The following is a 57,671-nucleotide window of genomic DNA, read 5'->3' as shown; positions in this document are numbered from 1 at the left end:
TGTTTTTCAAAACCATGGCGGTTGTCGATACCAGTCAGTTTATCTTTACGCTCAGCCTCCGCTAAGCGCTTGGCCACCTCAGCGCTGTTATTGGTGTTTTGCTGAATGATGACTTGGGTGACAGGCTCACCGTCTAGGGTGGCTGAGGCAAGCTGTAGTTTGGCCTCAAAGGTGCTACCATCGGTACGTTTGCTTTCAAACTCAAACTCCACCTCTTGTCGATTGCCTTTGTCAAACTGCCGCAAAAACTGTTTAAAGCCTTTGACACTATCCCCGCCTGAAATCAAATCAACGACTGGCACGCCGATGGCATCGTTCATGGTTTTAAAGCCAAAAAGCTGCAGATAGGGGTCGTTGGCAAATATATGGATGCCTTGATCGATATAGGCGACCGCGCTTTTGGAGTTTTTAATCAAGACGTTCGCGCGTTGCTCCGCCTCAGAGATGACATGGCGTAGCGTCTTTAGCTCACGGCGGCTGCGCAAGTTGTCATGTTGCAAGCAAATAGCCATCACCACTGCCATCTCTTGCTCGGCTTTGAGCGCCTTGACCATTGTACCGCTGACGATAGCTGGCAAGCCGTCGTCATTTTGTGCGGTGGCTGCCGCCTCATCATGAAACAGACAAATCATCGGCAAATCAATACTTTGCTCTTGCACGATGCCCACCGCTTCGGTGAAGTTCATGTCATAAGCACTGCCAAACACCAATACATCCCATGGCTGACGCAACAGCCTTAGCAGCTCTTCTTTATCGTCCAAAAACCCCAAATTCACACTATCATAATAAGCGCTCAATAACTGCACAAGTCGCTCAGCATAGAGCTGATCATCATTGATGACTAACAGGTTTAGGATAGACTGAGTGCGCATAAATGGCCTTTTAACCTTATGATCATACGATCGTATTTTATCAGTGATGTTTGATACCTGAGCTTGCTTATTCAGTGCTTGGTCAGCAGATTGGGTATCGCATCAATAGAGTAACAATTTGTACCATTATAGACAATAACTGCACCCCCTGCAGGCGAGTTTCATTAGCGGGAGTTCGCGCAGTATGTTTTGGCACTTATCCATGATTCAAATACAAAAACACAGACTTTCTCGTGTCTACTACAGGCCTGATAAAGCTTGCCTCAAATCAAACAATAGTGCTGGTAGTCAAACTATAAGCGTAGCACTTCATATTGGCTAAACTCATCAGTCATTAATAAGCGTCGCCCCAAACGTAACGGCGTCTGCTGCTGATTGATACGCATGATGACCCGATCATCGACCTGAAAATGGGCAGTTGGGACAATGAGGCTTGCCTCGGTTTGGAGCTGCTCGTCTTTCCCCATGATAAAAGCTGGCACAAAGTGCCGGTCACGCGTGTCATCACCATCGACACGTAGGCCGCAAGCCGCTGGATTGTGTCCGAGTACCTGCCACTCAATCTCTGGCGTAGCGCCATCAGCATTGACCCAGCGAGTCAGCCCTATCGAGCAATCAAGGGTGGTCGCAGTCTCAGCACGACATAACAAAAAAAGCCTCATGATCTGTAATGGCACCGGCGCGGCCACGCGCTCATCACGGGTTTTATGACTGGTGTTATGTTGGATATCTGCATCTATAGGTAGAGGACTCGAATCGAGCTGCCCAGTCCGCGTCGGTGGTTGACGATCTACTGGCATGCTCGCAGGCTCAGTGCGCAGTCGCAAGATGCGAAACAACGATAAGGTATCATCGCCATCAAATGTCTCAGCGTTCAACCGCGTATGAGTGTTGGTGGGCAACTGATGGGTATCATAATGAGGCCGGTATGCCCCTGGCAGCTCGTTTGCTACAATCAATCTGGTGAAGCTGCAGCCCTGACTGACTCGGTAATGCATGTCATTAAACCCGCCAATCACCACAGCGTCTTGCTTTGAGCTATACTTGGTTGGCAACGTCAGCTGAGGCTGTAGATAGCGATATGTGAGCGTCATGATTACTTTATTGAGCAGCGCACACGCCACCGCCTCCCGGCCTTCTTTTATCAATGCCTGCCTGCGTGCCTGCAGATAGGTAATCATCGGTGTCAGCTCTATAAATAAGCACTCATACCGATCCTCATAAGGATTGATGCATGAATGAGCCGTCAAGTAAGTAGGCGGCTGATTGTCTTTTAAATTGACAAACACTCGGGTTTCGCTCTCAGGCTCTATGGTGGCGAGCAGATGCTCGGCCCACTCAGGCAACAAGCGCTGCACCAACAAGATATTAGGACGACGCATGGCATGTACGTTCAATAAGCTGTGCAAACATAGCTGACAGTACAGACGGTGAATACTGTCTGCGCGCTGAGTGAGCGTATGGGCGCTCAGACTCATCAACGTTAGGCGCTGCTGATGAGCAAGATAATACAGCTGATTGATCTTAGACCATAAGTACGATGACGGCTTTTGGTAGCAGAGCGCCGCCTCGCCTAAGAGCTTTTGATACATCAATAGTGACTGATAGATAGCAAGGGCGAGCACGGCTGATGCGCGCTTTTCATGGTTGAAATAACGCTGCCAACCGTTTTTTGTAGCAGATTTATCGGGATGGATGGAGCTTGTCATCTCACGCTGTATGACACCATCATAGATCATGATAACCAAATAATATAGCGACCGAACTTGAGCCACATACGCCATCTGCGCCTCACTAAAGGCAGCAGTCTCATAAATATAGTGTTGGCGCAGCGCCACAATCAATTGCTCGGCGGCCTCGATGACACAAGCGGTGAGCTTAAGGCGCTGCTCCTCCTCCATATCCGCTGCCTGCAAGCCCTTCAAAATCTCTTCTAGCCGCTCAGCTTGCGTCTCATGTGTCTGTGACGGCAGACCGGTCAATAGTGTCTGCAAATAGCGCGCTTCATTATCAACAGAACGCCTTGCTGTCGTTGACTGCAGTTTTGTAGCAGACAAATACTCTTGAAACGTCGATAGGGTGATCATCCAGATTCCTAATAACTTTTAATCCAATAACTTTTAATCCAATAACTTTTCGTGATATCGAATAGTTTAACAGCGAAGCCGTTTTGTCAGACAGGCAAGTAAGAAAAGCTGATGCCAGTTGCACGTTAATATCAGCGTATCGATTTTACTTCGCATGACTATACCTTAATACCATCCTTACCCGCACGCTGGATAAATCCTTTACCAAGCGTCACTATTGATATTGCTTGTTTGGTAGTCAGCAGCTCGCCCACTCTTTATTAGTCATTCTTTGTTTACTAATTTTTAATATAGCATATTTTGCATATCAAACATCATGGTAAATGTTAACCGGCACTTTAAAGGGTTTATTCGGTAATTCTCTGACCAGTTTGGGTACCAGATACCCTGGCAAAGCCGCCAGCAGCGACCAGTATAGCCTCACAGCGCTATGCTCATCACTATCAAAATGAGCCGCGCCTGCCACTTTATCCAAAACGTGTAAATAATACGGCAGCACACCTGCGGCAAACAGGCGCTGACTGAGCTGCGTCTGTATCGCCACACTATCATTGATGCCTTTTAACAACACCGCTTGGTTGAGTAACGTAATGCCAGCGGCTCTTGCACGCTGTAGATGCTCCGCCGTCAGGGTGTCAATCTCATTGGCATGATTGCAGTGGATGACCATCACAATCTGACAGCGGCTTTTGGCCAACCTATCTAATAGCGGCGCATCCAAACGCGCAGGAATCACAAGCGGTAAGCGCGTATGCAGACGAATGGTGGTCAGCTGCGGGATGGCCTCAAGCGTGTCCAGCCATGCAAACAGCCGCCTGTTGGTCACATTTAGGGGATCACCGCCACTTAAGATAACCTCATTGATTTCAGGGTGCGCTGTGATATAGTCAATGATATGTGCTTTGGCATCGGCGGTGGGCATGTTGGCACTATAATCAAAGTGCTGACGAAAGCAGTAGCGGCAATGAATCGCACAAGCCCCCGTAATGGTCAGCAGCACTCTTGATTGGTATTTGTGCAGCAGACCTTTGATAGGGTTTTGGTCGTTTTCTGCTAGTGGGTCCGCCACATAGCCTGTGACTTTTATTTGCTCTTGCTGATCGGGCAAAACTTGTTTGAGCAGCGGATCCTCGGGGTCGCCGACTTTCATTTTTGCAACAAAAGCACGCGGCACACGTAGCGCAAAGTGTTTCGGCACATAGATCTCTGTGCGTAGCGTCTCAAGCTTTAGGATGCTAAGCAATTCATCCACGGATGTAATGGCTTCGGATAATTGCGTTTGCCAGTTTTTTTGTGTGATTAAATGGTTTATCATGACAGCCTATTACCTGTGCCCAAAAGCCGCTATTATACGCCCTTAGTGTCTACCCTATCAAAGTATCCCGCCTAGCCTATTTTGCTAGCTAAGTGCGACAGACACAAGTGATGGTATGAGGTTTGGCGCAATAAGCCCTGCAACCACCAGCACATAGCATAGTGATACCCCCTACTTACAAACCCTTAGGAGTCTCTTGTGGCAAGTTTTTCTACCAATGAATTTAAAGCAGGTCTAAAAGTCATGCTGGATGGCAATCCTTGTGCCATTCTTGAAAACGAATTTGTCAAACCGGGTAAAGGTCAAGCCTTTAACCGCGTCAAACTGCGTAACCTTCGTAGTGGCAAAGTACTTGAACAAACGTTTAAATCAGGCGACAGCTTAGAAGCCGCTGACGTACTAGACACTGAAATGAACTATCTATACAACGACGGTGAGTTTTGGCACTTTATGCATCCAGAAACCTTCGAGCAGCTGCAAGCCGACAAAGCGGCCGTTGGTGATGCGCCAAAATGGCTAAAGGACAACAGTAATGAGCTTTGTGTCATTACTTTATTTAATGGCGTACCCTTATCTGTCACGCCGCCAAACTTTGTTGAGTTGCAAATCACAGAGACCGATCCTGGCGTACGCGGCGATACCTCAGGCGGCGGCGGCAAACCTGCCACGCTAGAGACTGGCGCGGTTGTACGTGTACCACTATTTGTCCAGCAGGGCGAAGTGGTCCGTGTGGATACCCGTACTGGTGACTACCAGACCCGTGTCAACTAGTCGACGCTTACTATTTACTGATTGTTACTGAGTACAAAAAAAAGCTTAACCTTTATGATAAGGGTTAAGCTTTTTTATTGCCCCGCTATTCTTGATTGGATGACTGCTGAATCAGCCAATACTGCACCAGCGCATTGAGCTGCTCTTGTTTAAAGGGTTTGGTGCAATAATCCTGCATCCCAACCTTGAGATATTTTTCACGCTCGCCGTCCATCGCATTGGCTGTCAAAGCGATAATCGGCGGCAAAGACTGCGGATCATAGAGCTCGTGTAGCTTGATGGTGGCCTGTACCCCGTCCAAAATCGGCATATGATGATCCATCAAAATCAAATCATAGCGATCAGGCGATACGGCAAATATCTCAAGCGCTTGCTGTCCATCCGTGACGTGGGTGACGATATGCCCACTGTTGGTCAAGGTTTTTTTGGCAATAATGGCGTTTACCGCATCGTCTTCGACCAGCAAGATATGACCTGCCCGCTCATGACTTGGCTCATCTGTGATGAGCTCATTGGCGTTCTGCCAAGTTTCATATTTGGCAGCATCGATGGTTGGCAGCGGTAGCAGGACACTAAACGTCGTGCCAATGCCCACTTCGCTGTCGACATTGATTTCACCGCCCATCAAGTCTACCAACGACTTACAGACAGATAGCCCAAGCCCTGTACCGCCATAAAGCCGGTGCGTCGACTTATCCGCTTGATCATAGGCATCAAATATCGCCTCTAACGACTCAGGCTTGATGCCTACTCCTGTGTCTGTCACCTCGATACATACGGTCATATAGTCAGCAGACACCGCCGTATCATCGCCAGTGTGGTCACTCGATAGATTGGCTGGTACACGGATCGCCTCACCTGAGTGATGATGATTGTCATCAGCGTGGTCGGTGTCGTCGGCACAGTGGCAGTTGGGCACGTGCTTGACCGCGATACTCACCCGACCCCCTTCACGGGTAAACTTGATGGCATTATTGACCAGATTGGCGATGATTTGTTTGAGCCGTATCGGATCGCCTTGTACATAAGGCGATAGCGATTCAGTATAGTGATAATCTAATATCAGCCCGCGCTGACGTGCCTTTATCGCAAAGAGGCTCACCACCTCGTTGCATAACGTGGAGAGGTTGAGCGGAATGGAGTCAAGGGTCATTTTGCCAGATTCAACTTTTGATAAGTCCAAAATCCCATTGATAATCGCCATCAAATGCTCATTGGATACCTTGATATTGTCCACGTATTCTTGTTGCTCGTCACTAAGCTTCGTCTCGCTTAGCATCTCCACCATACCGATGATGCCATTCATTGGTGTCCGTATCTCGTGGCTCATATTGGCCAAAAAATCCGACTTCATTTCATTGGCATGCTTGGCATCGCGCTGCTTGTCCTGTAGTTGTAACGCATCCGCTGCAATCAGGGCAAATTGCGCCAGTACTTTGGCTTGCGACTCATCAAAGTCGTCGTGCGGTTTGGTATCCATCAGGCACAAAGAGCCCAAGCGAAAGCTTTTATGATCCTCGTGTAAGATAATGGGCGCCCCTGCATAAAACCGTAAATGCGGTGACTCGGTAATCAAAGGGTTTTGGCTAAAGCGGCTGTCTTTTGATAAGTCCGCCACCACAAAAACATCATTGGAGAGCACCGTATAATTACAGATTGCCACTTCACGTGAGGTTCGGCATACCTCACCTAAGCCATGGGCAGACTTGAGATATTGCGTCTCCTCGTCCATAAAGGTGATGGTGACAATCGGCATGCCAAAAAAAGACTTGGCAAGCTCTACCAAACGCTTAAATGCAGGCTCATCATTGTCATTGAGCACTTGATACTTTCTTAGCTTGTCGATGCGCGCAGCTTCATCGACTGCGACCGGATAGCTGAGCGTTGGCAAGTTGGTTGTAGACAAGATGGACTCCATTTAATAATCTCAGACGGTTGGCATTACGCGGTCTGCTTTATCAATAATTGTAACGCTTCGCTCACCATGACCATGGCCACCACTGAGGTGACGACGACGGCTGAGCCATAACCACCACAATGCAAGCCTCCTGTTTGACAGCTCTTATCTACTCGTGGCGGCTCTGTAGAGTAAACACATTTGATACCAAACTTATCTTTTAGCTCGCGGTTGATGCCCTTTTCGTGCCGGAGCTTGTTGCGTAGCTTGGCCAGTAGCGGGTCTTGATAGCTCTCACGCAAGTCACTCACTCGAATTTGGCTTGGGTCTATCTTACCACCAGCGCCCCCAGCACAGACCAGTTTTAATTTGTTAAAACGGCAGTGCAACGCGATGGCCAATTTGGCATTCATATCGTCCACACAGTCGAGCACCACAATCGGTTTGCCCTGCTGGGCGGCTGTTTTGGCCACATCGCGACTGGGCAATAACGCTGCGACATTCTCTACTGTCAAAAAATCATCGACCAAGTTTACGGTGATTTTTGGGTTGATCTCCTGCAGGCGTGTGGCCATCGCTGCAATTTTACTTTGACCAAAGGTGCTGTCTAGTGCCGGTAATTGACGGTTGACATTGGAGGCGACCAATACGTCCAAATCTATCAAGGTAATAGTGCCGACCGCGGTTCGAGCCAGCGCCTCTGCCGCCCAAGAGCCGACACCGCCCACCCCGATGACATAGACGTGAGCGGCGGCAAAGGTGTCTGCCGCTGCTGCACCATAAAGCGTCTTGGTGCCCTGAAAGCGGCGCTCATACTGCCCATCTTCGGCTTGCATCGCCAAAGGCGCGTTGCTCATCGCTTCATTTATTTGCTCAAAACTTTTTGTATCACTTATCACAGATTCAACGCTCTTTTAAATTGAAATAACTTGTCTACAGGATGCTTGATTTTCTACCCCCATTATACGGGATAAGGCCAATGCGTTTGTAAAGCATCATTGCTGTTTTGCCATAATTGTTTGGCAAGCTCGTCGATGGGTATTTCGAGCAGCTCACTGAGACTCGACAGCACCCATGGCAAGTTGGCCGGTACGTTCCTATTGTGAGCACATCCCGCAGTAGACGGCGCGCCCCACTCATCATCTGGAGACTGGCCTAATGCCGATGCGCTGTCGCCTGCCGTCTGACACATGATGGGCGTCATATCAGGGCAATCCGTCTCTAACACCAAGCAGCTGATGCCATGCGCGTTTACCGCCGCACTAATCGCGCGGCGCAGTTTTTTGGCATTGGGATTGGTGACTTGCCCCGTCACTCCCAGCTTAAAACCAAGTTTGACAAAAGCCTTTGCTTCTTGCTCGCCGCCGCTAAAACTATGGGCGATACCACCGAGCTGCTGCGCGTCGTAGTCGTGCGCTTTTAAAATAGCCAGTGCCTCTGCATGTGCCTTACGGATATGCAGCATCACAGGCAACTGATGCGCCACTGCCATGTCTAGCTGTGCGCAAAAAAACTGCTGCTGCTTGGCAAACACGGCAGGGACTTTCATGGCATCTGTAAACGTATCTAGTCCAATCTCACCAATGGCGATAGGACGCTTTTGCCCCAACATTTGAGCCATATCCGCCAAGTGCTGGTCAGTATGCTGCTCAATATAAAAAGGATGCAAACCTAACGCAATATGCGTGACAGGCATCGGCGGGCGGTCACGATTGTCCCCATCTTTGTCTTGAATTGCATCAGTCGCCGTGAGTGTGTGCTTGGTCTCATACATACGCTCGAAATGACGCGCCAAATACCCCACCAGTACCAAATGACGCACCCCTCGCTCATAGGCTTGTTGTGCAAGGGCTGTGCGGTCATGGTCAAATACAGGCGCATCAAAGTGTGTGTGCGTATCGATGAGCGGGTAGATAGTAGATATCCTCTCATAGTCATGGCTAAGGGTTGATGAGTCGCTAGCAGTCATAATCGTCACTCCACGGCACGTATTGGGTCTCTGGCAGCTGTCTTTACCTTGGGCTTTGTTTGCATCGCCGCTTGATTCGGCCGTGTGACGAGTGGTCTGCGCAGCTCTCATGGCAGCTCGTGGCAGACTGCCGGCTACTACGCCGAGGGATCAGTAACAAAGCCGCCGCGGTTAGCCCCAAGGCCAGCCACTTTTTTGTTGGCTGTTTATGGTCTTTATACTTGTTGTCTTTATGCTTGGTCATTTTGATGCTCTGACATGATAGCTACTCTTGATACTTGCTTAGTTTTTTTGGCAATTGGTACCAACAATCACTTATTACCCATTATTATACGGCGATATCAAGTGTGCTATGTGTATCTGTGTTATGAATGCGCAAGCTAATGTACGATGTCATATGCGTGATTACATCATGATCCGGCCTCGTAAGCGCTTTGGCTTTATGCCGGATTGATGATAGTGAATTAAAAAATTGGTGAATTAAAAACCAGCCACCATCAGCCATTAGCGCTTTAACGGATAGGTGGTAATACCGCTGCTTGGGCTGTCCACTTTTGTAAATCCTTGCGGCGCAGCAGTTGGGGTTTGATCGCGCTTGGGTACGAGAGGGTTGAGCGGCATCAGCTCATAGTCGGCGCTGACATTGCCATTCCAGCCTTCTGTACCGCTCAAGGGCAACTGTTTGATTGTGCCGTTTTTATCAATGACCAGCTGTAGCACGCGCATCTGATTGTATTTACGCTCAGTGACACTCGCGACCGCACCGCCATCACGTAAGATGGTGGGCTGCAAAAATATGATTAGATTGCTTTTTTGGGTGCTGTCGTTGTCTGAGCGAAACAACCGACCAATCACAGGGACATTGCCCAGCCCTGGGACTTTTTGTTGGCGGGTGGTGGTATTGTCACGCATCAGGCCACCTAAGGCGATGGTCTGCTGATCGTCTGCCAAAATCGTGGTATTAATCAGGCTTTTATTGGTAATCAGTCCGCTTGCGTTGCCAGTACTGCCAGGCACCACCGATGAAACCTCTTGTGAGACCTCAAGGCGTACCGTGCCATTGTTACCGATATGCGGAATGACATTGAGATTGATACCGATGTCCTGACGATCAATGGTCTGAAAAGGATTGGTCGAGGAGTTACCACTGGTCGTATAAGAACCTGTGACAAAGGGTACGTTTTGCCCGACCAAGATACTGGCTTTTTCGTTGTCCAACGTCAAGATAGAAGGCATAGACAGCAGATTGGCACTGGTCGTCGAGTCAAGCGCTTGTAAGATTGCGCCATAAAACTGAGTGTTGCCTTGGCTGTCTTTGCTGCTATCACCGATACCGACCAACGCGCCTGCTATCGAGCCGGCAGCGGCGCTGATACTCGACCCACCTGCTAAAGCGGCGGCGGCAAGCGAGGTAGCGCTAGCGCCTACGTTATTGAAGTTGACCACACCGTAGCCGCTATTGGCATTGCCCAGCGCCCACTGTACGCCAAGCTGGGTGGCATCATCGCCTGAGACTTCGACGATCGCTGCCTGAATCAACACTTGCGCGCGGCGACTGTCTAGCTGGTTGACGGCATCTTCGATCTCAAACATCAGCTCAGGGGCGGCGTTGACAATGACGGCGTTTTGGGTTTCATCAGCGATGATACTAAAGGGTCGACCATTTGCACTGGCGCTGCCAGCACCAGCGCCTGCAGAAGACAACGCCGATGCAGCCGTACTATTCGTACTGGTATCGTTGGCAGCACTGCTCAGTCCTGCCCCGGCACTACTGGCGTCGTTTAGGGAGGCAGATTCCAAAGTAGAGGTCGCCCCTGCACTATTGATCGACTGATTGGCCAGCAGTCCGCGTAGCATCTCTGCAATATGACTGGCACTGGCATACTTTAGACGAAAGACCCGTAAGCCGCTAAGACGCCTGCTAGGCGTGGTATCTAGTTGATTGACCATCTCTTGTACTTTGGCGATCATCTCAGGGCTACCCTTAACCAACAGCCTATCGCTGGCACTATCAGCAATCACCTTCAGCTGATTACTACCGCCTTGTGCTTGCCCGCTGCCTGCACTAGAGACCAACGCGCTGATCAGCTCCATCATACGCTCAGAATCGACATGGCGTAACGGTATCACGCGTAAGCTATCATTGACATTGCTGTCCAAATCACGGATGAGCGCCGTCAGCTGATTGAGGCTATCGGCGCGATCAGACAACACCAGCGCATTGACACCAGGTACCGCAGCAGCATGGGCAGACTGCGGCATCAGGGGCCGAATGACGCCCAATACTTCTGCCGCCTGAGTATTGGTTAGATAAATCACGCGTGTGGCCAAGGACTCACCGACACTATCTCCGCGCAAATCGACGGCGACGCCAGATTGCTTGGCGACATTATCAGGCACCAGCTTGACCGTCGTACCAGAATCAATCGCGGCAATGCCATTGACCTGCATCACACTCAAAAACAGCTGGTAAATCTCATCACGTGATAAGGCTTTGTTTGAAATCACCGTTACATTGCCATTGATACGCGGGTCGAGGACGAAATTTTGATTGGTGATGGTCGCCACTTCATTGATAAACGCCTTGATATCAGCGTCTTGTAAGTTGACCTTCCAGCTCTCAGCACTCGCAAGCCCTGTACTGGCAGCCCATAGCGGTATCGCCAGACATAAAGGACGACACATACGCATCAGACGCTGCATAATACGCTGCAAAGGCGTGACTGAAAATTTGTGAGAACTGACCATATTGATAATTACCTGCAGTGATATTGGTAAATATGTACTGGCTTTAGGTCAAAAACTACCTAGCCAGCATTTAAAACCACTATGTGAGCGTGAAGACTCAAACACAACGATACAACTGAGCGAACGCTTAATCCATCTGGTGATGGGCTTACTATAAATGTGATAAATACAAAGTCACAACCTTGCCGCAACCTGTTAAATGGCATCAAAACTGCTGACGAATGGTGATCACTTGCTCGCCGCGCTGCACTTGTATCTGCGCCTCGCCAGTTTGCTGGACTTGCTGCAATATACCAGCGTCTTGGGCAGGATTGTTGCCCACGCTTTGCCCATTGACCGTGATGACCTTGTCCCCTGGCTCAAGACCCAAGCGATTACGCAGTTGCGCTGGCATCGCCGCCGTCACTTGATAACTCTCTCCTGACGCCATCACCCCCATTCTACTTAGATAGCTGGCGGGGTTTTCTTGCAGCTCGGTGACCGCCTCGGCGATGGCTGATTGCGGACTACTGTCACGATCATCTCTGCCTGTCATGGCCGCCTCATTGTCTATATCAGCTGGCGGCGGCGCGGTGGGCAACATCGTATGATCTGGCAAACGCTGGTTGCTCACCGCACCTGCTATGTTATCGCTTTGATCCAGCGGCATCGCCTCAACCATTCTAATCACAGTTTGCTTGTCAAAGGCATCAGCGATGACGACAGCATTCCAATCGACGGCCACCAATGCATAGTCGCTACCTGTCAGCGTATCACCGATACGATAGTTTTTTACCTCACCATTGACATCGAGTAATGCCGACGACTGGCTCTCTGGCATAGCGAGCAGCACCCCTTTTAACTCGACGTTTGGTGGCGGCTGCACAGGCGCTGCACTCGGCTCGGGGTCAGAGAAGATCGCAAACAAACCTGCGTTGTCATTGCCTGAAGCCGTGCTGCTTTGTAATGGCGCTAAGGGCAAGGCTGGTGCGAGCGGTGCCGCCAGCAAGAGCCAAAATAGCCGCGCCGCTGTCCAGCACAGCCATACCATGGCCAAAAACAGCAACCAACCCGAAAAGCGATTTAGGATATTGAGTACAGGCTTGAGATTTGCGCTCATATTCAGCATTTACTGCGCCCCCAAACCAGCCAATAAAGGCTGACGCACACTGACGACTGGCGTATCTTGCGGCGCTTGTCCTTTATAGTCGGGCATGTTTTCTAGCAGACGTTGGGTCAAACTGACATCTAGCATGTTATCGCCATCGATATATAAGTCACCCAAGCGCTTATCTTGTTGGTTTAGTAGATTTATATGCAAAAGGTTTTTGTTGTTTTTTTGCTCAGCGCTCAGCTCAGCACGCAGCGCAGGCATGGTGATATAAAATACCTTACCGCCACTTGGATAGCCAACCTCGCCGCCCACCCACGTAAGCTGACCATCTGCTTGGCTAAAGCCTGCCGCCTTGGCGCTGGTCGCTGATTCATCGGCGGCGGTACCGCTAGCTGTCTGGCGTTTGAGCGAGACATTATTGACCTGAATTGGTGTATTGGGCAGTTGCCAATCGATGATACTGGCAAGGGTGGACGGGGCAATTTTGCCACTCATATTATCTACCTGCCACGAGTGCCAGCCTATTTTTACTTGCCCATGCAGGCGGGTTTGCTCTGATTGGATCTCAACCTTGGCACCGAGCTTACCGAGCAGCAATTGCCAAGGCTGCCATGACCAGTCGGCTGTCCCCGTAAGCGAGCTTGCTGCCACAGGCATCTGCCAAATAGCAGACCCTTGCCAGAGATTGCCCGATACGTGCTGCACATAAGGCGTATCTGGCGCATACTTGTTGAGCACCCATGCGGCAGGCATCTGCAGTACCGCAAATAGCGCAAAGAGCACCAGCCCAACGAGCCACCACAGCTTACGGGGACGCTTATGAGACGACGCAGATACTTGGGGCACAGTGTGATAACTCTTATATAAGACAAAAACGTCATTATCATAACAAACAATGGCATACAGATGACAGAAAAAAAGCCAGTATCTTTTTACCAAAAGACTGGCAAAAAAGATACTGGCTTTTATCTGATGCTTGGCTCAGCAACCAGACGCTGGCTGTGCTAATTAAACAGCAAAGTCTTCAAGTTTGCGACCTGCGGCCAACGCCTCTACCAACCAGGTAGGCTTGCGGCCACGGCCCGTCCACGTCTCTTCGCTGTTATCAGTATTGCGGTATTTAATACTGCGTTTTTTCTCCAGCGTCTCACCGGCTTTTAAAATCTCTTCGATGGTGGTATTGCTGTCTTCTGCAATTTTTTCGAACTGCATATAAGCGTCATATAAACGTTGATGCTGTTTTTTAGCGATAAGTTGCTGAGCGTTTTCGGTAATGGCACGTAGCTCATCAACGCCTAAACTATCCAAATCAATAGCACTATTTTTAGTCATAATAAATCCAACTCTATAATAAAATAACAATCTTAATGATCTAATGAACCATTAAGGACGTAACTGACTCGGTATCTGAGTTATAGTCAATCAATATTAAAAGTGGTACAAGGCAGACGAGTGCAAGTACTACAGTAGTAGGCTAAACGAGTCTAACGCTGTAACACTTTAATAGTGGTTCGACTATATCACTTAATCATATGATAACGGCGTTAAGATTATAAACCCATTAAATATCATCTGGTTTAAAATAGCTCAATATCGCCATACTCAAACCAAAAAAAGGTTTTGGGTCATAAAGTTTATTCGCAAAAGTAATATAAACAAAAATATCGCTTATCACAACAGTAGTTTTTTATATATTTTTGTATAGACTCAGCAGATAGTAAACTTAAGTAAATTTTTAATCCGCTATTACTCCCCATTATTTCTTGATTTTATAAAAAATCATATTTAACAACAAACAAACTTTGTTTTTATTAAAAAAATAAATAATAAAAACGGATATAAAAATAGCTCAATGATATTATTATCAATGAGCTACAGAATTATAAATACAACATCTTGTTATTGTAGTCATCAGAACGGAATATCATCATCGACTGGACCATCAGGCATCGCTGTTGGCTTAGGCTGAGAGGCATTTTGCGCTGGCTGATTGAATGGATTTTGCTGAGGACTGCTTTGGTTGTTATAAGCATTTTGATTGTTATAACCCCCTTGGTTACTGCCCTGCGCCATACCTTGAGCTGCTACGCCGCCTGCTTGGTTGTAGCCACCTTGCTGACCAAAGCTGTTTTGGCCGCCTTGATTACCATAGCCCCCGCCTTGGCTTTGACCGCCACCGCTTGCGCCATCGAGCATCTGCATTTGCTCAGCGCGAATCTCGGTAATATAGCGATCTTGACCATTTTGATCTTGGTATTTGCGCGTGCGCAAACTGCCCTCGATATAGACCTTACTGCCTTTACGAAGATACTGCGCTGCAATCTCGCCTAGACGATTAAAGAGTGAGATACGATGCCATTCGGTCGCTTCTCTTTTTTCGCCGCTTTGTTTGTCTGTCCACTGCTCTGATGTCGCAACCGAGATATTGGTCACGCTACCACCGTTATTAAACTGACGTGCCTCAGGGTCTGCTCCAAGGTTACCGATGATGATAACTTTATTAACTCCGCGCATGATACCGTCCTTTTATTTATGAATAATTTAGTGAATCGTATCTATGATGATTCAATGAAGCCAATATGCCCCATCATCGTTAATGCTATCGACAATACGATTTTACAGTGATTTGATTTTACTTTAACCAATTTTTATTTAAATATCTAGTGGGCTTTGTGCCAGATGCGACAGTGCTTGTCGCGAGTCGTCGGTGAGCTGGGTTTTGTCCAGCTTAAGATAGGCCACCTGCTCTTTTGCCATCACCACCAGCTCATCTACGCCATCTACCGCCAGCATTTGCCGCGACCAGTCTTGGATATTGATGTTTTTAGGAATGGTAATAGTGGTACTTGATAGATACGGCGGCTGGGCGATCGGAAATATCAGTAATAGCGCCGCGCCCATAATCAGCGCCAGTACGCCCCATGCTAGCAAATTTGGCTGCGTCAATAGTATGCCGCCCAGCGCCCCGCCGACAAAGGCACCAAAAAACTGACTGGATGAGTTTAGTCCCATCGCTGTGGCTTTATTGGCAACTGGTGCACGCTTGGATATCCAAGACGGTATCGTTGCCTCAAGCAAGTTAAAGCCCATAAAGTATAAAAGCAACCCCAAAACAATCCCAACGCCCACATGGCTACCCAGCGCCAGTAATGCCAGTGCCGCAGTCATCAAGCCGATTGCACCCAAAAACACCTGACGCATTTTGCGCTTTTTTTCTGCGACAATAATAAAAGGTATCGCCACCGCAAAGCCAATAAACAACAGTGGCAAATACACCAAGCCCTGCTGACGAACCGACAAACCCAGCACCTCAGAGAGCTGATGCGGCAAGAGGACAAATATCGCCGTCATGGTCAAATGTAAGGCAAAGATACCAATATGCAGACGGTTTAAATCGCCGATTTTTAGCACGCTGGCCAACTGCTGACCGATAGATTTGTTGTCCAAGTTATGTTTGAGCACTCGTAGCGGCGTCGGCACCACAAACAGTAACATCATTGCCAATACCGCAAAGCCCGATGTCAGCCAAAACAAGCCTGACATACCAAGCGACCCCACCAATAAAGGACCAAAGGCAAAGGCCAACATAATAGAGGTGGCAATGGTCAAGCCCATCGTCGCCATCGCTTTGGTACGCATCTCCTCGCGCGTGACATCAGCGAGTAGCGCCATCAATACCGCCGACACCGCACCACTTCCTGCCAGCGCGCGCCCGATGATGACCTCATAAATATCGGTGGCGTTGGCTGCAATCATACCGCCCAAAGCAAACAATATCAGACCCAAAAAGATAATCGGCTTACGCGGAAACTTGTCAGCAGCAAGGCTCATCGGTATCTGAAAAATCGCCTGACCCAGCCCATAAACCCCAACCGCCAAACCAATCAAAAACGGCGTAGCATGCGCATAATTGTCGCCATACACCGAAAACACAGGCACAATCATAAACAGGCCAATCATACGCAGGGCAAAGATGCCGCCGACCCCGAGGATTGCCCGTTTTTCTACGCTATTCATACTTGCCTCACAGGTTTATCATTGCTGATATAGTCGATTCACTCTAAAAATGACGACCAGTAGGTCTATACTTATTTTAAAATAGATTAGCCATACATCAATATCACAGTCGATCTATCAGGGCACTCGCCCACAATTCAAGCCCTCTAAATTAAGGCCCCTAGTATAAGACATTCGCCGTTTGGTTGCCGAGACTTTTGTTTTTTGTTACCAAGTGCGTCTCTAGCGGCTTTTTGCCTTGAATAATGCACGCATCATGACAATAAAGTACAACGTTATCAATAAGGTTGCGGATTCGCTTGAGCCGTTAAGTGCTAACTAAGACAAGCGTGCTGGTCAAAACCATAACAAAGGATACCTGTTACGTAACACAGATTTGATTTAGATTGGCTGAGTCTAACAAAACTTGTGAGATAAAAACGGCCTAGATGGTTTAGCCGCCTTAAATGATTTGGTTAAAGATTACCCAGCTTATAAAAAACGCGCGCGAAAAAGCACGCACTAACAAATAGAGTAAAAACCGCAGCAAGGCCTGACAAAGACACTATAAAAACCAAAGCACTAAAGAAAGCGTATCGTCTATAAAAGCATCGTTTGTAAATAGTTATCGTAAAAACATAGCTTACAAAAACGCTGTTTATAAAAACCAGCTACCTTTTTTGTCACTATTTTTATCCTAACACATTTTAAAAATAACATAGCGCGACTAGGATGCTGTTTTACATGGCTGGTTTAAATTCAGGTTGCGCTCACTACTTCTTCTTATATATCAGTATTTTTATCCATCACTTTAGCAAATAGGAAACCTATCACCGATGGCAAATGACCACATTGCAATACGCGGCGCCCGCACGCACAACCTAAAAAACATCGATCTGGACATCCCACGCGATAAGTTCGTGGTAATCACAGGTTTATCAGGCTCCGGTAAATCGTCCTTGGCCTTCGACACCCTGTATGCCGAAGGACAACGCCGCTATGTCGAGAGTCTGTCTGCCTATGCGCGTCAGTTTCTCTCACAAATGGAAAAACCAGAAGTCGATAGCATCGAGGGACTCTCCCCTGCGATTGCCATCGAGCAAAAATCCACCAACCATAATCCACGCTCGACGGTCGGTACCATCACTGAGATTTATGATTACCTGCGTCTATTATACGCGCGTATCGGCACGCCTTATTGTCCCGAGCATGGTGAACCCATGGTGGCGCAGTCTGTCACCGAAATGGTCGATCAGATCATGGCGCTGCCGACAGATACCAAGCTTATGATCCTTGCGCCAGTAGTGCGTGAGCGTAAAGGAGAGCATACACTGCTGCTTGAGCAATTGATCGGTCAAGGGTTTGTACGCGTACGTGTCGATGGCGATGTCTATGATACCGACGAGCTACCCACGCTCGATAAAAAGAAAAAACACACCATCGAAGTGGTGGTTGACCGCTTTAAAGTACGTGATGACTTAGGTAACCGCGTCGCTGAGAGCTTGGAGACCGCGCTACGTTTGGGACAAGGCCTCGTCACCCTACACTTTATGGATGGCAATCCAAACGCAGACAGTGCTGACGACCAAGTGATGTCAGCCAAGCACTCCTGCCCTGTCTGTGATCGCGCCGTGCCTGAGCTTGAGCCGCGGATGTTTAGTTTTAACAACCCCTACGGCGCTTGCCCAACTTGTGATGGACTCGGTAAGCGTCAGTATTTCGCTGCTGAAAAGCTCATTACGCATCATGAAAAATCGCTCAACCAAGGCGCAATCAATGGTTGGGATAAGCGTCATGCCTATTATTTTGGCCTGCTCTCTACCGTCTGCAAGCACTTTGACATCGATATGGATGCACCATGGCAAGCACTGCCAAAAGCGCAACAAGACATCATCATGCACGGCTCTGGTAAAGAAAAACTGAGCTTTAACTTTACCGATGAGCGCGGGCGCAAGACCAATAAGACGGTACCATTTGAAGGCGTACTACCCTATCTTGAGCGCCGTTATGCCAAAACACAAAGCAACTTAGTGCGTGATGAACTGGCAAAGTATCTGGCTGACACTACGTGTAACGTTTGCGATGGCGCGCGCCTCAATGAAATCTCGCGTAACGTGCGTGTCGATGAACAAACCATCGCTGAAATCGTCAAGCTCTCCATTGGCGACGCGGCGGACTACTATAAGACTCTAAAGATTGACGGTCATAAAGGTGAGGTGGCAGAGAAGATCTTTAAAGAGATTAACGAGCGCTTAAACTTCTTGGTCAGCGTTGGCCTCGATTATCTCACTCTCGCACGCTCTGCCGAAACCCTATCCGGCGGTGAAGCGCAGCGTATTCGTCTTGCCAGTCAAATTGGTGCGGGTCTGATGGGCGTGATGTATGTCCTTGATGAGCCGTCGATCGGTCTGCATCAGCGTGACAATGATCGCTTACTAAAAACTCTAACGCGGCTGCGTGACTTGGGTAATACGGTACTGGTCGTCGAGCACGACGAAGACGCCATACGTCAAGCCGATCACGTCATCGATATCGGTGTCGGTGCAGGCGTGCATGGCGGTCATATCATCGCTCAAGGTACGATCGATGAGATCATGGCGACCCCAGACTCGCTGACCGGACAATATATGTCGGGCGAAAAACGCATTGAGATACCAACAGTGCGGCATAAAGCCAAGACCATGGAAGTTGAGACCAAAGGTAAAGCCAAACCAAAGCAGGTGCCAATGACGATCGAGCTAAAAGGCGCGTCAGGTAACAACTTAAAAGACGTCGATCTGAGCTTGCCAGTCGGTGTGATGACCTGTGTCACTGGCGTATCCGGCTCGGGCAAATCAACCTTGATCAACCGCACTTTGATGCCGATTGCAGCGACTCAGTTAAACAATGCGTCTACCCTTATCGCGGATAAGCATGACAGCATCAGTGGACTTGAGCATTTGGACAAAATGGTCGATATCGATCAAAGTCCAATCGGTCGTACCCCGCGCTCAAACCCAGCGACATATACGGGCGTGTTTACCCCTGTGCGTGAGATGTTTGCGCAAACGCCTGAAGCACGCGCCCGTGGTTATAAACCGGGTCGCTTTAGCTTCAACGTCAAAGGCGGACGCTGTGAGATGTGCCAAGGCGACGGTCTTATCAAAGTTGAGATGCATTTTTTACCGGATATGTACGTGCCATGCGATACCTGTGAAGGCAAACGCTATAACCGCGAAACCCTAGAGATTCACTATAAAGGCAAAAGTATCGCCGAAGTGTTAGAGATGACCGTAGAAGACGCCACTGAGTTCTTCTCAGCGATACCAGCGATTTATCGTCGTCTGAAAGCGCTCATGGATGTCGGTCTTGGCTATATTCGCCTTGGTCAATCCGCGCCGACCCTATCTGGCGGTGAAGCGCAGCGGGTGAAACTGGCGCGTGAGCTTGCCAAACGCGACACGGGACAGACGCTATATATCTTGGATGAGCCGACCACTGGCCTGCATTTCCATGATATCGATAAGCTACTCCATATCCTGCATACCCTACGCGATAAGGGCAACACTATCGTGGTCATCGAGCATAATTTGGATGTTATCAAAACAGCGGATTGGGTGATTGATCTTGGCCCTGAAGGCGGTAAAGGCGGCGGTATGATCATTGCTGAAGGCACGCCTGAGGAAGTGGCAGAAGTCAAAGGCTCATATACCGGTGAGTTTTTAAAGCCGATGCTTGAGCAGGCGATGTCTGAGGCAGGTTAAGTTTTACTTTTAGTCGTTATTTAACGGCTGCTCTTTTGAGCTGCCCCCATAAGTTGGATACAACTAACTTATGGGGGCAGTTCAGTTTGACTTACCTTTTTTAATGTTATGTACTGATTTATTTATGTTTAATCGTCCGAGTCACTACCCCAGTCGTGGTGCCACTCATGGTATTGGTCGGCGCTTTTACAGCGGCTTGATAAACTGGCATCACGTCAGGTAGCAGTGCTTGGATTTTGGCGATACGCTGCCCTGAGTTTGGATGCGTAGACATCAACGTGACTAAGGTGTTGCTGCGACCATTTGCCGCTTCCATTTTTTTCCATACTGCAATGGCAGCTTCTGGATTGTAGCCTGCTTGCGCCATCAAACGTAAGCCACCTGCATCGGCTTGTGACTCTTGACTACGAGAAAACGGCTTATCAATACCAAAGTCACTAATCAAACCCAGCGCCTCATTACTCAGCCCTGTTTCCGCCTGTATCGCAGCACCCCCTAACTGAAGTGCTAGGCTTGTCAGAATTTTTTGCCCAGTATCTTTTTTGCTATGCTCAGCTAACGCATGGGTCATTTCGTGTCCCATGATTGCCGCGATCTCTGCATCTGTTAACTGTAGCTTCTCTACAATACCGGTATAAAATGCCATTTTACCACCAGGCATTGCCCAAGCGTTTAATTCAGGCGAGCGTATCACAGTGACCTGCCAATCAAAGGGCACCCCTGTTGTATTAGCGCGCACAGCATAGGGCTTCATACGATGAAAAACCCGATTTACCCGCGCGGCGGTGGCAGAGGTATTGTCTACCGCGCCTTGACTATGAGCGCTAGAAACCACTTGCGAGTAGCTTTTTGCCGCATCGATATTCATGGTAGCAGTATCATATCCTGCAATATCAGCGACCGTGGTGCAGCCTGCTAAAGTAGTAACCGTAGTCAGCAATAGTGCATTTTTTATTTTTTGAAACGTTGTCATCAGACGTCCTATTTGAGAGCCATAACCATTAAAATGTAACCGATATGTAACTAATGTGTCTAAATTGCACAAAGAGATTATCACGGTAAAAAACAAAAGTCTATCAATTTAATAGTCTATTGTTTGGCTATATTAAGATTGCACGCTCATCCTAACCGCTCAGTTAAGTTTTTTTCCTTGCAGCAATGGTTTACGCCTTATAATAGTAGCAAATCAATAGCGCAAGTTATGCTATCGTTACCTTGCTATATCGATACGTCATCACTACTTCTCATCCCTTATAACCTTCATAAGAGCGACAGTAGCCAACATGCCCAGCTTACCCATGACTTCTATCAGCTACGTACAGCAACAGCGCATTACTCGATTATGCGTGCGTTGCGGATTACTGCTTATGCAGTATGGCGCTGAGTCTGCCGTGGTAGTGGACTTATCGAAGCGTTTGGGGTTTGCATTGGGAATGAGTAGCGTCGAGTGTTCGCTAAATTTTAATGCCATCACTTTGACGACTATCTGTAATGAGCGCTGTATCACCACCACCCGAGATACGATCAATCAGAGTATCAATGTCAATTTATTGGTGCAAATCCAGCAAATCGTCAATAAAACCGAAGCCACTATCAATAATAATGATTTGATTGACCGCACAACGCTTGCGTTTGATGAGTTGGATAAAACGGTATATCCGACATGGCTAGTCAGTATATTTGTCGGCGCTTCTTGTGCGGCGTTTGCTTATCTAAACGGTGGCAGCTGGTCGATTACGGCTGTGACATTTATCGCGGGTATGGTGGCAATGTTCACCCGTATCTACTTGGCAAAGCATCATTTTAACCCCTTTATCACGGTCATCGTGACGGCTTTTATCGCCTCTTTGATTGGGGCGACGACCTATTACTTTGATATTGGTAATAACGCCGATATCGCCGTGGCCTCTAGCGTGTTGCTGCTGATTCCAAGCTTTCCGCTGATCAACTCCTTATCCGACATCTTAAAGGGCTATGTCAATATCGGCGTTGGGCGGGCGGTGTTTACTTATATGCTGACCTTGTCCGCGTGCGTTGGCATCGTGATGGCGCTAGTTTTACTGCAAATACAGCACTGGGGGTTTTAATATGTGGTTTATTGAGACCGTTGTGCTGTCTTGCATCATTACCCTTGGCTGGACGCTGATGTTTAGCGTGCCCAAACGCTATATTTTGCCGTGTTTGCTGATGACCGCTCTGGGATTCGGACTTAAAACAGCGCTTGTCTATCAGCATATCCATCTGGTGGTGGCCAGCTTTTTTGGCGCGATGCTCGCCAGCTTTTTGGGGGTGTACTTTTCTAAAAAATATACCTTACCGCCCAAAGCCTTAATCTCCCCAAGTGTCATCTGTATGATGCCCGGTATCGCCGCTTATAAGGCGATGGTCAGTATGGTGCAGATTGGTTACTTTGGCTTTTCAGACGAGTTATTTAGCCAAATGATGGTGTATTTATTCGAAGCCTTGTTTGTGACCTCAGGATTGGTACTGGGCTTGTCCATTCCTGGGCTGTTATTTTATAGACGGCGTGCCATAGTCTAGGCAGGTTTAAGTGGGTTTAAATGAGATTATTATGTGTTAGGCTATTTTTGTTTAAATACTTTTATAAACTGATGCTAGCTGGCACACCCTTATGATAAAAAACTTGTAAGATAGATTATCCATACCCATTACAATAGAGTTCAAAACTGTACCGAAACTTAATGAAGAGACATAACAATGACAAAGCATTACGATTATATTTCCATTGGCGGCGGTAGCGGCGGTATTGCCTCCATTAACCGTGCAGCAAGCTATGGCAAAAAGTGCGCGATTATCGAAGCGGAAGAATTAGGCGGCACTTGCGTCAATTGGGGCTGCGTACCCAAAAAGGTGATGTGGTACGGCGCGCAAGTCGCTGAGGCGATTGAGAAGTACGCGCCAGACTACGGATTCGAGGTTGAGTTAAAGAATTTCGATTTTCAAAAACTCATTCAAAGCCGTCAGCAGTACATCGAGAATATCCATCGCGCTTATGACAATAACTTAGCCAAAAATGGCGTGGAAGTGATTAAAGGCTTTGCTAAATTCGTCGATACCAATACGGTTGAGGTCAATGGCGAGCAAATCACTGCTGACCATATTTTGATTGCGACGGGCGGTCATCCTATTTTCCCTGATATCCCAGGTGCAGAGCACGGTATCGATTCTGATGGCTTCTTTGAATTGACTCATTTGCCCAAACGCGTCGCTATCGCAGGCGCAGGCTATATTGCTGTTGAAATCGCAGGCGTACTCAACAGCCTCGGCGCTGAGGTGCATCTATACGTGCGTCAGCATTCGCCGCTACGCTCGTTTGATCACACTATCGTCGAGGCGCTGCTGATAGAGATGGAGCAAGACGGTATTCATCTGCATACCAACACCACCCTTACCGAAGTCAATAAAAACGAAGAGGGCTGTTTAGAGCTATTTACCAAAGATGGCACGCTTGATACAGTTGATTGTCTGATTTGGGCGATTGGCCGCGCGCCGTCTACTGACAACATCAACCTACAAGTAACGGGCGTAGAAACCACCGAGTTTGGCAAAATCAAAGTCGATAAATTCCAAAATACCAATGTTGATGGTATTTACGCGGTCGGTGATATTATCGAAAACAGCATTGATCTGACGCCAGTAGCTATCGCGGCAGGTCGCAGATTGTCAGAGCGCTTGTTCAATGATAAGACTGACGAGCATTTGGTTTATGATTTGATACCGACGGTTATATTTACTCATCCTGCTATTGGTACTATTGGTTTATCTGAGATTGACGCGGTGAAGCTACATGGCAAAGACAACATTAAGTGCTACACCTCGACCTTTACCTCGATGTATAGCGCCGTGACTCAGCATCGCCAAAAGTGCGTAATGAAGCTGGTGTGCTTAGGTGAGGAGGAGAAAATTATTGGCCTACATGGCATCGGTTACGGTGTCGATGAGATGCTGCAAGGGTTTGCCGTAGCAGTGAAGATGGGCGCGACCAAAGCAGACTTTGATAATACCGTTGCTATTCATCCAACCGGTGCAGAAGAGTTTGTGACCATGCGTTAGTGGGCGTTAACGAGCGTTAATGGGCGCTAGATGAGCGTTATAGGCGTTAACAAGTGTTATTTCTGTCAGTAGAAGCTGATCAATAAAGAGTAAACATATAGAGTTAAATAACAAAAGGAGTGCCGCTTGGACACTCCTTTTTTTTCATCGTTTGTATCTCATACCAACCACTATGGCCACTATGGCGTCAATACCCATTCGCCATTGACATCACTGACCTTAAAAGCGCCGCTATCAGTACGACTATTTCCACCGATGGTTTGCGTGACATCAGCGGTACACAGATAAGTGTTGTCACCCTCAGTCGTATCACAGCTGACATTGTCTACGCTCTCAAGCGTTGGCATCATACCTGCCATCATGCCGCTCACAGCTTTTGCCATCTCATCATCGCCCGCTTGCACCATTGCATCGTCCATGATGCTATTGGCCTTGTCATACTGCGCCTGAATCAGCTCTTCTACGTCACTATCAGAGGGGCCGCTCGAGCAAGCGGCAAAGAGCGGTGTCAATACAGCGATGATTGCTAATTTTTTTATACGTCTCATCATATTCTCGTTTCGATTAGGTAGTGCTCAAAGTATACCTAAACATCCTTTAAAACCCAACATAATTTCTTTGTCAATAGCACTGCTTTTTATAGCCTTTTATCTTTGTTAGTAACTTGCTATTTTTATGCCTTAGCCTCAAGTGACTTGCAGACAGTTCAATCTCCTTGCTGTTATTATGCCAGTATTCTAATAAACGATAAGAGAGTTGCAAGATGGTAGCCGTCTACCTTTATATTTTACCTGTTGGCTTAGGCATTATGACTTTAGCAGCAAGTTTATTGTTCTTGTTTGCATTTTTGATGTCTGATGACCCTGCGACGCGCTTGCCTGCTTTTAACTGGTTTAAGCGCTTAATCATTGTGGCGTTTATCTTGCTCAGCGTTGGATTGTTTATGACTTTTGGTCACTTTTGGGGCGCATAAAGTAAAGTCCGCTGTTATGCGTTAACGATTTTCTCAAGCTCCAATAGCACTAAGTCATCGCGCTTAGGCTCGCCATTATTGCCATCGACAGGAAACGGCATACTATTACCATTTAGCTGATAACCGCGGCGCTGATAATAAGCCAATAATTCAGGGCGGTGACTTAAGATGGACATAGTAAGACGGGTGGGTTGATTGTTACTTTTTAGATGTCTTTCAGCGAAAGTTTCGGCGGCCTGCAATATCACGTTACCGATGCCCGCTCCTTGCAGCTTTGGATGTACGGCAAACATACCGATATAAGCTTTGTTACTATGAGATTTTTTATCTGAACCTGTCTCGACCTTTATATCGACAGCTATGCAGCCCAATAGCTCGCCTATCTCCTTGCCGCCGCGCTCGCCGGTATCGGTCTGTGGATAAACAAAAACATAGTGCTTAGGATTGGCAATGACGCCAGCTAGCTCGTCTGCCGTAGTGCGAATACCGCCCACCAAATCGGCCTCATTGGTCCAGCCTTCATCTTGGCGATAGCAGAGGTTTAAGAGTTGCTCTAAAGCGCTCACATCATTAGCATCCGCTTGCCGCAAAAATAATTTTGCTGCTTTGTCAGCAGTGTCATTGTCAGTTTTTTTGTTTTTCGCGGTATCAGTCATTTGGGTACTCTCTGGGGCTAAACATTATTGCTAATAAAAAGGGCTGACCTAATATACTAGGACAGCCTTTATGATAATTATTAACCGCTAATTAGTCTATGGTGATAGCGCATGGGCTTGCTCGATAATATCGAATCCTGCATTGATTTGAGCGCGGGTTGGCGCATGACCACGGCGTAATAATTCGCTAAAAGCAATCAGCTCTTTGTCTCGGCCTAGGGAGCTGGCGGCACTAGCGCGAGTATTCTCTCCTTCGTCATCAAAATAGTACTCGATGTAATCTAAATCGTCAGGCGTACCAAATAAAATGCCTTTATCAGGGGTTGCGGCATGACCACTATAGCGCAGGCTCTTGCCATATTGCGCCGTCCAAAAGAACGGGATACGCTCCTCTAGCGTGTTAACGTTATCATCATTCAAGATAGCGCCTGCGGTTACCATGCCATGCTGTAAGGCGACGCGCCAATGCTCAATACGCATCCGTCCCATCTGATTGGTCGCTTTGGCAATATCGCCTAGTGCATAGACGCCGTCGCGTAGCTGTAGATGCTCATCGACTTGCACACCATCGGGGTCATTTACTTCATTTAATATCTCGGTACGTGGTGCCACACCCGTACCCAAAACCACCACGTCCGCTGCCAGCGTACTGCCGTCTGACAGTGTGATACCGCTGACATGACTGCCGTCTCCATTGATGCTTTCAACACCTGCACCAAACACAAAGCGCACCCCATTTTCTTCATGCAGTTTGATAAGCGTATCACTCACCGCCTCAGAGACGATATTGCTCATGACGCGGCGACTGCGCCCGACGATGGTGACGGAGGCGGCATTGCCAGCCTGCATCAGCGCTGATGCTGCCTCCATGCCGATAAATCCTGTACCGACGATGACGACGTTTTTGTTATCGGTAGCACCTTTGATCGCCTTAGCATCATCCATATTGCGTAGCGTATAGACGCCCGCTAGCTCAGCACCTTGAAATGGCGGTATCTTCGGCTCGGCGCCTGTTGCCACGACCAAAAAATCCGCAGTTTGCTGCTCGTGGTTACCATCGCCGCCTTCAATGACAATCGTACGCTCATTGGGCAGCACTGCGCTGACGGTTTGGTTTAGGCGCAGCTCAATATTGTTGTTACTGGCCCACTCGCGGCCGCCTAGCATCAGATACTTCTCATCCATCTTGCCTGCCAAAAACATTTTGGACAATAAAGGACGGTTATAAGGAGCATAACTGTCCTGACTAATTAAGGTGATTTTGCCGCCATAACCCGTATGACGTAGCTGGTTGGCGGTCATAAATCCTGCACCGCCGCCGCCTACGATGATGGTATGCGTGTCGGTCAGCTTGTCATTTGCGGTACGGTTGTCTATCTTGGCCGCGGTATCCACCACCAACCGCGCGCCCTCATCGATCAGCTCATATTGAGTCAGGCCACGCATCGCGACAGGCTCTAATAGCGTACCGTCGCGGCTATCAAAACTACCATGATGCCATGGACAGATCACTCTATCGCCGCAGCGCAACCCCTCACCCAAGTCGGCACCGGCATGCGGACATTTGCCATCAAATGCGCTAAACTCATCACGGTCACGCGTGACTAAAATGATGCTATCGTCCTCTTGTTTATAAGACTTCATGCCACCATCTGGGATGTCAGACTTATCGATAGTCACTAAATTTTTGGCGGCGATTTTGTCATCGGTTTTATTACTGTTTATTTGGCTCATAGGTCATCCTTAACAGTTATTGTTGATAGGCTGGCATCCGTACTGGCTTAGGCGGACTTGTATTGGCTCAAACCAAAAGTCCATTTATAGACATTTAGACACTACATTCAAAAATACGTATTATCTGATAGTAGCAAGACCACTTGGCTGACGCTGTTTATTTGTATACGTGCCACGTTGCAAAACGTAACTTTTTGGCTGTTACTCTCATTAGTTATATTCTCATTACTTACCTTTATCTCACGTACGCCTCCTTACCCTTATCAAAACAAAAGACACCTTTATGACTTCCCAAGATCAAGATAATCAGAACGATACAACGACACATCAGCCATCTACTCATGAGCGGGCTATGAGCGACACGCTGACAAGCACTGATATAAAAGCGGCGACAGACACCGAGCAGCTGCCGCAGCCTATACCGCAACCTTTAAGGCAGGCAACTTATAAAACCCAAAACAACGACTTTATTGTCAATGAAGTATTGCCGCTCGACTTCACAGGCGAGGGTGAGCACTTGTGGCTACATATCAAAAAATCAGGGATAAATACGGCCTATCTGGCCAAGCTGCTATCAGAATGGGCAGAGATCCCACTGCGCGATGTTGGTTATTCGGGGCTAAAAGACCGTCATGCGCTGACGACGCAGTGGTTTAGCTTAAGAATCCCCAAAAAGCAACTGCCCAACTCTGAGTTTGCCCCAGTAGACATCAGTGACAACGAGTCCGTCACCATCATCGCCCAGCATTGGCACCACAAAAAGCTCAATCGCGGTACTCACCGCGCCAATCAATTTACCATTACCCTACGAGAAATCGAGTTTGCCAGTAATATCGCAGCTACTGACGCCAAGCAGGCGACCGAGCAACATCTGGCTACTATCAGCAAAACAGGCGTGCCCAATTACTTTGGCCCCCAGCGTTTTGGTTATGAAGGCAACAACATCGCAGAAGCCCTACGGCTATTTGCTCGTCCCATACCGGCGAGCAAACCAAAAACCAAAAAGAGTAAACGCAAACGCGCGCCACGTGAGCAAAACGCCATGGAGCTATCTGCGGCTCGCAGTCTGATATTTAATGAGATATTGGCAGCCAGAGTCCGCGTAGGCAACTGGGATACTGGGCTGGCAGGTGAGGTATTTAACTTAGATGGCTCAGGCTCGATATTTGGCAGTGAGGCAATAGACGATGCCTTACGCGCACGGATGATGAGTGGTGATATTCATCCGACTGGCGTGCTGTGGGGCGTGGGTAACGATAAGGTTAGCGGCATGGCAGCGCAGCTTGAGAGAGATATTGTGAGAAATGACACCTTATTGACACAGCTGGCCATGGGCTTAGAGCAGCGCGATGTCAAAGCCCAGCGCCGAGCACTGCGTTTGCCGATTGAAGCGCTAAGCTGGGAGTGGTTAGATGCGTCCGAGAGTAATGAGCAAGCGCTGATACTGAGCTTTACCTTGACGACTGGCAGCTTTGCCACCAGTGTATTGGCCAGCATCGTCCAGCATTTACAGTTGGGCTCAGCTTAGATACCACACAGCATCACATGGCGGCTATTTTCGCTGACGAACATATGATTGGCACTGACCACTTGGTCGCGGCCACGGTCTTTTGCTTCATAGAGCGCCTTGTCCGCTGTACAGATTAAACGCTGGCAAATATCAGGTGGCAAAAGGGTCTGGTACTCTGGCGGTAAGGCGGATCTGTGGTGGCGGGGTTTGCCTGCGGGCGCTGGTTGCAGCGCCGCCTCTAACTGTAGCTGCTCCGTACGGGCTTGTTTCATACACACGCTTTGTTCGTGAGTGAACGTGTATAGCCCCAAGCTTGCGGTGACGCTAAACGCCTCATTATCATCGACCTTGATGATGTGCTTGCTGATGTCTTTGCGGAGCTGTTCGGCGATGAGCATCGCCCCATCGTGACTCGTGGCTGGCAGGACAATCAAAAACTCTTCGCCGCCATAGCGGCTCACGATGGCCGCATCGGTCAATGCCTGCGTCAGCGTCTGCGCCACTTCAAACAACACCTGATCGCCGACCTCATGACCATAGGTGTCATTGATGTCTTTAAACCAATCCAAATCTAGCAAGATAACGCTAAAGTCCTGCCCGTCTTGTAGCTCTTTTAGCGCTTGCTTCATCTGCGTCAAACCGTATCGACGATTTTTGAGCTGGGTTAGCTCGTCTTGATTGGCATGCTTTAATATCTCGTTTTTGCTGTCATCTAATATCAACAACAACGTACGAAACATATAAACGATAAATATTGCTTTGGGTAAGGCCAGTAGCACGTGGGTTGCGCGCCAAAAAAACGTCGAAGAGCGCTGTAGCTCGCTGATACTCGACCAATCTAACGTTACCCCCTTAAACACCGAGGTGGCAAGCGTGTTTTCGATCGCCATCAGCTCGTTATACGTCAGATAGTTTTGGCTGTCTAAAAATGGATAAACAAACGTCAGTTGACGCAAGTTGGGCAGATGAATACCGCAGTAAGGCGCCAAGATAGCCAATAAAATCAGAGCAATCTGTAGCAAAAATACACGCCACGCATAGCGGCGTTTGATCAGCATCATCCCAAGCATCGCACCGCCTACCAGCGAGACACCCGCAAACAAACTGCTATAACCGACCATGACGATCACAGTGGCGATATAGAAGGTATAAGGCACCACCAACAGCAGCTGCCATTTATTTAAGTTTTTGTTTTTTATGGCAGTCGTTTGCCGTTTAAGACGCGACAGATGGCGTGCGATACCCCAAAAAAACACACCCATCACCGTAATGCCAAGCCACAGCGGATACAACAGATGAATATAAACATAAGCGCCTAAGGCATCTTGATACCACCAGACAAACGCACACCAAAGCCAGTGTAAAAACACCTCCATCAAGATAAACACTGCCAACAAAGCAGTCCTATCAGCAGCTTGCCATTCGAAGATTGCTCGTGAGAGTCGCTTGTAGCCTAAATGGAGAACCGATACAGACATAATTTGGCTACCGCAAAAAATGTAAATACACCAGACATAAAATGAGTGAAAGCAACCAACGACTACAACTGCTATATAAAATAAGCGTCTATTAAATATAAGCTCAGATAGCTGCGTGCGTAAGAGATAAACGTCCTACCCATCGTACAAACGCTGGCCACCACTTAAGTGTGGCAAGATTTTTCTGAGGTTTCAATCTGTTTTGGCTATTTATTAGACAAACGCTCACCTCAAAGTGTAACCAAATAAGCGGCGGCCTCGCGCTTCTAGACAGATGTATATGAACCGTTAACCAAGCGTGGTAAACGACTGCCAGACGCCTTGTTGGTCAGGTGTCAATACAGGAACGTCGCCCAAGCGCCGCCACGGCATATTGCTACCATGAAAGTCACTACCAACCGAAGCCACCAAATTATTGGCGGCAATACTACGGTCGACCATGCGGCGGGTGCTGATAGGCTCACTGGTGGCAGGCAGCTCACAACCATCACCGCCTAGCCCAGCAAACTCTTCGACCAGCTTACGCACCCGCGTGGCTGAGAGATGATAACGCGTCGGATGCGCCAATACAGCCTTACCGCCACACGCGTGTATCAGCTCGATACCCTCAGCCATGCTCAGCGCATCGATCGCCACATAGGCAGGTTTATTATCCGCCAGATATTTGTCAAAGGCCTTTTGTACCGTTTTGACATCGCCGCGTTCAAACAATACCTGACCGATATGGGCGCGCCCGACCCCTTGCGGGTTGCCACCGGCTTTATCCAGTACGGCCTGCCACAGCTCCTCATAATCGAGACTTAATAACTCACTAAGCTTCTCAGTGATTTTCTGACCGCGACTGGCGCGGCTGTCTTGTAATTGCTGCAAAGTTGCGTGCATTTTATCTCGGTCAATAAAATCCAGCCCCAGCACATGGATGATTTTTTTGGTTGATTTGTTTTTGCCATAGCCGCCGCTGAGCGTATGCTCACAGCTAATCTCAACCCCATTAATCAGCTGCATACCGCAGGCCGTCGCCGCTGCCCGCGCCTCATCAATCCCTGCCAGCGTATCATGATCGGTCAATGCCAATACATTGACGCCAGCTGCGTGGGCACGTTGCACCACTTCGGTCGGTGCATAAGTACCATCAGAGCAGGTACTGTGACAATGTAAATCAAATTTCATAAAATAAGCCTTAGCTTTAATAGTATATAAAAGTATAGTCAGTTCGAAATAAAATCGATGCGCTCATATGAACGGGCAACTGGTATAAATTCTCCTTGCTTGCGGTGTCTACGCTGACAGATGCTGCGCAAAATTTTCCAGCTGCACTGTATCGGTTTTAAAGTGAGTTAACTATATAAAAAGTCAATAATAACTCGGCGCGCCCGCGCATCAGCAACAACCCTTTAGGTATAGCAGTAGCACGACTGATAAGCCGCACTGACTATTGGCGCGCAGGCTTGTGATATCGTATGATTATCGCGTTGTTTGCTTTTTTTTGCCGCAGTAGACGTGTAAACTACCCCATACGTTTTTGTTGGACATCCCACTTGCTATGAAAGCCTTATTAGACTTTATTCCTTTAATTGCCTTTTTTATCGCTGCTCGTTACAGTGGTATCTTGGCGGCGGCGGGTGCGCTACTGATCGCCACCATCCTCGTTTATGCCATTCACTTCATTCGGCAAAAAGGCAAATTTGATAAACAGCAATGGGTCGTTTTGTTATTGACCATTTTGTTCTGTGGTGGCACGTTATTGCTGCGTGATGATGTCTATCTACGCTGGAAGTCGCCAATCATCAACGGCATCTTTGCCTTAACGCTGATTGTCAGTGCCGCGATCAATAAACCCTTGATGCAGCTGGCCATGAAAGATGTCTTTTCACTGACGATGAGCGGCTGGAAAAAACTGACTGTCGCGTGGGGGTTGTTTTTTGCCTTTATGGGCATCTTGCATTATATCACAGCGTTCATGATGTCAGATGAAGCCTGGATCAACTTTAAAACTTATGGCTGGATTCCAATTATGTTGGTGTTTGTCGTCGCTCAATTTGCAGTCTTAAAAAAGCATCTCAATCCAGCATTGACGGATAAGTCGGCAAAGTAGCAAAGTCGCGCGCGTTATTATTTCTATAATTTTATAATAATTTGCAGCGCCAGCTAAATGCCAATCGCGACCATCATGATGCCATCTTGGCACGTTTGTATCGATACTCGCGATTTTTTATCAACCTATGTGGTTAGCGCCTGTTGAACATTCACCCCTTTTATTTACTGTTTATTTTATGAGGAAGTCTCATGTCCTTATTTGCCATCATCGGTCATGACGTAGCCGATAGCCACGCGCAGCGTCAACTTACCCGCGCTGAGCACGTCGCCCGTCTGCAGGCACTCGACCAAGAGAACCGCCTAATTATCGCAGGCCCTACCCCTATCGAACACGGTTTGGAGGCAATGTCAGGTAGCTTAATCATCGCTGACTTTGAGTCTATCGAGGCGGCGCAGGCGTGGGCAAACGACGAGCCCTACCTACGTGATGGCGTCTATAGCCATGTCGATATCAAACCTTTTATTCATACGTTGCCAAAATCTGGCAACGACGCTGCACAAGTGACCAAACCGTGAGCCGATACCCCTCTGTACTAAATACGCTTGGCTCTACGTCTGCGCTTGCTAGAATGTTGTTGGTCATGGCGCTGGCCGCTCAGTCTGCTTATGCAGCGCCGAGCGTCACCGATACGGCTGCCAGCACTGCCGCCCCTTTGGTAGAGCAAGCCGCACCGCCTGCAGCGGGTACCAACGCCAGCCTTGATATTAATAACACCTTGGCCGCGCAGTTGCAGCCGTCCAGTCAAGCGCTCTCCGATGCCAATCAGAAGCTCCTTAGCCGTAATGCCCAATTGCAGCGGCAAGTGAATGACTTACAAACCCAAGTCAATGTCTTGATATATGAGAGTAAGGGCCAGTTGTTTTTATATGGCGCTTTTACGGTTTTGATCAGCTTGCTTGTGGGTATTTTTGTGTCGTGGCTTGTGTTTGTCCGCCGTGAGCGCTGGTAGTTTTATTTATCGTCTTTTTGCTTTGTCTGATGTGACCATTTATGTCTAACGCCGCCCCAAAAAACAGCAGTACATCTGCCTCCTTGCCAGATAAACAGCCAGATACTCAGTCGCCAAACAGTCATTCACCACAGCCTTTTGCCATCCGCCCTGCTAAGATTGACTGGCAAATGGATGACACGGGCAATCAGGTACCGGTATCTGGTGAGTTTGGTGATGTGTATTTTTCCCATGCCGACGGTCTCTCAGAGTCGCGCTACGTGTTTTTGGCACACAACCAACTCGCCGAGCGCTTGGCAAACCTTGCGACAATGCAATGCTTTAGCATCGCGGAGTTGGGACTTGGCACAGGGCTAAATTTATTGGCAACGTGGCAGCTCTGGCGTGCGCTGCGTGACATGCATCCGCACTTAGCCACAGCGAAGCTGCATTTTATTACCACAGAAAAATTCCCGATACCGCTCACGGATCTTACTCAAATTTTAGCCTTATGGGCACAGCGTGCGCCTGAGCTGGCCGAGCTGATTGAGCAATTTTTGGCCGCCTATCCGCCGCTCATCGCAGGCTGTCATCGCTTGCGTTTTTTCGATGACAACTTAACGGTCGATATATGGTTGGGCGATGCCGCGGATAGCTTAACCAAATTGGCATCAGGGACGTACCTAACGCCAGCGCCTGCTGTCGATGCTTGGTATCTGGACGGATTTGCGCCGTCGTGCAACAGCACCTTATGGGCTCAAAATGTCTTTGCACAAATTCAGCGTCTCTCCCGCTCTGGCACAACCGCGGCCACTTATAGCTGTGCAGGTATCGTCAAACGGGCGCTACAGAGCTGCGGCTTTGAGATCAAAAAAGTCAAAGGCTTTGGCCGCAAGCGTGAGATGCTCACTGCCATCATGCCAGCGCCAGTAAGCGATGAGATATCTGGCCACACTGATAATCGAGCGGCTGACCACCAAGCTATAGATAATGGCCATAGTATCGTCATTGGTGCTGGCATCTCAGGGCTGATGATGGCGTGGACGCTGGCCAATCGCGGTGTCCAGGTGACCTTGCTGGATAAAACGGCACCGTTGGCAGGGGCGTCAGGCAATCCGCGCGCCCTACTCGCGCCCAAAATGACGCCCATCCATCATGTCGACGAGCATCTGCATACTATCGGCTATCTCTATAGTAGCAGACTATATCGAACGCTCAATGACAAGGCTACGCAGCAGCAGCTAGCGCCAGTGCTTGAGCCGACAGGCGCGCTCGATTTGCTGATAAAAGCCAATATCGGCACCGAGCAGATTGCAGATTATCCAGATGAGATGGCCACCACGCTACCACATGCGCAGGCACAAAGCATCAGCGGACTAACCGCGCAAGACTTAACAAAAAACTTATATTTACCACAGTCTGGCTTGGTCAATCCGCACGCCTTAAAAGACGTCGTTCTGACGCATCCGCTCATCCGCTTTCAGCAAATAGACGTTTACGATATTAGCGAGACGGCGCAAACCGCTACGATTAAAGGTAATGATCAGGCAAACAACACCGTCTCTCTTGATGCTGATAACGTGGTGATTTGCGCCGCATTTGAGAGTCATAAGCTAGATCGGCGCATTTTTGATTGCCGTAAAATACGCGGTCAGCTCTCTTGGTTTACGCCGACCACCGCCGAGCTTACAAACTTACCGAAAGTACCACTTAAATACAGCGGTTACTGTGCCCCCTTTACCGCGCACGCTGGCGATAACGAGTTAAACGATGTGGTAGAAGGTACAACACATTTATTGTTAGGAGCGAGTTTTGTGCGTAATGACACAGGCACCGATATCCGTGATGAAGAGCATCAGATTAGCCGCGACAAGCTCGTCACTGCCATTCCTGAGATGGCAGCCGTGATTCCAACAGATACCACTCTGTGGCGGGGACGTGCAGGCATTCGCACGCAAACGCCTGATTACCACCCCATGGTTGGGCTGTTGGTAAATAGTAAGCGGCTTTGGACAATGAGTGCAATGGGCGCAAAAGGCTACGCACTCGCCCCCATATGCGCTGAAACATTGGCAGATATGATGCTTGGCTCGTTTGCACCATTGTCGGCAGCGATGCAAGCACGCCTATCACCGAACCGCACGCGCTTGCAGACGCCGCTTGCAGACTAGGGCGTGTCCTCATTTTGAAAATGGTGATAAAAATGAGATAAATCGCCGTCAAACAAGGAAAATAGCGCAGATAATATCGAGATATTCGTCAGCTATTTGACACCGTTTGGCCATTTTTAGCCCATTTATATGGCTATCGATTGAATTGAGGACACGCCCTAGTTTAAAGAAAATACCATCACAAAGAAAACCGCTATTTATACTATAAAATACCATTAGCGTGATCGTGGATTGTTCCTATTGGTTTACTGTGCTTAAATATCGCTATCTTACTAGACAAGCAGCACCTTATGACGACCCTAACCTCCACATTGACGAGCTTTCTAAGAGCCATTCCTTCAAGTGCCATGTCTCAACAGGCGCGGCGCCTTTATCTTTTGTTGCCTGCTGCCGTGCTCAGCCTGCAACTAGCAGCTTGTCAAGAAAAGCCCGCGCCTACTGACGATACTCAAAATGAGCTCCGCACCCAACCAGTAGCGGCCACAAATACTGATACCGATCGTGCTGGTAGCGATGAGGCACACACTCAGATTGCGCCAGCAACAGCGACCGACCATGATATCAACCTAACGGAATTAGAAAGCGATCTTGACGACGCAGCGCCGGCTGCACTCGATACGCCGGATACGCCGCCCACCCCAAATCCAGAGCAGGCCATCAAAGGCGCACAAATCACCGATGTCCGTTATAAGAGTGCTGCAGGTGATACCTTATCGGTGGTTTTTGAAACATCAGCTTCTGGGCTACTCAATGCCATCGTCACTCGCCCCAATCAGCTAAAGTTGACCCTCAGCGCACCAGAAGGTCAAGGCAATAACCCAACGTATCGCTCAAGCGATGGTAGCATCCAATTGGTGAGTCATGCAGGTGGCGGTACCATTGATCTTATCCAAAACAATAAAGTCACTAGCTTTGATGCAGTCAGTGCTGAAGCAGAAGTCGTCACTGAATAAAACCTAAACATGTACTTTATCTAAATCGGTATTTAAAACTAAAAAAAAGCGGCAAAAGCTATTATCGTTGCCGCTTTTTTTATCTCTATTTACTGGTCTCTACTCACTCGTATTTACTTAACTTTCTGGTAGATGATTTTATTTAGCCAAAACCCGTTGTCTTGCCAAACACCTCGACCAACCAACTCATAAGTGCCCACAGCCCCCACGCGATCATCGCGATGACGATAAGGCCGATAATATCAGGAATGTGCAGATACAGCCAAGCCACAATAGGATTACGCCAAAAGCGACTTTGCTGCTGCTTGTCTTCTAACGATTGATGCAAAAACGGCCGATCCATATGCATAGTTTCGGTGATGCCATATTCATCGTGTAGATGCTCATGGACGATGCCCAAGGTCTTGCGGCTGGGACGTATAAAGATATCCAGCAATGTGCCGATACCAGGGACAATACCGACCACCATATCGATCAGCGCCAGTCTCACTGCAGGCGTCATCTTATGCGCCGGTACCCCTAGCTGGCGCCCCAATATAAAGGCATAACTCGTTAATGCCAGTCCTGCCAAATCTCCTGCGAGAGGGATGGTTGACAGTGCGGCATCAGCGCCCATGCCTTGCTTGGTAAATGGCACCCGCACCAATGAGTCCATGGTGTTGGCAAATTTGGCCAGTTTACGCTCGGTGGCGATGACCTGCGCGCGCGTCAGTCCATGCTCAGCCAATCTGGCCTGATAATCGACGCTTGGGCCGTTGGGTTCTACCCGTTTTCTCGCTTTTGACCTTGAGAGCTTGTTAAGTTTATCCATTAAAAGTCGTCCATAGACAAGAGATAGCGGTTAAGACAAAGACGTAACGCCCGACCCAAATATTTGCCAAAAAAGCTTGGAAACAAGGTATCGGCTGACGGCTAGCGCAGGCGCTGTTTTGCTTAGCAAACATCATCGCCACCAGCGCTAGGCCAAATACTGGCGTGATGCCAAGCGACGTCGGTGCAAAATAATGCCACATCACCACACCCATAATGAGCAAAAATAGCATCTGTAGCAGCGAGATGATAACGACATCATAGCGGCCAAAGAGTATCGCTGTGGATTTAACCCCAATTTTTAAATCGTCCTCACGATCCGCCATGGCATACTGGGTATCGTAGGCCACCGTCCAGCACATATAAGCGATAAACAACAGCCAACACCAGATGTCAGGCGCACCTTGTATCGCGACATACGCCATCGGTATCGCCCAGCCAAACGCTGCAGCCAAAAACACTTGCGGCAAATGGGTATAGCGCTTCATAAACGGATAAATAAACGCTAGCACTACTGCACCAAGCGACCAATAGAACACTTGTATCGGTAAAAAAAACAATAGACAAGCACTGAGAGTCACCAATATTAAAAACGCGGCGACTGCCTCACGACCTGACAGACGACCGTCAGCAAGCGGCCTGCCTTTCGTGCGCGTCACATGACCATCGACTTTACGATCGGCAAAATCATTAATCGCGCAGCCTGCCGCCCGCATCAAAATCGCCCCGAGCGCGAATAATACAAATACTTTTAGGCTGGGCAAGCCTGCTACCGCCCCTTGCTGCTGCGCCTGCCCCATCGCTGCTAGCATCACACCCCAAAGCGTCGGCCACAAAAGTAGCTCAATACCGACTGGCTTATCAAAGCGCGTCAACTGCATATAGGCATGCAGCTTGTCTTTTAGGCTTAACTCTAAGGGCGTACTACTCATAACTTTGATGCTCTTTATAGGTTCTCATACAGACTATTGGCTTCGATTAACGACAACTCAGGATACTGCTTACGTAATGCCTTGATTGCTGCAACTTTATTGTCTTGGACGTTTTGCTGACGTAGATAGGTCATATATTCTTGCGAACTGCGTAGCTTTTTAATCTCGCCTTCTAAACGCAAAATACGGGTGCGCAAAAATATATTTATTAATAATAATGCGGCTCCTACCGCCCAAACTATGATGGTTAACATCGCTCTCTCCTAAGCTGACTGCTACTAAAGATCAATATAAACATAATGACTCATATTCCACTAAACGAAATAACCATCAAAGCGGACGGCTGCATTATGCCAACTCTCATCGGGATTTTGCTGAGACAAAAATGGCGCTTGCTGCGGACGCTTGACGATAACCCGTCCTCTTCCTTCTTGATTATCGGCCACCACGGCCTGCGCTTTATTTAGTAATGCCATCTCTTCCTCTAAAGTCGGCGGATGAGCGAGGTGATGCAGTGCTTGCATCTGCTTGCCGACTTTTGCGCCTTTGCCCGTCTTGCTGTCTTGGTAGCTGCCTTCTGGAAACATCGGATCTAGATAGACCACATCGACGGCTTTAGTCGCACCTGTCATATCAGCTGGTAAAGTGGCAAAGTAGCTGAGCGCATCGGTGTTGATGATGTGTAGACGGCTCATCAGCTTTTGCCAATTGGGCTGTGTACTCATCCGCTGCTGCTCTACCAACAATAGCAATGCCATCAACGGCTGCTGCTCGAGCATGGTGACTTGTGCGCCGGTGCTGGCCAATATCAAACTGTCATGACCAAAGCCCGCCGTGGCATCAATCACACGGCTGTCCGCTGTGACCTTCGCTGCTTGCAGCAATAGCTCAGATTTGCGTCCTGCACTGACCACGCGGCACTGCAATTTGTCCCATTCTGGCGCCACGCTTAGCCCATCGCTCAGCCACGATAGCTTGTCTTTTTGATCCAATACTAAAATAGGTACGCTGGAGGTTTGGCTTAACTGCTGGCGACGTTTTTGAGTGAGCTTATCGTGCAATCGCTCAGTATTTAAGACAATGGGCAGCTGGTGCTGTACTATCAAGGCTTGCAAGCGCTCAATCTGTGCTTGCTGGCTATCGCTGATATAAAACAGGTGACAGTAACTTTGCACATTAGGAGGGTTAACTGCTGGTCGCGGCGCGCTCATGACTATTTCTCTCTATTTATTGCCTGTATAACCACAAATCATCGCGCACATTTAGCCTGCCATTTGATAGCCAAATAGCCAAGACGCCAACAGTACGATGACTCCTGTGATAATCCGTAGCCATGCAAAAATCGTAAAATCACGGCGACTGACCCAAGCGACCAGCCAGCGAATACAAAGCAGCGCGACGATAAAGGACACGACCGTGCCTATCGCTAATACCAGCCAATCTTCACTGCTAGCCAGTACCTCATGATGCTTCGCTAAATCAAGCAAGCCTGCACCAACGATCACTGGGATACCTAAAAAGAAAGAAAACTCGGCCGAAGCCTTGCGCGAGACGCCAAGCCAAAGCGCACCAATGATGGTCGCCCCTGAGCGAGAGGTTCCTGGAATGAGAGCCAGACATTGAAACAACCCTATCATCAGCGCTGTCTTTAGACTGACGTCTTCGGCCTCACACGCAATGACGGTCTTAGGGCGTTTTTCAACATAAAAAATCAGCAGACCACCGATGATAAGCATGATGGCGACTGTGATCGGATTAAACAGATAAGTCTTAATCTCATCGGCAAAGGTAAAGCCCACCAGCATCACCGGAATGGTGGCGACAATCAGACTCAGCCCCAGCTGCCGTGGGTTGCTCATGCCAGCGGCCTTGCCAGTCAGCAGACCCATAAACGCTTGCCAGAGCCGTCCCCAGTAGTCATAAATGACCGCCAAAATCGCACCAAGCTGCACCACCACCACAAACAAATCAACTTTGTCTTTGCTCCAAAACCCCATGACATCGGCTGACAAAATCATATAGCCGGTACTAGAGATGGGCAAAAACTCAGTGATACCTTCAACGATACCCATGATGACAGCTTGAATTAATAAAATGATATCCACGGTGGTATTCCTAAACCCAGATTGACAGGTGACTGAGTATAATGTTTGCGGTGTTGTTATCGTCTATACGGCTAGCCGCAGTTAGGCCTTGCCTTGCTCTTTGAGGGTTTTCCATGCTTGGTTGCGCAGATACTTTGGTAGCGCATGTGCCGCATCGGTACCGCCAGTATGCATAAATTGGGCGATACCAATCTGCCCTATCACCACGGCGTCCGGCCAGACGTCATCATGACACACCTGCTCGTCTTGTGGTTTGAGTAATACCGAGCCGTTACCAGCGATAGGTAAATTCAGCGTCGTCTGACTGTCATAATCGAGCAGCTGCTCTGTGCTGTCGTCATCCGCCGTCGACACTGGCTGCATAATGGCGGCTGTCTCTTCGGTCTGCTCTATCTTATAGTGACCAAAATATACTTGCTGCATCCGCGCATCAAGGGCGCTATAAACCTCTGTCACGCCATACTGCTGATACGCGCATTGGGCAATGGCCTGCAGGCTTGAGACACCCACGCAAGGCAGATCATGCGCCACAGACAACGCTTGCACCACGGCGGTATTGATACGTATGCCGCTAAACGCGCCAGGGCCACGGTTAAATATTAATGCTTGTATATCCGCAAGCTTTAGATTGGCCTCCAACAAGGCGGCATCAATCATCGGCAAGATTTGCTGGGTTTGCTGACGTTTGCCGCTCTCTGTATGAGCGGACAATACCTGTCCACTGACATCTAAAACGGCGATCGAACACTGATCAAACACGGTATCCATTGCTAAAAACATCACAACCTCAATTTTGTCGCTCGGCACAAAACTTATGCCCTAATAAATCAGCGCCTATCATAGCATTTAGGATAGGCAAGTTTTATGAATTTCTACGTTTTTCATACTTTCTTTATCAGTACCAACCCACGCTTGGCAAACATAAAAGACCCCAAAGCCGTCACAGCTTTGAGGTCTCTTTGATGGTCGTTATACTTGCCGTATTTATAATACTGACGACCATGCCTGCCAATCAAGGCTTAAAAGCGCGTTTTGAACTTTTTGGGCGCTTGGTTTTGTAGCTCTTGCATCTGCTTTTGCATCTCTTCGGTGCTCGGCATGTTGTTTGGATCTAGCCCCATTTGCTTTGCCATCTGTGCAGGATTCACGTCTTTAGCGCCGCCTTGCTGACCACCGCCAAACAGTGGACCGCCGCCAGATCCGCCGCCACCCATCAAGCCTTGCATCGACTTCATCATTTTACTGATGCCTTCTGGCTTTGAGATCATTTTCATCATCTTTGCCATTTGCTTGTGCTGCTTTAGTAAGCGATTGACGTCTTGAATCTCACGCCCAGAGCCTGCGGCAATACGGCGCTTGCGGCTTGGGTTGATCTTATCTGGGTTTTTACGCTCAAACGGCGTCATAGAGTTAATCAACGCCTCCATTTCACGTACTTTTTCTTCAGGTTTGGCGTCCTCGACCGCTTTTTGTATGTCTGAGCCGCCCATACCTGGCATCTTGTCCAAAAAGCCTGCCATGCCGCCCATGCTCTTCATTTGCTGAAACTGTGTCAACAGATCTTCAAGGTCAAAATCGCCGCCCTTTTGTATCTTTTTCGCCATTTTTTCGGCTTTATCACGGTCGATTTTTTGTTCGACTTCTTCGACCAGACTCAGTACATCACCCATACCGAGGATACGCTGGGCGATACGCTCAGGATGAAAGAGCTCTAAGGCGTCCAGCTTTTCGCCGCGACCCAAAAACTTAATCGGCTTGCCTGTGATGGCACGCACAGACAACGCCGCACCGCCGCGCGCATCACCATCGGTCTTGGTGAGGATAACGCCTGTCAGCGGTAGCGCATCATTAAAGGCTTTGGCAGTGTTGGCGGCATCTTGACCTGTCATCGCATCGACGACAAACAACGTCTCAGACGGATTGACCGCAGCCGTTAGCGCCTTAATCTCCTCCATCATGGTGTCGTCAATGTGCAAACGACCCGCGGTATCGATGATCAAGATATCTTGGTATTGGATTTTGGCTTCTTCGATGGCACGGCGGGCGATATCTATCGGGTTTTCATCGACACTTGAGTTGACAAATTTAGCATTCACTTGACCAGCCACCTGCTCAAGCTGCTTAATCGCGGCTGGACGATAGACGTCGGCTGAGACCAGCATGACTTTTTTCTTTTGCCGCTCTTGTAAGTACTTGGCAAGCTTACCTGCCGTGGTGGTTTTACCCGCCCCTTGTAGACCGGCGAGCAAGTAAACGACTGGCGGCTTACCCGTCATCTCTAGTTGCTGATTGGCGCTGCCCATCATCTCGGTCAGCTCGTCATGGACGATTTTGACAAAAGCTTGGCCCGGTGCCAGCTCTTTTAGCACCTCAGCACCCAGTGCCTGCTCTTTGACACGTTTGACAAAGTCGCGGGTGACAGGTAGCGCCACGTCAGCCTCTAGTAATGCCATACGCACTTCGCGCAGCGTGTCTTTGATATTGTCTTCAGTCAGTTGTCCAGATCCTACGATATTACGTAGACTCGACGATAAGCGTTCTGTTAAGGTATCAAACATAAATAACTCTCAGTTAAAATAATACAGTTAAAATAGTTGTTCGTTAAATCAGCGCTTAGTAAACCAGTTAACCGATTTATCAATAATATCAGGGTGTCTGAACATATTAAGGGATGCTTTTGGCACAAGCCCTTATGAGATGGCCACAAAAAACAGCAGATAATCCTTACTATACCATTAAGACGACACGGTACTTATGGTCGTTTTGCAAAGGTTTAAACCCTCTTGCTGCGGATAATGCGGCCACCAAGCATTTATCAAGAATAAGTAAGATGGTGCTCAATTGCCACCCATTTTATGATAAATTGGAGGATTATTCTAATCATTCCGATAATACCACTTTGGTGATACATTGAGCGATCATGTTGCGCTCAGTATGAGATGAGGTTTTATATCTGTGCACTTTGCATTCTTACTTGCTAGCCTGACTTATATAGCGGTCAGCGTTTACATCGGTTGGGCGCTGATTGCTGATAAACCTATCTACAAAGGCCGCAGTCTAGGCTTATTGCTGCTCGGGATGGCCGCGCATGCCGCGCTACTTTATCCATCTGTAGTGACGTTGTATGGCCTAAATTTTAATTTGTTTAACGTCATCAGCCTGATCAGCTTATTTTTCTTGTGTTTTTATGTGCTGTTTAGCCTGTATCGTCCGATTGTCAGCCTCGGTATCTTGGCGGCGCCGACCGCGCTGGCAGGCATGACCATCGGCTATGTCGGCCGCGCGCCCTATCAGCCCATTACCGATATCAGCCTCGGGCTTGAGACCCACATTTTACTGTCGCTGGCGGCCTATTGTGTGCTCTTGATGGCGGCGGTGCAGGCGCTGTTTTTACGCCTACAAATTCGTGAGCTTAAGCACAAAACCATCCACCGATTTTGGGTCAATAAACTACCCTCCCTACAAAGTATGGAGAGCTTGTTGTTTGATATGCTCTTAGTTGGCTTTGTCTTGCTGAGTATCGCACTGGGGATTGGCTTTATTTACGTACAGGACTTGATGGCGCAGCATATCGTCCACAAGACCGTGTTTAGCCTGCTGTCTTGGTTGTTGTTTAGTGGCTTATTATTCGGTCATTGGCGCGCAGGCTGGCGCGGCAAACGTGCGGCCAATATCACCATTTATGCTTTTATCCTGCTGGCCATTGGCTTTGTTGGTAGCAAGTTTGTATTAGAGATGCTGCTATAATTGGTATTTTCAAGCAGCAAACATAAAAAGGCCGCCAGTCATGATAGAAGATGACTGGCGGCCTTTTTACTGACTTACAGTGATTTTAGCACTATTTAATTAAATACCTTAATTAAACACCACGGTTTTATTACCCGCTACAATCACGCGGTTTTGTACATGCCAGTTGACTGCACGTGCCAAGACATTGCGCTCGATATCACGGCCAATAGCGCGCAGCTCCGCCACGCCCTGACGATGGGTGACGCGGTGTACGTCTTGCTCGATAATAGGCCCTTGATCGAGCTCGGCGGTGACATAGTGCGCTGTTGCGCCAATCAATTTGACACCTTTGTCATAAGCCTGACGATACGGGTCGGCACCGACAAACGCTGGCAAAAATGAGTGATGGATATTAATCACCTGCATCGGCCAGCGTTTAACGAAATCAGCTGACAATATCTGCATATAACGCGCCAATACCAATAGGTCATTGCCTGCCATCAGCGTATGAATCTGCTCTTCGGCATCTGCTTTGTTGTCTTTAGTCACAGGTACATGATGGAAAGTGATGCCAAAGTTTTCTACCGCTTGGAGCAGGTCAGGATGGTTGCTGACCACACACGTAATATCACAATCGAGCAAGCCGCGCTGATGACGCCATAATAAGTCCAATAATGCATGATCGAACTTTGACACCAAGATACCGACCTTGGTCTTGATGGCATTGTTGTGTAGCCGCCACGTCATGTTGTGGCGCTTAGCAACCGTATGCGCAAAGCTGGCCTCAAAGTTATCCATAATTTCGCTCAAGCCTGCCAAAGCAAACTCTAAACGCATAAAGTACTGCCCGCCCTCATGCGCGGTGGAGTACTGATCTAAGGTGATGATGTTCGCGCCATAGCGATGAATAAATTCAGATACCGCTTGGACGATGCCCGCTTGGTCGCGGCACTTAATCAATAGCGTCGCGGTATCGATAGCTACTGTCGTTTGCGAAGATTTTTCTGATGTACTTGGCAATGACACAGCTGCATTGTCGCTTGGTGTGGTGTTACTTGATGTTGTTTTACTTAGCATAATGCGCCCAATTCAAAAAACAAAGCTATCAGCTCTACATGGTCATGCTGATAGCAAAAATCTAATAAAAGTATAAGAAACCGACTATTCTAATCGTTTTTGCAAAACTTTGCTGATTGAGTTACTTGTATTTGGTTATTTAGATTATGAATGTAAAAACCCCCAACGCGGGGTTGGGGGTTTATAAAATGCTAATCTTATACATAAGAGTTATGAATCATCATTCAACTTTAAGAACCCTAGAGAACTTGGCATTACTATTACTCACTGTAACAATAGAACCTAGCAACGCTTCGTTGAAGCTAACAGAGTAAAATGGATGATTTATACCTGAATCTATATTGCTTTGGCCACCAATAGAAACCGTATATTCTGTTCGACGTTCTAAAGGCGATGTTAATATTTCCACAGAAGTGCTTGGAGCATTTTCATCAATTTTAACGCTCATACTATTTACACAAGTAGCTCCACCTGCACCAAATGGGCTCTCATTATTAATCCAAGGTGTCAGTAAGCTATCTCCTACTATCGATAAATCATTTACTTCAGAAGGTAACTGATAATTAATACTCTGTGTATTTTCACTACCATTAACGAAGGTTGATGCATCAAAGCGTACTTTCACCCACTTTGAATAGCGCAATGGGTAACGGATTTGGAAATCAGCACGCCCTTCGTCATCAGTAATAAACGTATAACCATCCTCTGAAACCGTACCACCAATAATTGCAACTGGATTAATTGGATCTAGCTGTTTATTACCAATAACAATATTACCATTAGCATCAACATTTTTGTCAATATCTTCGTCTTGATCTAACGTATAGTTATAGTTTAGATCTTCCGTGGTAATCCATTCAGACTGCAAGAAAATAGGCGATTTTTCAGAGAACACTTTAGGCTCAGGTGTCGTAGTAACCTCCTTACCATTCTCATCCTTTTCTTTGATATCAGCCGCTTGATAGGTCACAGTGCTGTCTAACAAACAGACTCTACCTTGAGCATACTGTGTAGCATAAGACTTAATTGAAACTTCTTGATTCGGGACAGCACGTCCTGAGCCATCCATGACTGATATCGATCCACGTACCGTATAGTAAATATCATCAGAAGATAACTTATTAGCGAATGCTAAAGTAGTATAGACCGCTTCTTCTGAGACGGTAATATTAGTGGTCTTACTACCGATATTGGCATCATCTTGCAATAAGCGTGCGTTGATAATCACACCGCCGATAGGTGAGCTGGCATTGGCTTGATAGACGACACGCGCCTCACCTCTACTATCTGTTACTGCTGTTGCAGCCGATAAGCGGCCCGTTGAAGAATCTGACGCACGACTGAATACGACCGTTTGCCCTTCGACGGGTACATCATTTTCATCTTTGACCGTCGCGACAACTTCGGTGCTGGTACCAGGAGTGATAACCGATTTAACCGCTTGGAACAGCATTTTTGCAGGGGTCGTCGCACGGAAGCGTGTATCGACAGTGGTCTGATAACGGGGCTCGCCGTTTTGTAGGGTTTCGCCTAATACTGTCGCCTGTAGTACCGCTGTGCCAGCAAGCTCAGACTTTAGCCAAAATTTTACAGTAATGACGTTGCCTTGAATATCGCTGGGTTTAATGGGTTTAGAGACAACAACTTCACCGTTAAATTTACTGATATAACTAGTAATTAAGCTACCTAATGAGGTTTGTAACTCTACTTGCTTCCCTATCAGTGAATTCGCTTGGTTAGCATTATCAGCACGGATTTGGATTTGAATCTCTTGTGGCTCATTGACATCATACAGCTTTTCAATGTTAATAAAGCTGATGCCTGCCTGCGAGACTTTGACCAGATCAATGCTATTGAGACTACGCTGAGTATTGATACTATCCTCGCCAACAGCGCGCGCAAACACTTGCAAGTTGCCGTTACTGTCAAAGGTAAGCTGATCCTCTTTGACTTCAAAAGTTGCCTGTCCATCGCTATTAGTAGTTGCTATTGCCGCTGGTGTAATCAAATCACCATTCGCGTTAACCAGCTGCATTGCTGTATTACCAATCGTCTGCCCTGCACCATCAACAAGTATAGTAGTGATGGTAATCGTCTCACCATCTTGTAGCTTAGTATTACTCGCTTCGATACTAATTTTTGTACCCACGGCTGATAGACTTAGAATCTTACTTTCACGGGTAGTCAGTGTGACAACACCATTAGCATCATATTCAGGGGTAACTATCTTGGCTTCAATATCAATAGTGTGATTTAGGCGCGCATTAATGCTGCCGGCGGCTAAAAGTACGCCGACATCAATTTGACCATTTGCATCAGTGGTTACCATGCTTGGTGTCGTAAGTGCCGCTCCACTTGCCGCTAGATTGGTAATAGCCAGCTGTACAGGAACGCCGGCTAGGATACCGCCTTTACTGTCAGTCACGCGGAAGGTTGCATTGGTCTGATCACCGCCAGTAGTTAGCGTGGACTTATCAGAGCTGACAAGGATCTGATACTCATCAATGGTCGCGGTATCTACAGGTACAATATAGTCTGACTCAATATCAAAGCCACCAGTCGTTTTAGTTGTCGCTGTGACCTTGATACCTGCCTCTAAAATCGCTTGATTGACATTAGCGCCAGGCTCAAGTTTAAGGTCAAATGTTGCCACACCGTCACTGTTAGTACTGGCTGTACTACTACCAACTATACTAACGCCTGTTTGAATCGGATTATCAACGCTTAGGCGCACTTCACGATTACCAATAGCGTTATCATTATCTGTCGCGCGTACAAAGACTTTAAAGGTATCACCTTTAGTACTAACTACCTTATTAGCGCCGATAGCGATACTTTCTGTCGTACCTGTAGCACTACTAGGCGTAGTCGTAGTAACAGTACTAGTTTGGGTAGCGATATTACCATTGGCATCCGCCGCTGAAAAAGCGACAAAAAAGCTTGAGCCGATGGCTTTTTTCTGTTCCTCTGTCAGCCCTGCTGGTACGGCAAGGGTATAACTAGCCACCCCTGAATTATTAGTGACCTGCTCTTTACCGCTGACCAAACGCACGCCTTGCTCTGCAATCGCAGCAGGGAGCGCTAAGAAAACTTTTTGTCCTGCAATCACATTGTCTTGACTGTCTTTAGCTATCACTTCAACCTGTGTTTCACCACCGTTTAGATTGAGTGGCGTAGGTGTCAAATCAATCAGATCAATCGCGGCTTTAGTGGACTGTACATTGAACTCAATCGCTTGCGTTTTACCTGTCAAAGTTTCACGCAACACAGCTTCAAGCGTTTTGTTTTTTAGCGCCGCTTTTTGCTCTTTAGTTAAGTTATTAGGCACAGTGACGGTGAAGCTGACATTACCGCTAGCGTCTGTGGTCACAGAGGTGATACTATCACCTGCTTTGCCATTAACGGTCAATAGTTTTGCTAATGCTCTGTCCTTAAAATCAATGGTCACCGGTTGACCACTGATTGGAATATTAGTGGTTTGTGTGCTGATACCTGCACCTACAACGACCGTATCGCCTTCACCATTCAAGGTATAGTACGGACGGTTATTGATAAGGGTTGGATTGTTTAGAACGGTTAAATCTACAGTTGGCGTATTAATGATGACGTTTTTAATAGCAGACGTATACGTTTCACCTTTTTCGATATAAGACAGCTGGTAATTGATACCGACCTTCTTGAGCTCTTCACGCTTCTCATAGTTTAAACCTTCAGGAATAGTGACGATAAAGGTGGTTTCACCATTAAAGTCAGTAGTGCTACTGTCTGAACTAACAGTAACGCCATAATCCTGAGCTTTTTTACCAAGTAAAATATTGACGTCTTGATTTTGTGCAGCGCTACTGCTTTTGTTACTTAATAGCTTAACTTTAATAATGCCCTCACCACCAAACTCACTGATGCTTGGGGTAATGATAGAGGCGAAACTTAATGTAGTGGTAGGCTTTTCTACCTGAATCTTGCCAGACAACGTAGCTTGGGTACCATCAACATCGATAATGGTTGCAGTATAGTTGATATTTGATTCGGCAAGTGCCTTTTGCTCGTCTTCATTAAGGTTATCTTTTATATTTACAGTAAAAGATACACGGCCTGCATTATCCGTGCTCTGCTCAGCATCAATGATTGTAAACAGTTCAGGCTGGTCGATCTTAAGCTTGACGACTCTATTGAAAGCAGCACTGCTATCAGGATACTTACCCGTGATATCGACTACAAACTGCTTATCAGTGGTGAGCACAGGCTGGTTACTATTATCAACAAGTTGAATCTCACTTTGACCCACTTCATCACTAAGTGCAATTAGACTGCTTGTCACATCACTCTTAGCACCGGAGTCTTCAACGGTCATCGCGGTGAGCACAAACGACTTAGCTTTTTCAATTTTTGCTTTTTGATCAGAATTCAACCCTGCTGGCACACGAACGGTAAAGCTGACTTCACCTTGATTGTTGGTTAATTTGGTGGCGCTACTGTCTAAGCTTAAAAGCCCAACTAAGTTGTCAGGAAGGCTTGCTGTCACTGGCTGGTTTGCAATGACTCCACCATTTTTATCATTAATGCGGAAGCTGATAGTAGTGCTGCCACCTGAGCTTGATAACTGCTTGTTGGTTAGAGTACCAAAGCTTAGCTGATATTGGGCAGCCGGGATGATAACTGGTGCATTATATTTACTAGAGACTACACCATCAATATCAGTGAGGCTCACGGTATAGCTAAGACCAGATTTGACCAATGCTTGACGTTCAGCGTCACTCATCGTAGGACTAATATTTACGGTAAATGTGGTTATACCTTTTGCATCTGTTTTTTGTTCACTGTTTTGTAGTGTGAGCTTTGAGGCGTTATTAATTGTTAGTTTGGCCACTTTGTCTGCAGCAGCGCTACCATCGTTACGTACCCCTGAGACTTGGATGCTAAAGCTGTCTTTTAAAATGTTGACCGGTGCAGGGTTAGTGGTGACAGCGAGTGTCGTTTGACTGGTTTGTACCTTATCAGTGACACTAATGGCAACACTCGCAGTGCTTGTGGCTCCTGTAGACTCTACAGCTGCGACATTTAGTGCAAAGCCACTGTGGTTCTCAATTAGTGTTTTTTGTGCTTGGTTCAGATTGGTCGGTACACGTACATTGAAACTAACCATACCTTTAGCGTCAGTAGTCTGGTTTGTAGCACCATCTAGAGTAATGACACCCGCATTCACCAAAGCAGCTGGTAGGCTTGCTTTAACTACTTGGTTCGCTATTACGCCGCCGTTTTTATCGTTGACACGAAAGCTGATGGTCGTGCTACCACCCGAGCTTGACAGCTTATCACTACTCATTTGGCCAAAGCTAATTTTATATTGAGCGGCTGGTACATCAGCTTCAGCAGTGAAAGATTCGATCGCTCGGCTATCGTTATCGGTTAATACGACTTTATAATCGATGTTACTAGCAGCGATAGTGCGGCGCTCAGCTAAGCTTAGACTTGGATCAATATTGACGATAAATGTAGCATTACCCGAACCATCTGTCGTTTGTTGGTTACCAGCAATGCTAACGCCTTTAATTCCTTCGATACTTAGCTCGACAGGTTTATTAATTGCCGCATTGCCATTTGGCAGTTTGGCTGCTACTTGTATACTAAAGCTGTCTTTCAACACATTGACCACGCTTGGCATAGTGCTGGCGCTGACGACGATATCACTCCTAGTCGGATCCGCATTAACAGTAATTTTTTCACTTTTGGCTTTAACGCTTACACCTGATGACTCTGTCAGGCTTGCGACTAATGAGAACCCGCTTCTTTCAATAGCTTTACGCTGATCAACGGACAACCCTTCAGGGATACGCACAGTATAGTTAACGACACCTTGAGCATCTGTTGTTTGATTGGCGGCGCTAGTAAGTGTAACCAGCCCTTTTTGTGTTAAGATACTGGGCAAGCTCGCGGTCACTTGCTGGCCTGCCACGATACCGCCAGTTTTATCATTAACACGGAAGCTGATGGTGGTTTCACCTCCAGTGCTAAGTAGTTTGCTCTTGCTTGCTGTGCCTGTGTTTATTTTGTATTCGGCGATAGGCATAATGACCGATGCATTATAAGTTTCGCTAGTAATACCATCATCATCTGTCAAAGTAACGGTATAAGGAATGCCATTTTTAACTAAGTTATTACGCTGAGTATCCGTTAAGTCTTGGATATTTAACGTAAAGTTAGCAACACCTGCATTATTGGTAATCTGCTTACTACCCGCAATGCTCACTCCTGGTACATTTTCAATGCTAAGCTTAACCTCTTTGTCATTTGCTGCACTGCCGTCAGGGCGCTTAGCGGCCACCTGAATACTAAAGCTGTTTTTAAGTACATTGATAGCTCTAGGGATGCTTTTTGCATCTAAGATCGTCTCACTCTCAGCGGTAATCTGTATATGAGCACTATCTATCTTGCTGCTGGCACCTGATGCTTCAATGACCTTGGCAGACAGTACAAAGCCACCTGCCTTTTCTAAAATCGCACGATTACTTTTTGACAACCCTTTTGGAATACTGACGGTATAGCTAACCATACCTTTATTATCAGTAGTTTGCATGGCTGTGCTGTCTAAGCTTAATAGCCCCTTTGCGGTCAGTTCAGCAGGCAAGCTTACTGTGACTTTTTCACCGGCTACTGCGCCTCCGTCTTTGTCATTGACGCGAAAGCTGATATCCACGCTACTACCAAAACTTGATATTCTCGCTTTACTGGTATTAGCTGCTTTGATTTGATACTTGGCAGCAGGTATCTCAACGTTGCTCTTACCCTCTTTTACTGTTTTAGAGTTATTTGGCTCAGATAAGGTAATCGTATAACTGAGCCCCTCTTTAGCAAGCTTGGTGCGCTCCGCATTACTCAACGTTGGCGCCACAATAAGATCAACTACTGCTTGGCCTTTATCATCAAAAGTGAGCGCCTCAGTACTTAAGCTAACACCTTTTATACCACTGTTAAGCTTAATAGAGGCTTTTGCCCCAGCAATGCTCGTTGGAACTTTGTCGTTAATCGCAGCTGCATTGATAGTGATTGTTTGACTGTCACCATAAGCGTTAAGTGCACTGGCGTTTCCAGATACTGTCAGCTTATAGTCTGAGGTAGGAATCGCAACCGGCAGTATGCCCGAGACTTCTTTAGTCGCACCATTTTTTTCAATGATATTGATAGCATAAACCACACCTTTTAATAGCGCCTCACGAGCGGCCTTTGATAACCCTTTATCAACAATAATGTCAAAGGTAGCCACGCCATTGCTATCAGTAGTTTTGTTACTTCCGACAATAGCAACTCCTTTGATGTCACCAACTCCCATACCAACTTGTACGTCTGCAACGCGTGCGCCATCCGCATTTTTGAGAATCACGCTAAATTGAGCCCTATCACCGTAAGGATTTAGCTTGTTATTAGATACTGAGCTTGTTTGAAGTCGATTGTCGACATCAAGAGTACTAACTACTGTTTGGGTGCCATCACCGCTGCCTTCTTTACTAACGCGGACCGTCAGCACTTGAGTGATGGTTGCGCCATTTGACGGCTGTTTAGCCGCTGCTTTTAAGCTAAAACCATTTTTGATTAGGTTTGCTTTTTGCGTCTCATCAAGTACCAGCGGGTTAAGTTTTAACTCATAAGTCGCCACCCCTTTGTCATCAGTAGTCTGAGTGCTCGACCCTTCAATGGTAACACCAGTATTTAGTGAGTCATCAATACTGAGACTGACTGCCTTATCGATAGCCGCGCCGCCAGATATGTTTTCAACTGCTTTTACAGTTACATTAAAGATGACAGGCTCATCTGTGAGCTTAATATTTGTAGGGACGGTATAAAGTTTTTGTAAACTAAAATCCTCCGCAGGTACCTGCTCACCACTGTTATTACTACCACCATTACCGTTATTATTATTTTCATTACCAGTCCCAGGCTGAACCCCTAAATCAGGAGCAGGAGCAACAGAATCCACTGTGTCTCCATCACCACCGCCGCCACAACCTGCTAAAGCCAATGCGCACGTCAAAGAAGTGAGCTGAAAGAGTTTAGAAGAAAGAGGTAATGAACTATATGACATATTTGGAACTCCGCATCGGCAGTAATTTATTCGCGCAAATAAGCAAAATATCATTGTCTAGAACCATGACAGACTGATAATGATACATAGAATTACAGTAAGGTTGGTTGTATTAACAGATTGTATTAAATATATAACAGCAACTTTACTGACTTTTGTTATAACTTACAACTAAAAAATGAATTTTTACTATTAAATAATCAACAACATAGACGGCTCATTTCAGGGTATAATAGCTACCCTTTAGTCCGACGATAATCGTAAAAATATTTGAGTATTCATCTGTTTTATGGTATAAATGTCGGCTTTAAAATTTTCTGAATTGGTGGGTCTGTTATTTGCCTTTAGTAACAGTCATATCAGCTCAACCTTCATATAGTTTTGTTTGGTGCAAAGCTGCCGCTTGCTGTGTCCATGCCGCAAAAACGCGCAACTTGCCCAGACTGGTATGAGAATCTCTCATGCCTCATAGATTAGGAGTTCGCCATGTCTCGAGTTTGCCAAGTGACAGGAAAGCGCCCTATGGTGGGTAATAATGTTTCGCACGCAAACAACAAAACCCGTCGTCGCTTTCTACCAAACCTTCACCACCATCGTTTTTGGGTAGAGTCAGAAAACCGTTTTGTACGTCTACGTGTGTCTACCAAAGGTATGCGCATCATCGACAAAGTTGGTATTGATAAAGTGTTAGCAGATTTGCGCGCACAAGGTCAAAAAGTTTAAGCCACGCGCTTATCACCACCATCTAAAGGAAAGCTATCATGAGAGATAAAATCAAATTAGTATCGACTGCTGGTACTGGCTATTATTACACCACGACCAAAAACAAGCGCACGATGCCTGGCAAAATGGAGATCAAAAAATATGATCCTAAAGTCCGCCAGCACGTGATCTTTAAAGAAGCAAAAATCAAATAATACGGCAATGCTGATTATTTGAATACAAAAAAGGGCTTATCGATTGATAAGCCCTTTTTTTGTCTGTTTTATCTGCTACTTTTTTCGACTGTCACTCGCATGGCGCTTTGGCCGTAGGTTTTCAGCTGACTATCTGTCTATAGTACATCCTATAGTACATCGGCCAGCTTAGTGCAGTACACCGACCAACTAGCTATAGTGCGCCGGCTCTTTGTCATAGACATGGGCGTGCCACTGGCTCATTTGTTTTTGCATGATCACCTGAATGGCAGCATGAATCATATGCTGACCTATCGCCTGCGTATCACTGCCGAGGATGTCTTTGAGTTTTTCAGAAAAATCAATGGTCATGAGCGGTGCTTCATTTTGCTCAGCATCACGTAGTAGCAGTCGCCCATCATCGGCCTCTACCAGCTCAAGCGTGGTTTCTCTTCCAAATCCTGCTAATTGATCGCTATTCTCGTTATCTACTTCTATCTCATTATCGATGTCGTATGGCATTCATGTGTTCCTTATTATCCCGTGATGAAGTACTGGCAAAATACGTCGCGTCTGGCCACGTGATTACGCTAAGTAATACGGGTAAAACTGTCTTATTCATACAATGGACGCTTTGGCCCTGAAATTCAAGGGCTGTCACGTAAGTCTTCTATTCTAGAGTCCGCTTTTGTGTCAAGTATTTGCGCCAGCACATGCGCCGATCAGCGCCAGTAGCGCAGTTTTGCTAAGGTAAATAAGAAAGCGACAAACATACCCAGATAATACATGAGCTTGAGCTCAAGCGATGGGTCACGATATTTAAATGGCAAGGCAACAGTCGCTGTCGCCGTAGGAAATATCAGCAGCATCAGTAGCCAGTTTTCGATGACATTGAGCCAACCTTGCAAATCGGTGCCATGACGTAAGGATGACAGCCCAAGCAGCAGACAAGCCACTATCAGGATGACAAACAAACTGTTGGGTAAGTCTTTGGGAAAAATAAGATCGAAGATTTTATCAGAAGGTTTTGACATGCAAGCGTCCAGTCACGCCCAAACAGCGTGACGTATTTATGAATGAAAAGTAAGCAGTCACAAAAGGGTGAATTGCGCTCATACACACTAACCTGTCCTCATAACAGGGTTATTTGATATGTACGATACGCAAAACCCCTTAGTTTGTGCAGTATAGCGAGGCATATAACAACTTAACTATAAGTCCCCATCAGCCACAGCATAGCCACGCACGCGGTCAGCCAGCCAAGCGTTAAGGCATTACGAGTTTCGATATTCATGCCTTTGACTTTGTTGAGCAGGCGCGAACTCAGCCAAAAAAACAGCGGAATACCCAGCACAAAGGCTGGGACGATGACCGCTGCATGGCGCAGCACCGTCTCTACATCCTCACCGAGCATCAGCCGAAAGCCATAACCGGCTAAGCTGAGTACAAGCGCAAATACAGCAAGACCAATGGTAATACCTTTAGGCACCAAACTGCGCTGTCGCGGCACGCGGCTATTTACAGAATCAGGCGGCACCGATGCGTGTGGCGGTTTGTTTGTGTTCATATGTCACCTTTTTACTTTTGTAGGGCGCTCACGCTCACAGCAGCCGTGAGCCGTGCCCCATCTCAGCTATGCACTCGCGTTGGCCAATGCCAGCTCTGCACGCATGGCGTCGATTGCAGCTTTATAATCTGGCTGATTAAATATCGCCGAGCCTGCGACAAACATATCAGCGCCCGCTTCAGCGATCGCACGGATATTGCTGGCCTTGACGCCGCCATCCACTTCAAGCCTGATATCACGGCCACTGGTGATGATGCGCTGACGCACCTCACGCACCTTGCCCAGCGTACTGTCGATAAACGACTGACCGCCAAACCCTGGGTTGACACTCATTAGCAGGATTTGATCGACCTTATCCATCACGTAGTCTAAGTAATGTAAGGGCGTTGCTGGGTTTAATACCAAACCGCACTCAGCGCCGCCATCTTTGATCAGCTGCAAAGAGCGGTCGATATGCGCGCTGGCTTCTGGGTGAAAGGTAATGATGCTGGCCCCTGCGTCCAAAAATTGCTCAATCATACCATCGACAGGTGACACCATCAGATGCACATCGATAGGGGCATCGATGCCATAATCACGTAGCGCTTTACAGATCATGCTACCAAACGTTAAGTTGGGTACGTAGTGATTGTCCATGACATCAAAATGGATGACATCAGCGCCCGCCTCTAATACCTTTTCGACTTCTTCACCAAGTCTGGCAAAGTCAGCCGATAAGATAGAAGGCGCAATAAGATAAGGCTTAGAAGGACTGCTCATAAATAAACTACCTGATTGATGATTGTATAAAAATAACAAGGCTAGAAACCACAGCTAACGCGGCTTATATTGCGTTTTGCAATAAGCGCGTCCTACGCTAAAGGAGCGTTTGGCGTCATGTTTGGTAGCACGGCAGCTGACACGCCGACGCCATAGGCGAAAAGACGACGGTTTTAGCGTGTGACGCATCAGCTTAATAACTGCTGTCTCATTTAGACCATAACCATGCTCTATCGCTGAAAATGGCGTCCTATCCTCCCACGCCATCTCTATCACGCGTGATATCTGCGCCTCATCTAGCACGCTCAGACTACTAACTGTATGATGAGAACAGGGCTGCGGCTCAGTTGATGCCCGCTTACCACGTTGCTTGTTTTGTAAGGCGGCAATCATATCAGCGCGCATGATGGTAAGCGAGGATGAGGCACAAGCGGCCTGCGATATAGCAGGCATGGAAGTCATAATATCTTGATAACTTGCCATCATATTTTAACCTTAATAAACATAAGCAATCTACCGTACAGCACCTATATGAAAGCCTACGCACAAAAAACAGCTCGAAACAAACAAGCCACTAGCCAAACTGCGCCATACGCCAATGGTGCTCGATATGATCATTAATAAAAGTTTGGATAAAGTAATAGCTATGGTCA

The 57,671-nt window shown here is 47.5% G+C and carries 48 protein-coding genes (2 of these 48 only partly in view); 15 read left to right on the top strand and 33 right to left on the bottom strand.

What is annotated here, in order from left to right:
* The 3 genes from JFC05_RS01190 to epmB form a co-directional block, all read right to left on the bottom strand.
* Positions 1-872: the beginning of an EAL domain-containing protein gene (locus tag JFC05_RS01190; RefSeq protein ID WP_198335408.1), read on the bottom strand. The gene continues 1,213 nt to the left of window position 1, outside the view; only the first 872 of its 2,085 coding nucleotides appear in the window; its start codon is at positions 870-872; its stop codon lies off the left edge, out of view.
* Positions 873-1,165: 293 nt separating this feature from the next.
* On the bottom strand, positions 1,166-2,959 hold the full coding sequence (locus JFC05_RS01185) for a hypothetical protein (RefSeq protein WP_198335407.1): 1,794 nt from the start codon (positions 2,957-2,959) through the stop codon (positions 1,166-1,168).
* 307 nt (positions 2,960-3,266) lie between these two features.
* On the bottom strand, positions 3,267-4,274 hold the full coding sequence (gene epmB / locus JFC05_RS01180) for an EF-P beta-lysylation protein EpmB (RefSeq protein ID WP_198335406.1): 1,008 nt from the start codon (positions 4,272-4,274) through the stop codon (positions 3,267-3,269).
* Positions 4,275-4,472: 198 nt separating this feature from the next.
* Between epmB and efp the strand changes: the two genes are divergently transcribed.
* On the top strand, positions 4,473-5,045 hold the full coding sequence (efp, locus tag JFC05_RS01175; protein ID WP_192996005.1) for an elongation factor P: 573 nt from the start codon (positions 4,473-4,475) through the stop codon (positions 5,043-5,045).
* Positions 5,046-5,130: 85 nt separating this feature from the next.
* Here the strand turns inward: efp and JFC05_RS01170 are convergent, their stop codons facing one another.
* The 9 genes from JFC05_RS01170 to JFC05_RS01130 form a co-directional block, all read right to left on the bottom strand.
* Entirely contained in the window at positions 5,131-6,951 is a 1,821-nt protein-coding gene (locus tag JFC05_RS01170; protein ID WP_227697342.1) for a GAF domain-containing hybrid sensor histidine kinase/response regulator, read from the bottom strand.
* 35 nt (positions 6,952-6,986) lie between these two features.
* A complete protein-coding gene (locus JFC05_RS01165) occupies positions 6,987-7,778 on the bottom strand; it encodes a tRNA threonylcarbamoyladenosine dehydratase (protein WP_198335478.1) in 792 nt (263 codons plus the stop codon).
* Between the two features lie 125 nt (positions 7,779-7,903).
* A complete protein-coding gene (locus JFC05_RS01160) occupies positions 7,904-8,911 on the bottom strand; it encodes a TatD family hydrolase (RefSeq protein WP_198335477.1) in 1,008 nt (335 codons plus the stop codon).
* Positions 8,912-9,415: 504 nt separating this feature from the next.
* Positions 9,416-11,659: a type II secretion system secretin GspD gene (gene gspD / locus JFC05_RS01155; RefSeq protein WP_198335404.1), complete on the bottom strand. Its 2,244-nt coding sequence runs from the start codon at positions 11,657-11,659 to the stop codon at positions 9,416-9,418.
* Positions 11,660-11,864: 205 nt separating this feature from the next.
* The gene (locus JFC05_RS01150) at positions 11,865-12,758 is read right to left on the bottom strand and encodes a type II secretion system protein N (protein WP_227697341.1); all 894 of its coding nucleotides are present in this window, start codon (positions 12,756-12,758) and stop codon (positions 11,865-11,867) included.
* Positions 12,759-12,767: 9 nt separating this feature from the next.
* Positions 12,768-13,598, bottom strand: coding sequence for a type II secretion system protein N (gene gspN, locus JFC05_RS01145; protein WP_198335402.1), 831 nt, complete (start codon positions 13,596-13,598; stop codon positions 12,768-12,770).
* Between the two features lie 162 nt (positions 13,599-13,760).
* On the bottom strand, positions 13,761-14,084 hold the full coding sequence (locus JFC05_RS01140; RefSeq protein ID WP_105244013.1) for an H-NS histone family protein: 324 nt from the start codon (positions 14,082-14,084) through the stop codon (positions 13,761-13,763).
* Positions 14,085-14,663: 579 nt separating this feature from the next.
* Complete coding sequence (gene ssb, locus JFC05_RS01135; RefSeq protein WP_198335401.1) at positions 14,664-15,266, bottom strand: single-stranded DNA-binding protein; 603 nt, start codon at positions 15,264-15,266, stop codon at positions 14,664-14,666.
* A gap of 138 nt (positions 15,267-15,404) precedes the next feature.
* Complete coding sequence (locus JFC05_RS01130) at positions 15,405-16,769, bottom strand: MFS transporter (RefSeq protein WP_198335400.1); 1,365 nt, start codon at positions 16,767-16,769, stop codon at positions 15,405-15,407.
* An 815-nt stretch (positions 16,770-17,584) separates the two neighbouring features.
* Between JFC05_RS01130 and uvrA the strand changes: the two genes are divergently transcribed.
* Positions 17,585-20,491, top strand: a complete 2,907-nt coding sequence (uvrA, locus tag JFC05_RS01125; RefSeq protein WP_198335399.1) for an excinuclease ABC subunit UvrA — start codon at positions 17,585-17,587, stop codon at positions 20,489-20,491.
* A 118-nt stretch (positions 20,492-20,609) separates the two neighbouring features.
* Here uvrA and JFC05_RS01120 read toward each other — a convergent pair whose 3' ends face one another.
* The gene (locus JFC05_RS01120; RefSeq protein ID WP_198335398.1) at positions 20,610-21,464 is read right to left on the bottom strand and encodes a M48 family metallopeptidase; all 855 of its coding nucleotides are present in this window, start codon (positions 21,462-21,464) and stop codon (positions 20,610-20,612) included.
* Between the two features lie 325 nt (positions 21,465-21,789).
* On the opposite strand from JFC05_RS01120, the gene JFC05_RS01115 reads away from it, so the two are divergent.
* The 3 genes from JFC05_RS01115 to gorA all read left to right on the top strand — a co-directional run bounded on the left by JFC05_RS01115 (position 21,790) and on the right by gorA (position 24,565).
* On the top strand, positions 21,790-22,578 hold the full coding sequence (locus JFC05_RS01115; RefSeq protein ID WP_198335476.1) for a threonine/serine exporter family protein: 789 nt from the start codon (positions 21,790-21,792) through the stop codon (positions 22,576-22,578).
* Position 22,579: 1 nt separating this feature from the next.
* Positions 22,580-23,032, top strand: coding sequence for a threonine/serine exporter family protein (locus JFC05_RS01110; RefSeq protein ID WP_025645976.1), 453 nt, complete (start codon positions 22,580-22,582; stop codon positions 23,030-23,032).
* A gap of 177 nt (positions 23,033-23,209) precedes the next feature.
* Positions 23,210-24,565 (top strand): glutathione-disulfide reductase, encoded by a 1,356-nt coding sequence (gene gorA, locus JFC05_RS01105; protein ID WP_198335397.1) that lies wholly within the window; start codon positions 23,210-23,212, stop codon positions 24,563-24,565.
* Positions 24,566-24,744: 179 nt separating this feature from the next.
* On the opposite strand, the gene JFC05_RS01100 is transcribed toward gorA, so the two are convergent.
* Entirely contained in the window at positions 24,745-25,116 is a 372-nt protein-coding gene (locus JFC05_RS01100) for a hypothetical protein (protein ID WP_227697340.1), read from the bottom strand.
* A 257-nt stretch (positions 25,117-25,373) separates the two neighbouring features.
* On the opposite strand from JFC05_RS01100, the gene JFC05_RS01095 reads away from it, so the two are divergent.
* Entirely contained in the window at positions 25,374-25,538 is a 165-nt protein-coding gene (locus tag JFC05_RS01095; protein WP_227697339.1) for a hypothetical protein, read from the top strand.
* A 14-nt stretch (positions 25,539-25,552) separates the two neighbouring features.
* Here the strand turns inward: JFC05_RS01095 and JFC05_RS01090 are convergent, their stop codons facing one another.
* Positions 25,553-26,194 carry a GNAT family N-acetyltransferase gene (locus JFC05_RS01090; RefSeq protein WP_198335395.1) on the bottom strand — a complete coding sequence of 214 codons (642 nt, stop codon included), beginning with the start codon at positions 26,192-26,194 and terminating at the stop codon, positions 25,553-25,555.
* A gap of 96 nt (positions 26,195-26,290) precedes the next feature.
* A complete protein-coding gene (locus JFC05_RS01085; RefSeq protein WP_198335394.1) occupies positions 26,291-27,928 on the bottom strand; it encodes an FAD-dependent oxidoreductase in 1,638 nt (545 codons plus the stop codon).
* 352 nt (positions 27,929-28,280) lie between these two features.
* Between JFC05_RS01085 and truD the strand changes: the two genes are divergently transcribed.
* Positions 28,281-29,456 carry a tRNA pseudouridine(13) synthase TruD gene (gene truD, locus JFC05_RS01080; protein WP_198335475.1) on the top strand — a complete coding sequence of 392 codons (1,176 nt, stop codon included), beginning with the start codon at positions 28,281-28,283 and terminating at the stop codon, positions 29,454-29,456.
* Here the strand turns inward: truD and JFC05_RS01075 are convergent.
* Complete coding sequence (locus JFC05_RS01075) at positions 29,453-30,916, bottom strand: GGDEF domain-containing protein (protein WP_198335393.1); 1,464 nt, start codon at positions 30,914-30,916, stop codon at positions 29,453-29,455. The genes truD and JFC05_RS01075 overlap by 4 nt on opposite strands.
* A 288-nt stretch (positions 30,917-31,204) precedes the next feature.
* Positions 31,205-32,086, bottom strand: coding sequence for a PHP domain-containing protein (locus JFC05_RS01070; protein ID WP_198335392.1), 882 nt, complete (start codon positions 32,084-32,086; stop codon positions 31,205-31,207).
* Between the two features lie 373 nt (positions 32,087-32,459).
* Between JFC05_RS01070 and ispZ the strand changes: the two genes are divergently transcribed.
* The 5 genes from ispZ to JFC05_RS01045 all read left to right on the top strand — a co-directional run bounded on the left by ispZ (position 32,460) and on the right by JFC05_RS01045 (position 37,066).
* A complete protein-coding gene (gene ispZ / locus JFC05_RS01065) occupies positions 32,460-33,011 on the top strand; it encodes a septation protein IspZ (protein ID WP_075100500.1) in 552 nt (183 codons plus the stop codon).
* Between the two features lie 191 nt (positions 33,012-33,202).
* Complete coding sequence (locus JFC05_RS01060) at positions 33,203-33,529, top strand: YciI family protein (protein WP_198335391.1); 327 nt, start codon at positions 33,203-33,205, stop codon at positions 33,527-33,529.
* Positions 33,526-33,963 carry a hypothetical protein gene (locus JFC05_RS01055; protein ID WP_198335390.1) on the top strand — a complete coding sequence of 146 codons (438 nt, stop codon included), beginning with the start codon at positions 33,526-33,528 and terminating at the stop codon, positions 33,961-33,963. Before JFC05_RS01060 ends, JFC05_RS01055 begins: the two co-directional genes overlap by 4 nt.
* A gap of 41 nt (positions 33,964-34,004) precedes the next feature.
* Entirely contained in the window at positions 34,005-36,113 is a 2,109-nt protein-coding gene (gene mnmC2 / locus JFC05_RS01050) for a tRNA (5-methylaminomethyl-2-thiouridine)(34)-methyltransferase MnmC2 (protein WP_198335389.1), read from the top strand.
* 290 nt (positions 36,114-36,403) lie between these two features.
* Positions 36,404-37,066, top strand: coding sequence for a hypothetical protein (locus tag JFC05_RS01045; protein ID WP_227697338.1), 663 nt, complete (start codon positions 36,404-36,406; stop codon positions 37,064-37,066).
* A 142-nt stretch (positions 37,067-37,208) separates the two neighbouring features.
* Here JFC05_RS01045 and JFC05_RS01040 read toward each other — a convergent pair whose 3' ends face one another.
* From JFC05_RS01040 to ffh, 7 genes are all read right to left on the bottom strand, one after another.
* Entirely contained in the window at positions 37,209-37,877 is a 669-nt protein-coding gene (locus JFC05_RS01040; protein WP_198335388.1) for a DUF4112 domain-containing protein, read from the bottom strand.
* Positions 37,870-38,808 carry a 4-hydroxybenzoate octaprenyltransferase gene (gene ubiA, locus JFC05_RS01035; RefSeq protein ID WP_198335387.1) on the bottom strand — a complete coding sequence of 313 codons (939 nt, stop codon included), beginning with the start codon at positions 38,806-38,808 and terminating at the stop codon, positions 37,870-37,872. Before ubiA ends, JFC05_RS01040 begins: the two co-directional genes overlap by 8 nt.
* A 14-nt stretch (positions 38,809-38,822) precedes the next feature.
* On the bottom strand, positions 38,823-39,062 hold the full coding sequence (locus tag JFC05_RS01030) for a hypothetical protein (protein WP_198335386.1): 240 nt from the start codon (positions 39,060-39,062) through the stop codon (positions 38,823-38,825).
* A 60-nt stretch (positions 39,063-39,122) separates the two neighbouring features.
* Positions 39,123-40,019, bottom strand: a complete 897-nt coding sequence (locus tag JFC05_RS01025) for a class I SAM-dependent methyltransferase (protein WP_198335385.1) — start codon at positions 40,017-40,019, stop codon at positions 39,123-39,125.
* Between the two features lie 51 nt (positions 40,020-40,070).
* Positions 40,071-40,913: an undecaprenyl-diphosphate phosphatase gene (locus JFC05_RS01020; protein WP_198335384.1), complete on the bottom strand. Its 843-nt coding sequence runs from the start codon at positions 40,911-40,913 to the stop codon at positions 40,071-40,073.
* 81 nt (positions 40,914-40,994) lie between these two features.
* Positions 40,995-41,693, bottom strand: coding sequence for a tRNA (adenosine(37)-N6)-threonylcarbamoyltransferase complex dimerization subunit type 1 TsaB (gene tsaB / locus JFC05_RS01015; RefSeq protein ID WP_198335473.1), 699 nt, complete (start codon positions 41,691-41,693; stop codon positions 40,995-40,997).
* 239 nt (positions 41,694-41,932) lie between these two features.
* A complete protein-coding gene (ffh, locus tag JFC05_RS01010; RefSeq protein ID WP_198335383.1) occupies positions 41,933-43,471 on the bottom strand; it encodes a signal recognition particle protein in 1,539 nt (512 codons plus the stop codon).
* A 397-nt stretch (positions 43,472-43,868) separates the two neighbouring features.
* On the opposite strand from ffh, the gene JFC05_RS01005 reads away from it, so the two are divergent.
* Positions 43,869-44,660, top strand: a complete 792-nt coding sequence (locus tag JFC05_RS01005) for a cytochrome C assembly family protein (RefSeq protein ID WP_198335382.1) — start codon at positions 43,869-43,871, stop codon at positions 44,658-44,660.
* A gap of 108 nt (positions 44,661-44,768) precedes the next feature.
* Here JFC05_RS01005 and purU read toward each other — a convergent pair whose 3' ends face one another.
* Complete coding sequence (gene purU, locus JFC05_RS01000) at positions 44,769-45,719, bottom strand: formyltetrahydrofolate deformylase (protein WP_227697337.1); 951 nt, start codon at positions 45,717-45,719, stop codon at positions 44,769-44,771.
* 220 nt (positions 45,720-45,939) lie between these two features.
* The gene (locus tag JFC05_RS00995; RefSeq protein WP_198335381.1) at positions 45,940-53,796 is read right to left on the bottom strand and encodes an Ig-like domain-containing protein; all 7,857 of its coding nucleotides are present in this window, start codon (positions 53,794-53,796) and stop codon (positions 45,940-45,942) included.
* Between the two features lie 486 nt (positions 53,797-54,282).
* On the opposite strand from JFC05_RS00995, the gene rpmB reads away from it, so the two are divergent.
* Positions 54,283-54,519, top strand: coding sequence for a 50S ribosomal protein L28 (gene rpmB, locus JFC05_RS00990; RefSeq protein WP_198335380.1), 237 nt, complete (start codon positions 54,283-54,285; stop codon positions 54,517-54,519).
* Between the two features lie 38 nt (positions 54,520-54,557).
* Entirely contained in the window at positions 54,558-54,713 is a 156-nt protein-coding gene (rpmG, locus tag JFC05_RS00985; protein WP_075100487.1) for a 50S ribosomal protein L33, read from the top strand.
* Between the two features lie 189 nt (positions 54,714-54,902).
* On the opposite strand, the gene JFC05_RS00980 is transcribed toward rpmG, so the two are convergent.
* The 6 genes from JFC05_RS00980 to fghA all read right to left on the bottom strand — a co-directional run.
* A complete protein-coding gene (locus tag JFC05_RS00980; protein WP_198335379.1) occupies positions 54,903-55,214 on the bottom strand; it encodes a hypothetical protein in 312 nt (103 codons plus the stop codon).
* Between the two features lie 200 nt (positions 55,215-55,414).
* Positions 55,415-55,726 (bottom strand): hypothetical protein, encoded by a 312-nt coding sequence (locus tag JFC05_RS00975; protein ID WP_105244042.1) that lies wholly within the window; start codon positions 55,724-55,726, stop codon positions 55,415-55,417.
* 173 nt (positions 55,727-55,899) lie between these two features.
* Positions 55,900-56,259: a hypothetical protein gene (locus JFC05_RS00970; protein WP_227679910.1), complete on the bottom strand. Its 360-nt coding sequence runs from the start codon at positions 56,257-56,259 to the stop codon at positions 55,900-55,902.
* A gap of 66 nt (positions 56,260-56,325) precedes the next feature.
* Complete coding sequence (gene rpe / locus JFC05_RS00965) at positions 56,326-57,018, bottom strand: ribulose-phosphate 3-epimerase (protein WP_105244043.1); 693 nt, start codon at positions 57,016-57,018, stop codon at positions 56,326-56,328.
* A 54-nt stretch (positions 57,019-57,072) separates the two neighbouring features.
* Positions 57,073-57,327 (bottom strand): TIGR03643 family protein, encoded by a 255-nt coding sequence (locus JFC05_RS12880; RefSeq protein WP_227697354.1) that lies wholly within the window; start codon positions 57,325-57,327, stop codon positions 57,073-57,075.
* 265 nt (positions 57,328-57,592) lie between these two features.
* Positions 57,593-57,671 carry the final stretch of an S-formylglutathione hydrolase gene (gene fghA, locus JFC05_RS00955; RefSeq protein ID WP_198335378.1) on the bottom strand. Its footprint extends 812 nt past the window's final position, so the window shows 79 of its 891 coding nt (coding positions 813-891); its start codon lies off the right edge, out of view — the gene reads right to left on this strand; the stop codon is at positions 57,593-57,595.

Source organism: Psychrobacter celer (assembly GCF_016107555.1).
GTDB lineage: Bacteria > Pseudomonadota > Gammaproteobacteria > Pseudomonadales > Moraxellaceae > Psychrobacter > Psychrobacter celer.
This window is presented reverse-complemented; position numbering and strand designations above follow the sequence as displayed.

Bases quoted from the DNA above. Each gene is read 5' to 3' on its own strand.
- JFC05_RS01185 (WP_198335407.1), bottom strand. From the start codon at position 2,959: ATGATCACCCTATCGACGTTTCAAGAGTATTTGTCTGCTACAAAACTG.
- epmB (WP_198335406.1), bottom strand. From the start codon at position 4,274: ATGATAAACCATTTAATCACACAAAAAAACTGGCAAACGCAATTATCC.
- JFC05_RS01165 (WP_198335478.1), bottom strand. From the start codon at position 7,778: ATGCAAGCCGAAGATGGGCAGTATGAGCGCCGCTTTCAGGGCACCAAG.
- JFC05_RS01160 (WP_198335477.1), bottom strand. From the start codon at position 8,911: ATGACTGCTAGCGACTCATCAACCCTTAGCCATGACTATGAGAGGATA.
- gspD (WP_198335404.1), bottom strand. From the start codon at position 11,659: ATGGTCAGTTCTCACAAATTTTCAGTCACGCCTTTGCAGCGTATTATG.
- JFC05_RS01150 (WP_227697341.1), bottom strand. From the start codon at position 12,758: ATGAGCGCAAATCTCAAGCCTGTACTCAATATCCTAAATCGCTTTTCG.
- JFC05_RS01140 (WP_105244013.1), bottom strand. From the start codon at position 14,084: ATGACTAAAAATAGTGCTATTGATTTGGATAGTTTAGGCGTTGATGAG.
- ssb (WP_198335401.1), bottom strand. From the start codon at position 15,266: ATGCGCGGAGTTAATAAAGTTATCATCATCGGTAACCTTGGAGCAGAC.
- JFC05_RS01130 (WP_198335400.1), bottom strand. From the start codon at position 16,769: ATGAATAGCGTAGAAAAACGGGCAATCCTCGGGGTCGGCGGCATCTTT.
- uvrA (WP_198335399.1), top strand. From the start codon at position 17,585: ATGGCAAATGACCACATTGCAATACGCGGCGCCCGCACGCACAACCTA.
- JFC05_RS01120 (WP_198335398.1), bottom strand. From the start codon at position 21,464: ATGACAACGTTTCAAAAAATAAAAAATGCACTATTGCTGACTACGGTT.
- JFC05_RS01115 (WP_198335476.1), top strand. From the start codon at position 21,790: ATGACTTCTATCAGCTACGTACAGCAACAGCGCATTACTCGATTATGC.
- JFC05_RS01110 (WP_025645976.1), top strand. From the start codon at position 22,580: ATGTGGTTTATTGAGACCGTTGTGCTGTCTTGCATCATTACCCTTGGC.
- gorA (WP_198335397.1), top strand. From the start codon at position 23,210: ATGACAAAGCATTACGATTATATTTCCATTGGCGGCGGTAGCGGCGGT.
- JFC05_RS01100 (WP_227697340.1), bottom strand. From the start codon at position 25,116: ATGATGAGACGTATAAAAAAATTAGCAATCATCGCTGTATTGACACCG.
- JFC05_RS01095 (WP_227697339.1), top strand. From the start codon at position 25,374: ATGACTTTAGCAGCAAGTTTATTGTTCTTGTTTGCATTTTTGATGTCT.
- JFC05_RS01090 (WP_198335395.1), bottom strand. From the start codon at position 26,194: ATGACTGATACCGCGAAAAACAAAAAAACTGACAATGACACTGCTGAC.
- JFC05_RS01085 (WP_198335394.1), bottom strand. From the start codon at position 27,928: ATGAGCCAAATAAACAGTAATAAAACCGATGACAAAATCGCCGCCAAA.
- truD (WP_198335475.1), top strand. From the start codon at position 28,281: ATGAGCGACACGCTGACAAGCACTGATATAAAAGCGGCGACAGACACC.
- JFC05_RS01075 (WP_198335393.1), bottom strand. From the start codon at position 30,916: ATGTCTGTATCGGTTCTCCATTTAGGCTACAAGCGACTCTCACGAGCA.
- JFC05_RS01070 (WP_198335392.1), bottom strand. From the start codon at position 32,086: ATGAAATTTGATTTACATTGTCACAGTACCTGCTCTGATGGTACTTAT.
- ispZ (WP_075100500.1), top strand. From the start codon at position 32,460: ATGAAAGCCTTATTAGACTTTATTCCTTTAATTGCCTTTTTTATCGCT.
- JFC05_RS01060 (WP_198335391.1), top strand. From the start codon at position 33,203: ATGTCCTTATTTGCCATCATCGGTCATGACGTAGCCGATAGCCACGCG.
- mnmC2 (WP_198335389.1), top strand. From the start codon at position 34,005: ATGTCTAACGCCGCCCCAAAAAACAGCAGTACATCTGCCTCCTTGCCA.
- JFC05_RS01045 (WP_227697338.1), top strand. From the start codon at position 36,404: ATGACGACCCTAACCTCCACATTGACGAGCTTTCTAAGAGCCATTCCT.
- JFC05_RS01040 (WP_198335388.1), bottom strand. From the start codon at position 37,877: ATGGATAAACTTAACAAGCTCTCAAGGTCAAAAGCGAGAAAACGGGTA.
- ubiA (WP_198335387.1), bottom strand. From the start codon at position 38,808: ATGAGTAGTACGCCCTTAGAGTTAAGCCTAAAAGACAAGCTGCATGCC.
- JFC05_RS01030 (WP_198335386.1), bottom strand. From the start codon at position 39,062: ATGTTAACCATCATAGTTTGGGCGGTAGGAGCCGCATTATTATTAATA.
- JFC05_RS01025 (WP_198335385.1), bottom strand. From the start codon at position 40,019: ATGAGCGCGCCGCGACCAGCAGTTAACCCTCCTAATGTGCAAAGTTAC.
- tsaB (WP_198335473.1), bottom strand. From the start codon at position 41,693: ATGTTTTTAGCAATGGATACCGTGTTTGATCAGTGTTCGATCGCCGTT.
- ffh (WP_198335383.1), bottom strand. From the start codon at position 43,471: ATGTTTGATACCTTAACAGAACGCTTATCGTCGAGTCTACGTAATATC.
- purU (WP_227697337.1), bottom strand. From the start codon at position 45,719: ATGCTAAGTAAAACAACATCAAGTAACACCACACCAAGCGACAATGCA.
- JFC05_RS00995 (WP_198335381.1), bottom strand. From the start codon at position 53,796: ATGTCATATAGTTCATTACCTCTTTCTTCTAAACTCTTTCAGCTCACT.
- rpmB (WP_198335380.1), top strand. From the start codon at position 54,283: ATGTCTCGAGTTTGCCAAGTGACAGGAAAGCGCCCTATGGTGGGTAAT.
- rpmG (WP_075100487.1), top strand. From the start codon at position 54,558: ATGAGAGATAAAATCAAATTAGTATCGACTGCTGGTACTGGCTATTAT.
- JFC05_RS00980 (WP_198335379.1), bottom strand. From the start codon at position 55,214: ATGCCATACGACATCGATAATGAGATAGAAGTAGATAACGAGAATAGC.
- JFC05_RS00975 (WP_105244042.1), bottom strand. From the start codon at position 55,726: ATGTCAAAACCTTCTGATAAAATCTTCGATCTTATTTTTCCCAAAGAC.
- JFC05_RS00970 (WP_227679910.1), bottom strand. From the start codon at position 56,259: ATGAACACAAACAAACCGCCACACGCATCGGTGCCGCCTGATTCTGTA.
- rpe (WP_105244043.1), bottom strand. From the start codon at position 57,018: ATGAGCAGTCCTTCTAAGCCTTATCTTATTGCGCCTTCTATCTTATCG.